Below are 57671 nucleotides of genomic sequence, written 5' to 3'. Positions count from 1 at the left end.
CTGTCGGAGCCGGTGGCGCTGCTGCCCGCCCCGGAACTGCTGGACCCGGATGCCGCCCAGACCGGCGACGGCATCCATTTCACTTTGAAGCAGCAGCCCGGTGCCGACGCCTACCACGTGCAAATCGCCGCCGACGCTAGGTTCCTTGAGGTACTCGACGAAGCGACCGGCCCGACGCCCGATGTGCGGTTCGCATCGTTGCCCGATGGCCCCTATTTCGTGCGGGCCACGGCCATCGACGCCAATGCGCTGGAAGGTGAGCCTGCCGTCCATTCGTTCCAGCGCCGGCTTGAGCGGATGCGCATGGCGATCGAGATGGGCTGGGCGGGGCCTTACCGGCAGTACCTGTTCCACTGGGATGTGCGCGACGCATCCCGCGCGCGCTTCCGATTCCAGCTGGCAAGGACGGGCAAGGAGGACAGGCCGCTGGTGGACCTGCCCGACCTCGCCGCCACGGAGCAGGCCGCGATTGACCTGCCGCGCGGTCGTTATCGCTGGCGTGTCGAGACCAGTCGGATGGTCGGGGGTAGCGTCAGCACCGAGTGGTCGCCTTACGCAGAACTGAGGGTCGAGGAGAGTCGGTGAAGCCCTGGCGGCATCTCAGGCTGCGTACTCAATGGTGGTGGATCGTCGTCGTCACCAGCCTGCTCGTCGTGGTCATGACGATGGATCGCACGATGGAGCGTTTCGACAACGCCATCTACGACCACCTGCTGCAATTCGCTCCTGCGCCCTCTGCGGATGCCAATCTGCTGGTCGAGATCGACGACGACAGCATCGGCCGGATCGGCCGCTGGCCCTGGAACCGCGCCGTCCACGCCGCCCTTGTCGACAGGCTGAACGCTGCCGGGGCGAAGGCGATCGGTTATGACGTCCTCTTCACGGAGCCGACCGACGCGGCCGGAGACAGCGCGCTTGCCCGCGCGATGGGCCGGGGCGCGCCTGTGTTCCTGCCCGTGCTGCCATCCGCTACTGCCGGGGTGCCGGACTCAGGGCCACCCCTGCTGCCGATTCCCATAGTGCGAGGCGCCGCCGCAGGTCTCGGCGCTGCCACCGTGTTGCCGGACCCTGATGGCGTCGTGCGCACCGCGATGCTTCCGGACCGATTTGCACACCAGACGCCGCACCTCGCGGACGTAATGGCGCGGTCCCCCCGCAGCGGCCTGTCTATCGCCGGGCGAAGCAGGCTGATACCGTTCGGCGGCGGAACGGCTCGCTGGCCCGAGGTTTCCGCTTCGGCTATCCTGACGGGACAAGTGCCGGCCGAACTGGTGAAGGACAGGATCGTGCTGGTCGGTGTTACCGCCTCCGGCCTCGGCAGCCGTTATGCAACGCCAGCCGGTGGCGTGATGTCGGGGCTGGAAATCCAGGCCTATCTCCTTCAGGGGCTGCGCAGCGGTGCGATGATGGCGCGCGCGGGTCCGACCGCCTGCCTGGCGCTGGCACTGCTGCCTGCTTGGCTGCTGATGCTTGCGCTGGGCCCATTCCGGTGGCTTCCCGCCCTGACCAGCCTTGCGCTGTGTGCGGCATTGGTCCTGGGCCTGTCGATCGGTGCGCTGATGCTCCTTCGCATATGGTTGCCGCCATCGACAGCGCTGGCGGGGCTGGCAGTGGCCTACCCGATCTGGGGGTGGAGGCAGCTGGCCGCGACAGAGCGCTTCATGCGCGCACAGCTGGAACGGTTGCAGGAAGAGCCGGCACTGATCCCCCAGCCGATTGCCGCCCGGAGGGCCCGGGGCGTCGCAGGCACGATTGAACTGCTGCACGTCGCGATCGCGCGCCACCGGCAGATGCGCCATTTCGTCGCTGATCGGCTCGACCAGTTGCCTGATGCGACGGTTGTGACCGACCTCGAGGGTACCATCCTGCTCGCCAACGTCGCGGCGCGCAGGCTGTTTGCAGCCCCTGTTGGCGCGCTGGAGGACGCCGGCGGCATCAGCGCGATCCTGCGCCGCTGCCGCCCTACCGGCAGCGGCGATGTGGTGCGCTTTCCTCCGATTGAGGAAGCCGCGGCCTGCGAGGTGCAGTTCCACCAGGGCCCATTCCTGCTTGTCGGCATCGCTGGACAGACGTCGGCAGAAGGCGCGCGCGTCGGATGGGTCATCCGTTTCGTGGACGTCAGCGAAGCGAAAGCCGCGCAGAAGCAGCGCGACGACGTGGTGCAACTGCTGACCCATGACATGCGCTCGCCTCAGGCATCGATCCTTGCGGTTCTGGAAACGGCGACCGAAGACAGAATCTCGGAGCGCGAATCCACGATAATCCGGCATTACGCGGAGCGTACCCTGCAGCTTGCCGACGGCTTCGTGCAGCTGGCGCGCGCCGAGAACCTGGAATATGCGCTGGAACAGGTCGATCTGGGCGACATGCTGATGGACGCAATTGACGAACTGTGGCCGCAGTCAAAAACGAAAACCATCGGCATCGTCACGCACACGGACGACCGGTTGGAAGTTACCGTGGAACGCTCACTCATGACCCGGGCGCTGGTCAACGTCATCGGCAACGCCATCAAGTACAGCGCGCAAGGCACGACGATCAACTGTTCGCTGTTCTCCACGGTCCAGGCTGACGGCGCGACTTGGGCGATTTGCGCGATCGAGGATCAAGGGCCGGGCATCGAGCCTGCACTGCGGCAGACCATATTCGAGCGATTTCGTCGGGGCCCGGCAGGGCTGGGATCAAGAACCAGTGGAGCGGGCCTGGGCCTCAGTTTCGTTCATACGGTGATGGTCCGCCATAATGGACACATCGAATGCCGAAGCGAGCCGGGCCTCGGCACCGCGTTCCTGCTCAAGCTGCCAGTGCAAACAGGCGGTGTCTCACCCATGCCGTCGTGATTGTTTCGCTGGCCGCTATCCCTTCATCTTGATCGAACAGGGCCGGATTCGGACGCCTGTCGGAGAGATCCATCCTTCCGCCAAGAGCGCGCTGATAGAGGATAGCCACTACCCGCGCGACGCTGGCCCGACATGCTAGCAAAAGGCGATCGACCGCAGCCAGGCAGGTGGACCCGGTGTGTCGGTGTGGGACATGGATACGGACCGCGGGGCTCCCTGGTCGGCAAGGGCAACCCGGAGGTTCTACACCGTTCGGCCCGTGGTTTGCCGGGCGGCGCGGATGTGGCTTTTGAAGAGGCCGCCTCCCCGGGCGTGATGGACGGTTACAGCCGCTCGAAGTTCAACACTGCAACGGCACACGGACACAGGGCATGGCGACAACTATCACCTTGGTGTCTATGCCGGGACCAATCTATCGCGGATCAATTTGCAGGTCGGTGGGTCGTATACCGGACACCGGCTCGACTTCAATCGGGCCGTTGCGTTCACGGGTTTCGCCGACAGGCTTTCGTGGCGGTACAAGGGCGACAGTGCGAGGTTGTCCGGCGATGCAGGGTACCGGATCGAGGTCCAACATGGTCATTTCGAGTCGTTTGCTCCGGTGAGTTACGTGGAGCCCCACACCGATGCTTTCGAGGCGATTGGACAAGGCGCGTCGCTGGCCGGCCGATCAAGGATTATGGAAGTGATCCTTCCTAGCCTTGGACTGCGGGAGGATGGCGCAACAGGATGCTGATGCAGTCGCCCGCGGCTTTACCGAAGAGGCAGTCGTCAGGGATGAAGAACAAGACCATGCGGGACGCGCGACGCCATCCCGGGGTAGAAGGCGCAGGCGGCCGGCAAGTATGCGTACACCGTCGAGGCGCTGACGATCGCGACGTAGGGTAAGCGGACAACTAACTCCGGCCGCGTGACGGGCGCCTGTCCCGGCAGTCCGATTGATCTGCGCTACATGTTCGTGCTTGCGGACGAAGGCATCGGGGGATGGGGATCATGCCGCGATCCCGTTCCTGGAAATGGGCGGGCGGCGGGGGCTGCCACGGTGGAACGCTTTCGCCAGCTTGGCGCGCGTTCGCTGACGTCGGCGCGCAGCAAGCCAGACCCGCTTGCCGAAGGGATGTTCCTTGCCGCAGATCTCGTGATGCCGAAGGGGTGCGAGGCCCGGGCATCCGCCGCGAGGGAGCGGATGGGCGGGGTGGACGTCATCGTCCACATGCTTGGCGGTTTAAGCGCTCCGGCGGGCGGCTTTACGACTCTGGACGATGGCGACTGGGAGAGCGAGATCGCGCTGAACCTGATGCCGGCGGTCCGCCGCCATCGCATGCTGGTTCCCGGGGTGGTGAAGCAGGGGCATGGCGTGGTCGTTCACATCACCTCGATCCGGCACGTATTGCCATTGCCGGAGGCGACGACCGCCTATGCTGCCGCCAAGGCTGCGCTGTCGACGTACAGCAAGAGCCTGTCCAAGGAGGTGTTCCCCGACGAGGTGCGCGTCGTCAGGGTTTCACCCGGCTGGATCGAGACGGAAGCCTCCATGGGGCTGGCGGAACGGCTGGGCGGTGACGGCGGCGCGGGGGAGGGCAAAAGGATCATCATGAACTCGCTTGGCGGCATCCCGATCGGTCGGCCTAGCACCGCGGCGGAAGTGGCGAACCTGATCGCCTTCCTTGCATCGGACCAGGCGGGCAGCATTACCGGCGCGGAGTTCGTGATCGATGGCGGAACGGTGCCCACCGCCTGACCGCGCCCGTGACTAAGCACCGCCGGCGGAGATGTCGGCGGTGCTCCGTCAGAATGCCGGCAGCACCGCGTCCTTGTATGACCCGGCTATGAAGCGCTTAACGTCTTCGCTGTGCAGCACCGCGACCAGCTTTCTGACGCGCGGGTCGCTCTCGCTCCGCGGCTTGCCGACGATCAGGTTGACGTAAGGCGAGTTGCGATCCTCGATCACCAGCGCGTCGCGAACGGGGTTCAGCCCCGCGTCGAGCGCATAGTTGGTGTTGATGAGTGCCAGATCCACTTCACCCAGCGTGCGGGGCAAGGTAGCCGCTTCGATCTCCCTGAACACCAGATGCAGCGGGTTGCCCACCACGTCGCGGGTCGAGGCGAGCGGGTCTGCCGGGTTCTTCAGCGTGATGAGACGGGCTTTGCCCAGCAGCAGCAGGGCACGTCCGCCGTTGCTGGCATCGTTGGGAATGGCCACGGTCGCGCCATCAGGGATCTGCTTCAGATCCTTCCACTTGCGTGAATAGGCGCCCAGCGGTTCGATGTGGACCGCCGCCACCGGCACCAGATCGGCATGGTTGGCCCGGTTGAAATCGTCCAGAAAAGGGCGCGTCTGGAAATAGTTAACGTCGATCTGCCCTTGCTGGACCTGCTTGTTGGGCTGCACGTAATCGTTGAAGACGCGGATTTCGAGCGTGACCCCCTGCTTGAGCAGCGCCGGTTTGACGTGTTCCAGAATCTCGGCGTGGGGCACTGCCGTGGCGGCGATGCTGAGCGTATTTCCGGACTTTTCGTTACCGGCGCCGCCGCAGGCGGCCAGAAGCAATGCGGGAATGAGAGCGAGCAGCGATCTACGGATCATCGGCGCAATTCCTATCGATGGTCGATCCGGCGCGAAAGCCAGTCGCCGAACCATTGGATGAGTTGAACCAGAATGACCAGCAGCGCCACGGTGACGAACATGACGTCGGACTGGAACCGCTGATAGCCGTAGCGGATCGCCAGATCCCCCAGGCCCCCGGCCCCGACCACTCCGGCCATCGCGGTGAACGAAACGAGCGCGATCGCTGTCACCGTCGCGCCCGAAACCAGGCTGGGCAGCGCTTCGGGCATGAGCACCTTGAAGATCAGTTGCAGCCGGGTGGCGCCCATCGCCTTGGCGGCCTCGATCGTCGCCTGCGGAATGTCGCGCAGCGCCCCCTGGACAAGCCGCGCGTAGAACGGCGCGGACCCCACCACCAGCGGGGGGACCGCGCCCACGACGCCCAGCGAGGTTCCCATCACCAGTATCGTGAAGGGGATCATCAGGATCAGCAGGATCACGAAGGGGATCGACCGCAGGATGTTCACCACCACCCCGAGTGTGCGGTTGAGCAGCTTGCTTTCCGCAGCCTGGCCGGGGCCGGTGAGGAACAGGAGGACGCCCAGCGGCACCCCGGCGATGACCGTAAGCAGCATCGATGCGCCGAGCATCAGCAGCGTATCGAGCAAAGCCTGGCCGATCTCCGGCCAGACGATGTTGCGGAACAGGGCGTCCATCATGCTTCTGCGCCCGCGAGGCCTGACCCGTCCGCGGCGGCCTGTCGCGACAGCACGTCCGGCGTGAGGCCGGTGTCGATCAGGCGGCCGCCGTCCAGCACGGCAACCCGGTCGCATATGGCGCGCACGACCGACATCTCGTGCGTCACGAGAACGATGGTCAGGTTACGCTCGCGGTTGAGTTCGGCGAGCAGTTCGAGGATCGAGCGGGTGGTTTCGGGATCGAGCGCGCTTGTGGCCTCGTCGCATAGGAGCACTTCGGGAGCCGTGGCCAGCGCGCGGGCGATGCCCACCCGTTGCCGCTGACCCCCGGAAAGCCGCGCAGGATAGGCGTCTGCCTTGTCCGCGATCTGCACGCGCTCCAGCAACGTGGCGACGCGGGCGGCGCGTTCCGGGGCGGGGACGCCAGCCAGTTCCAGCGGCAGCTCGACGTTCTGGGCCACGGTGCGGTTGGCAAGCAGGCCGAAGGACTGGAATATCATGCCCACCCGCTGCCGCAGGGAACGCAGGTCCGGCGCCAACAGCGCCCCCACGGCCTTGCCGTCCACCGTGACAGTGCCGCTGCTCGCCTGCTCCAGCCCGTTGATGAGCCTCAGCAAGGTGGACTTGCCTGCCCCGGAACGGCCGATGATGCCGAAGACGGCGCCCTTGGGGATCGAGAACGTCACATCGGCCAGCGCCGCATGTCCGTCGGGGTACTGTTTGGATATGCCGTCGAGATCGATCATGGAAAAGCGAAGCGGTCTGCTCGGATTAGGGTGGCAAGTGCGGGCGGGGTCGCCCCACTGAGCGTTTCGCGCCGCAAGTGCAAGGACGAAGTCCCGCGTTGCAACCTGACGGCGGTGATCGCGCAAGGCGATGTTCGCCCCTGATAGGCTGGCCCCTTGTCGCGGCGAGGCAGAAAAACTTGGCGCTTCGACAGAATCTCTAGCACGTTATAGAGTTAGGGGTGCTTGGCTGGACTGCCTGCGATCCCGTGCATCACACGGCCGGGAATGCCCTTGCGGTATGCATCAACCATCTGAGCCCTTGGGCGAGAAGTATAAAGGCGCGATCTGGACAAGAAGTAGCAATTTTCGCAACGACTTATAAGCGTAACATCATTGCAACATGCTGTAATAAAGCGATGGCTAGATAACCTCGAGATGTTGACAGCCATGGCATCTGTCGAGAGCCTGTATCCTTGAACTAGGGCAATACAGGGGCTCTCCATGATCAACCGTAATCGCCGCCGCGCCGGGGCTTGGCTTGTTGCCACCGCGCTTTCGACATTGCTCCCGACCACGATCCATGCACAGGAAACTGCTGCTGAAGACAGCGCCGACGATGCCATCGTCGTCACCGGCAGCCGCATCCAGCGCTCGGATTACGGGGTGGCCAACCCGCTGGTCACCGTCACCGCCGAAACGCTGGAGCAGTCCGGCAACGTCCAGATCATCGACACTCTGGCGCAGAACCCGGCCCTGCTGAATTCGCTGGGCGGCTATCGGACGTCCGGTTCGCAGAGCGATTTCGGCGCAGTAGGCGTGGCGCTCCTCGATCTGCGCGGCCTGGGTGAGAACCGCACGCTGGTGCTGGTCAACGGCCGGCGCCACGTCGCTAGCCTGTCCGGCTCCGCAGCCGTCGACATCAACACCATCCCGACCGACCTGATCGAGAGCGTCGACGTGCTGACCGGCGGCGCATCGGCCATCTACGGTGCGGACGGCGTGTCGGGCGTGGTCAACTTCCAGCTCAAGCGCGACTTCGAAGGGCTGAAGGCCAGCGGACAGATGGGCATCTCCAGCCGTGGAGACGCCGGCCAGCGGTACGGCTCGCTGACGTATGGCCGCAATTTCAGTGACGGGCGCGGCAATGTCGCCTTGTCCTACGAATTTCGCGAACAGGATCGGGTGTCCAGCACCCGCCGCGCGCGGACCGGCGATCCCCTGCGCACGTATGGCATCGTGCGCGATCCGGCGGACTTCCCGGACGATCCCGCCGTGCCCGATCGTCGTCCGTTCAACAACCTGCGCTATGCCGACAGTTCGCCCGATGGCGCGATCGATCTCGATCTGGATGGCATCCCGGACTACACCGGCTCGGGCAAGGTCTATGACCGGGGCCTGCTGCTGCCGTCGTCAGGCGGCCTGACGCAGGGCGGCGACAGCACCCCGCTGGCCGGCTACCAGGGCGACCTGCAGGCCGCCAACCGCGTTCACAACGTCAACCTGCTGGCGCATTACGACTTCAGCGATGCGGTTTCGTTCTATTTCGAAGGCAAGTACGTCCGCAACAAGACCTTCACGCAGGCGCAGCCGTCGTTCGATTTCTTCACGTACCTGACGCCTGAGAACCCCTACCTGCAGGAACGGTTCGCCGGCATCGCCTCGACGGCGGACGGCGCCTACATCTCGCGCGACAACTACGATCTGGGTGTTCGCGGTGAGACCAACGACCGCGAAACGATGCGGTTCGTCGGCGGCTTCGAAGGGCAGATTTCGGATCACGCGCGGTACGATATCTATTACACTTTCGGGCAGACCAAGTCGAAGATCGGTCTCACGAACTATCGCATCGAAGATCGCTATTATGCGGCGCTCGATGCGGTGGTCGATCCGGCCACGGGCAATGTCGTATGCCGTTCGAACCTGGTGGGCGGCAACATCGACCCCAACAACTTCGATGCGCCCGCGACCACCTTCACGCCCGGTGCCGGCAGCGGCTGCCGCCCGCTGAACCTGGTGGGCAACGGCGTGCGCGATCAGGCGGCGGTGGACTGGATCAACGCGGACATCATGAACCGCGCCAAGATCCAGCAGCATGTCGTGTCCGGCTCGATCTCGGGCGATTTCGGTCAGTTCTTCGAACTGCCGGGCGGTCCGGTCGGGTTCGCGCTGGGCGGCGAATATCGCAAGGAAAAAAGCCAGTTTACCCCGGATGCGCTGCTGCAGCAGGGGGCACTGGCCGACTTCTCGCTGCAGTTGCCGGAACGCGGCAGCTTCGACGTCAAGGAAGCCTTCGCGGAGCTTTCGGTGCCGGTCCTGAAGGAAGTACCGTTCGCCTACAACCTGAGCTTCGGTGCGGCGCTGCGCCTTTCCGATTACTCGACGGTGGGCAAGACCACCACCTGGAAGGTCGATGGTACTTACGCCCCGATCCGCGACGTGACTTTCCGCGGCACGTGGTCCGAAGCCGTGCGCGCGCCGAACATCTCCGAACTGTTCGCCCCGCGCAACGGCGGCTTCTCGTTCATCAGCGATCCGTGCGACCCGGTGTTCATCGGCGAGGGCACCCAATACCGCGTGGCCAACTGCCAGGCGACGCTGCAGGCGGCGGGGCTTTCGCCCGCTCAGATCGCGGCGTTCAACCCCGAAAACGATCCGGCGGCAACGGTCAGCCTTCCCGGTTTCTCGGGCGGCAACCGCAACCTGCAGGAAGAGACCGCGCGGACCTGGACTGCCGGCGTGGTTGTGCGCCCCAGCTTCATCCCCGGGCTGGTCGCTTCGTTCGACTGGTACGACATCAAGCTGAAGAACGCGATCAACACGCCCACCGCCGAAGAAATCGCGGAACTTTGTGTCGATCAGCCGACGCTGGACAACGTTTACTGCTCCAACATCACGCGCACCCCCGGCACCGGCTATATCTCGGATTGGTTCGTGCAGCCCCAGAACGTCGCCAATTTCCGTACCTCGGGCGCCGACATCAAGCTGAATTATGCGTTCGACACGGCGCGGGCCGGATCGTTCGGCGTGACCCTGGTGGGCGGCTACCTCAACAAGCTTGAGTTCATCCCGACGCCGGGCGCGACAGTCGATGTGGACCGCGAGGAATCGTACTATCCCAAGTGGAACGCGACCGCGGACGTGACCTGGAAGCTGGACAAGCTGACGGTGAACTACGGTGTCAGCTGGTTCAGCAAGACGCGCCGCTACACGATCGAGGAACTGGCCGCCAACCCAGACATCTCCGATCCCAGGTATTTCCGCTACAAGGAAAAGTGGCAGCACGACATCTACGTCGCCTATGACGTGGATGAGCGTTTCCGCTTCTTCGTCGGCGCCAACAACCTGTTCGACCAGGAACCCTCGATCGCGTCCACAAACTACCCGATCAGCTTCGTGGGCCGCTACATGTACGCAGGTGCCAAGGTCACCATGTAGCATCGGCCTTCGGGCGGCTCGCAACGGCGGCCGCCCGGACCCTGGTTCATTCGCGACGGAATCGGTTGGTCACCGCGCAAGTTCGTTGTAAGGCGCAGGTCCGGCTGCGGAGCGATCCGTTGGCCGGACATGATCGTGCCGGTGCCCTTCACGGGGCTTAATCGGGAATGCGGTGCGGGGGCCTGGCTCCCAAATCCGCGGCTGTCCCTGCAACTGTGAGCGGATAGCGCGATGCACTCGCCTCCTTCAGGGAGGCAGCCACTGGGCCGCAAGGTCCGGGAAGGCGTGCATCAAGCTGTGACCCGCGAGCCAGGAGACCTGCCGGCGCACTGGTCGCTCTTGCCTTGGTCCAGGGGATGGTCACGGCACGGTTGTTCTTCCGTCTGGGCGACGAAGCGGTGCGGCCGGGGCTGCACGTGCGCGCGTCGCCGGGTGCCTTTTGCGCCCGCCCGTCGGCCCGCGTCGGTCGGCGTCTGCCGATAAGCCCCGTCCCTTGGTTCGGCCCGGCGCGCGGGGTGGGTTGCCTGTGACGGCGCAAGGAGAAGGACAGGTGCGGGGCTGGTGCCCCGATGCCTGGCATCCGATGATGGCCGGGGACGGACTGCTGGTACGGGTAAAGCCGCATCTGGGCCGGATGAGCGCTGTCGAGGTGCAGGCCCTGTGCGAGGCCGCGCTGGCTTACGGTAACGGCCAGATCGACCTGACCCGTCGCGCCAACTTCCAGATCCGCGGCGTTGAGGAGGCCTGTTGGCCGAGGCTGCTGGAGCAGCTTTGCGCTGCCAACATCGTCGACGGTGATGGGGAGCAGGAAAGCCGCCGCAATATCCTCGCCGCGCCGGACTGGCGGGCAGGCGACGACACCGCGCGCATCGCTGGCGAACTGCGCGATCGGCTGCAGGAGTTTTCGCAGCTTCCGGGCAAGGTGGGCTTCGTCATCGACGCGGGCGAAGGTCTGGCGCTGGCGTGCGAACCCGGCGATTTCCGGATCGAGCGCGCCGGTGACGGCAGCCTGCTGCTGCGCGCGGACGGACGGGATCGGGGTGTTACGCTGCGCGTCGGTAGCGAGGTCGATGCTTTGCTGGCCCTGACGCGCTGGTTCGTCGACAGTGGCGGCGCGGCGGCACGGCGGATGGCCCGGCACGATACGCCGCTTCCCGACTGGGCCGCTGGTGACGCCCGTCCCGCCCCTGCGCTGCCGGCCATCCTGCCGGGTGAGCGGCCCGGCGGGATCGTCTTCGGCGTGCCCTTTGCGCGGATCGAGGCGCGCGTGCTGCTGGACCTGATGCGGACGCCGGGCGTCACCGGGCTGCGTCTGACGCCGCGGCGTATGCTTTTCGTCGAGGGCGCGACTTTGCCAGACATTCCCGGTCTTACCACCGATCCCGCCGATCCGCTGCTGCGCGTCGATGCCTGCCCGGGCGCACCCGTCTGCCCGCAAGCCAGCGTGGAGACGCGCGATCTGGCGCGGCTGCTTTGCACGAGCGTGCAGGGCGGCCTGCATGTTTCCGGCTGCGGCAAGGGGTGCGCCCGTTCGCGCCCCGCCGACGTTACCGTAGTGGGCCACAATGGCCGTTACGACCTTGCCTTCGCTGCCCGCGCCGATGCCGAACCGCTGTACCGGGGGTTGGACAGCGCCGAAATCCTCGTCCTCCTTGGAGCTTCCTGATGCCGCATGTCTACGAGAAGGACGGCGCCGCGATCTATCGCCAGTCCTTCGCCATCATCCGCGCCGAGGCCGATTTGATGCGCTTCGACAGCGATGAAGAGCCTGTCGCCGTCCGCATGATCCATGCTGCGGGGATGGTCGGGCTGGAAGCGCATATCCGCTTCTCGAACGGTTTTGCACGCGCGGCACGCCGGGCTCTGGCAGGGGGCGCACCGATCCTGTGCGATGCGCGCATGGTGTCCGAAGGGGTGACCCGCGCGCGGCTGCCGGCGGACAATCGGGTTATCTGCACCTTGAACGATCCGGGCGTGCCGGACCTGGCGCGCGAGATGGGCAATACCCGATCCGCGGCCGCGCTGGAGTTGTGGCGTCCGCATCTGGGCGGGGCGGTGGTGGCCATCGGCAATGCGCCTACCGCGCTGTTCCACCTGCTCGATATGCTGCAGGATCCGGCCTGCCCACGTCCGGCGGCGATCATCGGTTGTCCGGTGGGCTTCGTGGGAGCGGCGGAGTCCAAGGACGCGCTCTGGCAGGCGGCGCCGGTTCCGTGCTGCATCGTCGCCGGGCGTCTTGGCGGCAGCGCCATCACCGTAGCCGCGATCAACGCTCTGGCGAGCCGGGCGGAATGAGCGGCACCGTTCACGGCGTCGGGCTGGGACCGGGCGCGGAAGACCTGATGAGCGTGCGCGCGGACCGGCTGGTGCGCGGTACGCGGCAGATCGCCTACTTCCGCAAGAAGGGGCGATCCGGCCACGCCCGACGCATCGCGCAGGGCCTGCTGCGCGCCGACGCGGTAGAGATCGCGATGGAATATCCGGTGACCACCGAGATCCCGCTGGCCGATCCGCGCTACAATGCCTGCCTGTCCGACTTCTACGCCGACTGCACGCAGCGGCTGCTGGAGGCGACGCGGACCGGTGAAGACGTGGTCGTGCTGTGCGAAGGCGATCCGTTTTTCTACGGATCGTTCATGCACCTTCACAGCCGCCTTTCGGGCCAGGTTCCGGTGGAGGTGGTGCCAGGCATCACCGGCATGGCAGGGGCGTGGAACGCCACCGGGCTGCCGATCACATGGGGAGACGATGTGCTGACGGTGGCGATGGCCACCCTGCCCGAAGACGAACTGGTGCGGCGCATCCGCGATACCGACGCGCTGGTGGTCATGAAGATCGGTCGCAACCTGCCCAAGCTACGCCGCGCCGTCGCCGCTGCCGGGCGTGAGGACGCGGCCTGGCTGGTCGAGCACGCCGCCATGCCGGGGCAGAGCGTGACCCGGCTGGTGGATGCCGAGGCGGTTGCACCCTATTTCTCGATCCTGCTGATCCACGGACAGGGGCGCCGGCCATGACCATCAGCGCGTCCGGATGGGTCGCCGTCGCCGGATTGGGGCCGGGCAGCGAGGCCATGGTCACGCCGGAAGTCAGCGCCGCGCTGGCGGAAGCGACCGACGTGGTCGGCTATATTCCCTACGTTGCGCGCGTGACACCCCGCGCCGGGCTGACGCTGCATCCGTCGGACAACCGGGTGGAGCTGGACCGCGCCGCGCTGGCGCTGGACCTTGCGGCGCAGGGGCGGCGCGTGGTCGTCGTGTCGTCCGGCGATCCGGGTGTCTTCGCGATGGCCTCGGCCCTGTTCGAGGCGCTGGAGGCGGGGCCATCGACATGGCGCGAACTGGATGTCCGGGTGCTGCCGGGAATCACGGCGATGCTTGCCGCCGCCGCGCGGGCCGGGGCACCGCTGGGCCATGACTTCTGCGCCATCAATCTTTCGGACAACCTCAAACCATGGAGCGTGATCGAACGCCGCCTGCGGCTGGCGGCAGAGGCGGATTTCGCCATGGCGTTCTACAATCCGCGATCGCGCGCAAGGCCCCAAGGCTTTGCAAGAGCGCTTGAGGTGCTGCGCGAAGCCTGCGGCGATGATCGCCTTGTCCTGTTCGCCCGCGCGGTGTCCACGCCTGAAGAGACTCTGCGGATCGTCCCTCTGGGGCAGGCGGACGCGGGAATGGCGGACATGCGGACCATGGTGATCGTCGGGTCGAGCCGGACACGGGTGATCGAACGGGCCGGTAGCCCGATCCTCTACACGCCCCGCTCTGTACCGGAAGATGCGGCGTGAGCGATCCAGTCGAGCACATCTTCGGGTCGTTGGAACTCGGTGCGGGCGGGCAGCCGGGGCCGCTGGATCATCAGCACCGGCAGCCCAAGGCGCCGCGCTGCGGCCAGCTTTGCCTGCGCACCCGTGCCGCCGGCGTTCTTGCACACCAGCAGATCGATCGCATGATCGTGCAGCAGCCGCGTATCGTCATCAAGGCTGAACGGACCGCGATCGACCACCAGGGTATGGCGGAGCAGCGCGGGCGGCTGCGCCGGGGCATCCACGAAGCGCAGCAGGTAATGGTGCTGCGGACGGGCGGCGAACACCTCGACATGCATCCGGCCCAGCGCCAGCATGATCCGGCGCGGCGTTTCGGGAAGCAAGGCGACGGCTCCCGCGATGTCGGCTGCGGCGGTCCAGTCGTCGCCAGGGCCCGGCTCCCACGCGGGGCGGGTGAGGGCGGCAAGATGCACTCCGGCGATGCGGGCGGCGGCCACTGCGTTTTCGCTCATCGTCGCGGCAAAGGGGTGGGTGGCGTCCACCAGATGCGTCACGCGGTGTTCGCGCAGATAGGCGGCCAGCCCGGACACGCCGCCAAAGCCGCCGACACGTACAGGTATGGGCTGCGGTCGCGGGCTTTCGGTGCGTCCGGCATAACTCAGCACGGCAGCTGTCCCGTGGGCTGCCAGCAGGCGGGCCAACGTACTCGCTTCGGTCGTGCCGCCCAGCAGCAGGATGTTCGGCATGGCTGACAGGAACGCGTCTCCCTGGCTGACGATCGTGGGCATCGGCGAGGATGCGGCTGACGGACTGTGCGCGGCGAGCCGCACGGCATTGGAACAGGCGGATCTGGTGATGGGCGCCGCCCGCCACCTTGCCCTGCTGCCGGGGCTTAGTGCGCCAAGTTGGCAATGGCCAGTGCCGTTTTCCGATGGCGTGCCGATGGTGCTGGCGCAGCGCGGACGCAATGTTGTGGCGCTGGTATCCGGCGATCCGTTCTGGTTCGGCGCGGGGAGCAGCCTGACCCGCGATCTTGCGCCCGGCGAATGGATCGCCCACCCGGCGCCATCCACTTTCGGGTTGGCGGCGGCTCGGCTGGGCTGGGCCTTGCAGGACTGCGCCTGCCTTGGCCTTCACGCCGCGCCGGTTCAGCGGCTGCGCCCGCACCTTGCCCCAGGCAGGCATGTTCTGGCGCTGATGCGCAATGGCGGTGCGGTGGCCGGGCTGGCGGCCTATCTGGTGGAGCGCGGTTTCGGCGCGTCCACTCTCCACGTACTGGAAGCGCTGGGCGGGCCGCGTGAGCGGGTGCGCAGCGTCGAGGCGCTGGCGCTGGACTTCACAGACATCCGGCATCCCGTGGCGGTGGGCATCGCCGTTGCCGGATCGGGATACGCCTTACCGGTGAAGAGCGGGTTGTCCGACGACCTGTTCGATCACGATGGGCAGATCACCAAGAGCCCACTGCGGGCACTGACGCTGAGTGCGCTGGCCCCACGGGCAGGCGAACATCTGTGGGATCTGGGCGCAGGCTCGGGCTCGGTATCGATCGAATGGTTGCTTGCCCACCCCGCCAACACCGCCTGCGCCGTGGAAGCCGATGACGCGCGCGCCGATCGGGCGCGGGCGAACGCGCTGGCGCTTGGCGTGGACCGGCTGCACGTCGTCAACGGCCGCGCGCCGGCGGTCCTGCCCGATGGCCCGGCGCCCGATGCGGTGTTCGTCGGCGGCGGGCTGTCGGCGGCGTTGCTCGACGCCTTGTGGCAGCGGCTTGCCCCCGGCACCCGGCTGGTGGCCAACGCGGTCACGCTGGAGTCGGAGGCGCTGCTCGCGCTCTGGCACGCCAAGCGGGGCGGCACCCTCCTGCGCATCGAACTGGCCGACGCCGCGCCGCTGGGCACGCGACGCGGCTGGCGCGCCCGCTATCCCGTGGTGCAGTGGAGCGTTGTGCTGTGATCGTGGCGGGCTTCGGTTTTCGCGAGGACGTCAGCGTGTTCTCGCTGATCTCGGCGTATCAGCAGGCGCGGGACGGGGCGCCTCCGGTCACCCATGTCGCCACCGTTGCCGACAAGGCGCATCGTCTTGCCGAACTGGCCCATCTGCTGGAACTGCCGCTCATCGCAGTGCCGCAGGAACGACTCGCTCAGGCGCAGACCCTTACCGTGTCGGCAGCGTCACGCGCCGCGCGAGGCGTGGGCAGCGTGGCCGAGGCCAGCGCGCTTGCCGCCTTCGACGGCATTGAGGCCACGCTGTTCGGTCCCCGCCACATTTCACGCGATCGCATGGCGACTTGCGCCATCGCCCATGGAGTTTCAGCATGACCGTTCATTTCATCGGCGCCGGCCCCGGCGCGCCCGATCTTCTGACCCTGCGCGGGCGGGATCTGATCGCGGCAAGCCCGGTCTGCCTTTACGCGGGTTCGCTGGTGCCTGCGCAAGTGCTCGATCACTGCCCGCCCGGCGCGCGCATCGTCAACACCGCGCCCATGGATCTTGACGCCATCATCGCAGAGATCGCGAAGGCCCATGCCGCCGGGCAGGACGTGGCGCGGCTGCATTCGGGCGACCTGTCCGTCTGGTCGGCGATGGGGGAGCAACTGCGCCGCCTGCGCGCCCTGGACATTCCGTTCACCGTGACGCCGGGCGTGCCGGCCTTTGCCGCCGCCGCCGCCGCGCTGGAGGCGGAACTGACGCTGCCGGCATTGGCGCAGTCGGTCGTGCTGACGCGCACTCCAGGGCGGGCCAGCACGATGCCCCCGGCGGAAAGCCTTGCCAGTTTCGCCGCGACGGGGGCTACGCTGGCAATCCATCTGTCGATCCACAATCTCGAACGGGTAGTGGCCGATCTTGCCCCGATTTATGGCGCCGATTGCCCGGTTGCGGTGGTGTGGCGGGCAAGCTGGCCGGATCAGCGCATCGTCCGGGCCACTCTGGAGACGATCGAGGCCGCTGTCGCCGGAACCATGGAGCGTACCGCGCTGATCCTCGTCGGGCGCGTCCTTGCCGCAGAGGACTTTGCAGAAAGCAGCCTGTACGCGCAAGGGTACGACCGGCGCTTTCGCCCGCAGCATGCCGGATCGCGCTACGCCGGATCGACCGAATGATCCGGCTGGACCTGATCGGCATCGGCACTGGCAGTCCCGATCACCTGACGGTCCAGGCGATGCGCGCCATGAACGAGGCGGACCTGATCCTGCTGCCGCGCAAGGGGAGTGCGAAGTCCGGCCTGCTCGACGTGCGCCGGGCCATCTGCGATGCCGTGCTGACGCAGCCGGTGCGCGTGGTCGAGTTCGACCTACCCACTCGCGACGCGGGGCGCGATTATGTCGATGCCGTGCAGTCCTGGCACGATGCGATCGCCGCCGCCTGGGCCGCGCAGATCGCGCTGCACCTACCCGAGGGTGGCCGGCTGGCCTTGCTGGTGTGGGGCGATCCCTCGCTTTACGACAGCACCTTGCGCATTGCCCGTCGCCTGATCCGCAAGGGGATGGAGATCGACATTCGCGTGGTGCCGGGCATCTCCAGCCTCCATGCCCTGACCGCTGCCCACGCCATTCCTCTAAATCGCCTGACGCAGGCCGTTACGATCACCACCGGGCGCCTGCTGCGCGCCCATGGTTGGCCTGCCGGCGCCGGTTCGGTGGTGGTCATGCTGGATGAAGGGGGGGCTTTCCAGACGCTGGACGGTTCCGACATCGAGATATGGTGGGGCGCCTATCTGGGCATGCCGGCCCAGTCGCTGATAGCGGGCAGACTGGCGGCAGTCAGCGCGCAGATCATGGAAACGCGCGCCCGGCTTCGGCAGGAACATGGCTGGATCATGGACATATATCTCATGCAGGAACGGCGCGACCGGTCGGCCGCCTCAACCTGAGCAGGCCGGCCAAAGGAATTCTTTAGGGCATCCTGATCATAAGGTGTGGCCCCGGATGCGGGATTTGGGCAAAGAACGCGCGTCCGACCGACGGTCACGAGACCGAGGCGATCCACAGATCAGGAATTCCCGATGAAGAAGATCCCTGCCTTGCGCGCGCTGCTCGGCGCCGCCTGCTTCGCCTCGCTGTCCTTGACCGCCCCGGCGCTTGCGAAAGGGCCTGCCCCTGCCCCCCGGACCGCGGGTCAGGCGAACGAAACCCGTCCGCGCAACATCATCTTCGTCCTTGTGGACGATCTGCGCTACGACGGACTGGGCTTCCTCCAGCCCGGCCTGCTGAAGACGCCGAACATCGACCGCATGGCCAGAGAAGGCACCTATTTCCCGAACGCGGTCGTCACCTCGTCGCTGTGCAGCCCCAGCCGCGCCACGATCCTGACCGGGCAAACCGCGCGCAACCACGGCATCGTCGACAACAACGATAGTTCCGAAGCCGGGCTGACGTACTTCCCAAGCTACCTGAAGCAGTCCGGCTACCAGACGGCGTTCTTCGGCAAGTGGCACATGGGCGCCAGCACGGACGCGCCGCGCCCCGGCTTCGACAAGTGGGTCAGCTTCATCGGGCAGGGCAATTACTGGCCCTCGAAGGTGAACACCGGGCAGTCGTCGCCCAACCTCAACGTCGATGGCCGGACGGTGCCGCAAAAGGGCTACCTGACCGACGAACTAACTGACTACGCTATGAACTGGCTGACGAAGGAGCGCGATCCGAAGAAGCCGTTCTTCCTCTATCTCAGCCACAAGGGCGTCCACTCCGACCCGCTGCCGCCGCCGCGCTACGCGCATCAGTACGACAACGCGAAGTTCACGCTTCCCGCCAGCGCGGCCAACACGCCCCGGAACAATGCCGGCAAGCCGCTGTGGGTGCAGAACCAGCGCAACACCTGGCACGGCATAGATTTCTTCTACAACGCCGACGTGCCGATGACCGAGTATCTCAAGTACTACTACGGCACGCTATCGGCCATCGACGACAGTCTTGGCCGGGTGATGGATTACCTGCGCAAGAACCATCTGGAGAACGACACGCTGGTCGTGTTCACTTCGGACAACGGCTACATGATCGGCGAACACGGGCTGATCGACAAGCGCAACGCCTACGAGGCCTCGATCCGAGTGCCGCTGGTAGTGTGGGAACCGGGAACGGTGCCTGCCGGCAAGGTGAACGAAGGTCGCTTCCGCAATCTGGATTTCGCGCCGACATTCCTCGACGTTGCCGGTGCGCAGCGCCCGCCGCAGTTCGAAGGCACCAGCGCGTGGAAGCTGTGGGAAGGCGTGCAGCCGGTGTCAGACTGGAAGCCGGGCGATTTCACGTATGAATACTATTGGGAATACAACTTCCCGATGACCCCCACCACGTTCGCGATCGAGCGGGACCGGCTGAAGTACATCCAGTACTATGGCGTCTACGACACCGAGGAACTGTACGATCTCAAGGCCGACCCCGATGAGATGCACAACCTGATCGACGATCCCCAATGGGCATCGCGCAAGCAGGAACTGCGTCTGGCGCTCTACGATCAGCTGGCCAACACCGATGGCAGGCACGTCATCCCTTATGGCAGGCGAACCGCGCAGGGCTCGCTGCGGCGCGGGATCAACGGCTCTCACGCAGCGGACTTCCCGGCGCAATGGTACGTCAAACCGAACCCGGTCGACCGCTTCGACCCGAACATGCCTGATACCCCGGCCAAGCTGAAGGCGCAGGCGGAAGGCCGGCCGCTTATATATACCCCGCCGCTGGCGGATGAACTGAAGCGGCAGATCGACCTGGGTGGCCAGACTTCGGCGAAGTGACCGTGGGTTCTTCGCTTTCGTCCCGTCGGCGCTGGCTGATCTTCGCGCTGGCGCTGACGGCGGGCGTGCTCAATCTGGTAGACCGCCAGATCATATCGGTGCTCAAGCCGACGATCGCTGCCGATCTTGGCTGGAGCGACGATGATTACGGGACGCTGGCCGCCTGGTTCCAGGGAGGCGCTGCGGTGGGGTTCCTCATCGCCGGGTGGATCGTCGACCGGCTGGGCGCGAAGTGGGCCAATGCGGCGGGCGTGGCGGCATGGTCGATCATGGCGATGACGCACGGCTGGGCGCACAGCTTCGCCCAGTTCGTGCTGTGCCGCACCGGCCTTGGCGCGACAGAGGCGATGGGCACGCCCTCCACGGTGAAGACCATCGCGGTGCTGTTTCCGCCCGCGTCCCGCTCGCTGGGCTTTGGCCTTTCCAATGCCATGAACAGCCTGGGCGCCATCCTCGCGCCGCTGGCTATCCCGTTCGTGGCGCTCGTCTGGGGCTGGAGAGGGGCGTTCATCGCGGCAGGTGTGGTCGGCATCGGCTGGGTTCTAGCCTGGCTGCTGGCATCGCGCGGGGTGGATTTTGGCGATCGCGTATCGGTCGGGTCAGGGGGCGCGCGGCGCGACGGCAGACCTTTTCTGCTGGAGCGTAACACCTGGACCATCGCAGTGGGCAAAGTGCTGTCCGACGCGACCTGGTGGCTCATGCTGTTCTGGATGCCGGACTATTTTCATCGGCAGTTCGGATTGTCGGGCACCGACCTCGGGCCGCCGCTGGCGCTGGCCTATTGCGGTTCGATGGCCGGCTCTCTGCTGTCAGGATATGCCGCCAACACGATGCTGGCGCGCGGCATCAGTGCGAACCGCACGCGCAAGACGCTGATGCTGGCCTCGGCGCTATGCGTGGTGCCGGTGCCGCTTGCCCTGCATGTGGACGCTTACTGGCCCGCAGTCGCGCTGCTGGCGCTGGCGCTGGCCGGGCATCAGGGGTTCTCGACCAACCTGTTCGGGCTGATCGCCGACGTGACGCCGCGCAACAGAGTGGGGCGAGTGACCGGTTTCGGCGCATTCTGCGGCAACATGGGCGGCGCGGCGATCAGCAAGGTGTCCGGCCTCGTTCTCGCGGCGGGGCTTGGCTACGGGCCGCTGTTCGGCTTTGCGGCCTGCTCCTACCTGCTGGCGCTGGGCTGGATCCAGCTAACGATGCGCCGGATCGTCAGCGTCGATGAACCGCAGACGGCCGCTTAGGGGAAGTTTCATAGGGGGCGAAAGGAAAACTATCTTTCTCAACCGCAGCGGTTGACTATGTCGGCTCCCATTGAGGGAGTTTCCAATGACAGATCATGCATTCCACGTCGTTCGTTGCGCGTTGCTGGCTTCGGCGGCCATTTTCCCGGTCGCAGTCCAGGCCGAGGAAGCCGCGGAGCCGGTTTCCGGCGAGATCGTCGTCACCGCGCGCTATCGCGATGAATCGATCCAGCAGGTGCCGATCGCGATCACCGCGGTCAGCGGCCAGTCGCTGAACGATCGCGGCATTCACAACCTGCAGGATCTGAGCGCGACCGTGCCTTCGGTCGATTTCCGCACCAGCGCGTCCAACAAGGACCGCTCGGTCTTCGTGCGCGGGGTCGGTACGATCAGCACCTCGCCGGGCGTGGAATCCTCCGTTTCCACCGTGGTCGATGGCGTCGTGCTGGCCCGTCCGGGCCAGGCCACGCTGGACGTGGGCGAAGTTTCGCGGATCGAAGTGCTGCGCGGCCCGCAGGGCACGCTGTTCGGCAAGAATTCTTCGGCAGGGGTCATCAGCGTGGTCACGGCCGCGCCTTCGGACGAGTTCCATGCCTATACCGAAGGCACCGCCACCACGGACGAGGAATATCGCCTCAAGGCCGGCGTTACGGGCGCACTTGCCGCAAACGTGACTGCGCGCATCGATGGTCTTTATGCGAACTACGACGGCAATCTGCGCAACCTGAACACCGGCAGCAAGGTCAACGGCTACGAGCGCTATGGCGCGCGCGGCAAGATCGAGGCCCGGCCCACGGAAACGCTCAAGCTCACGCTCGCGGGCGACTACCTGCACTCCTACGACGATGCCACCAGCGTCTATACCAGCACGTCGCAGACGGCCTATCCGACCGGCACCGTGACCACATCGGCCCCGCTGGGCGCGTTCCTGAGCGGTGTTGGCATTACGCCCAGCGCGTCCAACCGCGAACTCAGCACCAGCTTCGAAACCAATGTGACAGACGAGAACTACGGCGGATCGCTGACCGGCGAACTGGAACTGGGCGATCATACCATCACTTCCATCACCGCTTATCGCAAGTGGAAGAACCACCAGTTCCAGGACAACGACGGGCTTTCGGCACTCACCGCCGCGTTCCCGCAGATTCACGACGAGGGCAAGCTGGCTTCCAGCCAGTTCTCGCAGGAACTCCGCCTGACGTCGCCAAAGGGCAATTTCATCGATTATGTCGTGGGCGCCTATTACATGCGCGCCAAGACGGACGAGACGTACCAGCGCACCGTCACCCGCCTGATCGCTGGCAGTGCAGTGCCGGTGACGGGTGTTGCCGACTACGGCATCCTCAGCAAGAACTACGCGGTGTTCGGCGAGGCCAATTTCAACTTCACGTCATGGCTGCGCGCCTTTGCAGGCTATCGTTCGATCTGGGATGACCTGAGCTACTACCACGAGCGCACTTCGACCAACGATCCGACCAATTCCGGAGCACCCTCGCTCGATATCACCTCGATCCGCGCCTACCATCAGGCGCAGGGCTCCACCTCGCAGCGCGGCGATGCCTATCGCGGCGGCATTCAGGCGGATCTGACGCCCACCACCCACGCCTATTTCACCTATGCGCGCGGCTACAAGGGGCCGGCCTACAACGTCTACTTCAACATGCGCTCGCTCAACGCGACGACGCTGCTGGACGAGATCGTGCTGAAGCCGGAAACCTCCGACTCGTTCGAGGCGGGTATCAAGGGTACGGCGCTCGACCGCCAGATCACCTATGCGCTGGCGGTCTACCAGACCAAGTTCCACAACTATCAGGCCAATTACAACGACATCGTCGGCGGCGCACAGGTCACCCGCCTCATCAACGCGGGCACGGTAGAGAGCAAGGGCGTGGAACTGGAATTCGGGCTGCACCCGATCCCCGGCCTGTCGCTGGACACTTCTGTCGCCTACACCGATGCCAAGGTGGTACACTTCAACTGCCCGGTCGGCGCGCCGACAAGCTGCGACATCGACGGTCAGCCGCTGCCGTTCGCACCCAAGTGGAAGCTCTACAGCAACCTGACCTACCGCTTCGCGCTGACCGATGCACTGAACCTGGAAATCCAGAGCGACGTTTCGCTCAAGAGCGAGACCCAATTCTCGCTCACGCAGCAGCCCAGCACGGTGCAGCCCAGCTACGTCATCTGGAATGCCAGCGTGGCGTTGCTTGGCGCGGACGAAAGCTGGCAGGTGCGTGGTTTCGTGAAGAATATCACGAACCAGCAATACGCCTCGTTGCTGGGCAACGGCGCGCTGGCGGGCACCAGCCGCTTCGTCCCGCGTGACGACAAGCGCTATGCGGGCATCATGCTGCGCAAGGACTTCTGACCAAGGCGTCTGCGGGAAGTCCCATGGCTTCCCGCAGGACCCCTGTTGCCCGTCACTGCCACGTACGCATACGCGCACGGTCCCGCATCGCCTCTATGAAGGCGCGTACCGCAGGCATTGCGGCGCGCCCGGGGTCGTAGAGCAGGCTGACGGGAAGCGGGGGCGGGGCATGGTCGGTCAGGACGGGCACAAGGCGACCGGCCTTGATGGCGTCGGCAACCTGATAGCTCAGGACATTCGCAAACCCCTGACCTGCTTCCGCCGCCGCTATGGCCGCGTCGATGGTGTTGAGCGTCAGGCGCGGTGTCACCTGCACCACCTCGTCCGCCTTTGCGCCGAACGGCCAGGCATTGCCGATGCGGATGCCGTTGCCGGCGATGCAGCGATGCGCCTTCAAGTCGACCGGCGTTCTCGGAAGGCCGTGCTCCGCAACGTAGGCCGGGCTGGCGACTATCGTTTGCCGGACGGAACCGATCGCCACCGTGCGTAGGGAACTGTCCGTCAACGTGCCGATCCGCACCGCTACGTCGATCCCTTCCTCCACGATGCGCACGTTGCGGTCGAACAGCATCATACGCGCGTTTAGCGCTTCATGCCGTGCCAGCAGCTCGTTGATCACGGGCAGCACATGCAGGCGCCCGAAGAAGGTGGGCGCAGTCACGTACAACTGCCCGCGCGGCATGGAGCGCCCGCCGGTGACGATCTGCTCGGCCTCGCGCAGATCAGTCAGGATACGCCGCGCCCGGTCGAGGAAGGCGACACCTTCATCGGTCAGCGACACCGCCCGCGTCGAGCGGTGGAACAGGGATACGCCCAGATGCCGCTCAAGCGCCGCAACGGCCCGAGTGATGGACGGCGGCGACGATCCCAGCGTCCGTGCCGCAGCGGCAAAGCCACGGTGATCGGCAACGGCGACAAAGGCGGTCAAAGTCTCGAAGCGGTCCATTGTTGCTCATCGTGAAATGGTGAAGTCCATAATGCGATAATTACCACAGCCGGCGCAACAGGCTACCTTCCGTGGCATGGCACAGACATATCTCCATACGATGTTCGGCCCCCGCGCCCGGGCCCTTCAAGAGGCTGACGGTTCGCGGGCTTCGTATGCGCGGATGGAGGCGCAGGCGGGCCCGCTGGACGTCCTTACGGACCGTGAGGCCCAGTTCATCGCGGCGAGAGACAGCTTCTACATGGCCAGCGTGACCGAGAACGGTTGGCCCTATGTCCAGCATCGCGGGGGTCCGACCGGTTTCCTGCGACGGATCGAGGGCAACCGCATCGGCTTTGCCGACTATCGCGGCAACCGGCAGTACCTTTCGACCGCGAACCTTGCGGCGGATGACCGGGTGTCGTTGTTCCTGATGGACTATCCCAACCAGCGCCGGCTCAAGCTGATCGGCCATGCGCGCAGCAGTGAGGATCCCGCGATCATGGCCGCGCTGATGCATTCCGGTTACGCTGCCGAGCCGGAGCGCGCCTTCGTGATCGATGTCCTGGGTTTCGACTGGAACTGCCCGCAGCACATAACCCCGCGCTTCACCGAAGCGCAGATCAGCCGCTCCACCCAGCCACTGATCGACGAACTTGCCCGCCTGCGCTCCCGCGTCGCGGAACTGGAAGGAATGCAACAATGACCGAAAAGCTGACCCGCGGCGTGCACCATGTGGGCCTGACCGTCCCCGATCTGGATCAGGCGCGCGGGTTCTTCTGCGGCCTGTTGGGGTTCGAGGAAGTCGGCGGGGTGCCTGACTACCCTTCCATCTTCGTGTCGGACGGGACGGTTCTGCTGACCTTGTGGCGCGCCGCCGATCCGCTGACCGCCCGAGCCTTCGACCGGCGTGCCAACATTGGCCTGCATCACCTGTCGCTGGCCGTGGCCGACGATGCCGCGCTGGACCGGATCTGGAGCAAGGTGCAGGACCATCCCGAAGTGATTGTCGATGCGCCCCCCGGTCCGATCCGCTCGGGTTCAGCGACGCGCCACTTCCTCATATTCATTCCCGGCGGCATTCGCCTGGAATTCGCCACCCCCTTTGCCTGAACGAGCAGGAGCCTGACGATGACAAGACCGCCTCTACCGCCGTTCTCGCGGGAAACCGCCTTGCAGAAGGTTCGCGCTGCGGAGGATGGCTGGAACAGCCGCGATCCCGAACGGGTAGCACTGGCCTATACGCCGGACAGCCAGTGGCGCAATCGTTCCGACTTCCTGCAGGGCCGCGGGGCCATCGTCGAGTTCCTGACCCGGAAGTGGGAACGGGAGCATGACTACCGCCTGATCAAGGATCTGTGGGCACACGACGGCAACCGGGTCGCGGTGCGCTTTGCCTATGAATGGCGCGATGCGGATGGCGGCTGGCATCGGTCCTACGGCAACGAGAACTGGGAGTTCGCCGCAGACGGCCTGATGGCGCGGCGCATCGCCAGCATCAACGACCTGCCCATCAGGGACAGCGAGCGCCTGTTCCACTGGCCGCAAGGGATCAGGCCCGACGATCATCCCGGCCTGGAAGCGCTGGGGCTGTAGAAGTTGCGGGCGCGGGGATACCGCGCCCGCAATGTCATCAGAAGCGATAGCCGACCGTCGCCATCACGTTGCGCGGCGCGCCCATGAAGCAGTCGCCGCGCGCCAGGCACGATGCGAAGAACTTCTCGTTCAGCAGGTTCGTCGCGTTGACCGCGAAGCGCCAGTTGTCCCAGTTGATCTCCGCCAGCGCGTCCACCGTCGTGCGCGAAGGCGTGACGATGGTGTAGAGCGTGCCGGCGGGGATCGCGGGGTTGAGGCCGTAGGGATCCATCTGGCCGGTCGACTTGCTCTTGCCGTTGTAGACGACGCCGCCGCCAAGCCGAAGCTGCGCCGCCTTGCCGATGCCGAAGGTCTTGGTCGACCAGATCGACGCGGTGTGGCGCGGCATGTAGTCCAGGCTGCTGTTCACTTCCGACTTCAGGTTGTTGTAGCCGTAGTTGAGCAGCAGTTCGAAGTTGCCCGGCAGGGTGTGGCTGGCTTCGAACTCGATGCCCTTGGTGGTCAGTTCGCCCGACTGGCCGGTGGCGTTGTTGGGCAGGTAGAGGACGCGGTTGCGCTCCTTGATGTGGAAGGCAGTCACGGTGACCAGCGTCGCGGGTTCCGGCTGCCACTTCACGCCCGCTTCGAACTGCTTGCCGGTCTGCGGCTTGTACGGCGCGCCGGTGGGGTTGTCGGGATTGCCGGTCTGGATCGAGCCGGCCACCGGCAGGAAGCTTTCGGTGTAGCTGAAGAACGGCGAGAAGCCGGCGCCCACTTCGCCGATGATGCCGGCGCGGAAGGTGGTGGCGTTGTCCTTGCTGCCGGCGGACGAGGTCACGCGGTCGCGGCGGGCGCCCAGGACGACGGAAACGCGATCGAAGAAGCGGATCTGGTCCTGCACGTAGATGCCCAGCTGCTTCTGGCTGTCGGTGTTCCACGCGCCCGAAGGTTCGTAGGCGGCCAGCGATGCATAGTCGATATCGTAGAGGTCGACGATCTCGGTGGCGCCGTAGGTTTCCTGCTTGCGAACCTTGTTCCAGCTGTAGTCCAGGCCGACCAGCAGCTTGTGCTCGATGTTCGCCCCAGTATTGAAGGTGAACTGCACGTTGTTGTCGGTCGAGAAGACGTTCATCCGCGCGTTCGATGCACTGGAGGAAAGGCCGATGGTGCGCCCGTCCGTGCCGTAGACGGAGAACGGATTCAGCGGATAGGTGTAGCTATCGGCGTAATGCGTGAAATACTGAAGGTCGCTGTCGATGTAGCGGGCCTTCAGGCTGACGCGGATATTGTCCGAGAAGGAATGCGTGATGGCACCGCCGCCCTGCAGCGAGCGTCCGTTGTAGCGGTCCCACCCCGCCTTGCCCACGAAGGTATAAGGATCGAGCTTGCCTTCCGGGTATCCCGGGTTGGGGCTGAACGTCCCCACGATGGGCAGGAACTGCGAGGTCGAGCCGGTGTCGTCCTCCTGATACAGGCCGTTGAGCACGATGTTCGTGTCGGGCGTTGGCTGCCAGCGGATCGACGGGGCGAACATCACGCGGTCGTCGGGGACGTGATCGACGTAAGTGTCGGCATCGCGCACGCGACCCACGGCGCGGATCGCCAGGTTGTCTGCCAGCGCCAGATTGAGGTCCGCCATCGCTTCCTTGCGATCATAGCTGCCGTAGACGAGATTGACTTCGCCGCCGGTGCGGAATTCCGGGGTCTTGGACACGAGGTTGACGAGGCCGCCGATCGAACCCTGGCCGAACAGCACGGACGCCGGGCCGCGCACGATTTCCACGCGGTCGAAGTTGTATGGGTCGGACGTAATGCTGGCGTAGTAGCTGAAGATATCGCGCATGCCGTCGCGGAACTGCAGCGCATCGATGCCGCGGATGTTGAACCCATCAACGCGAGTATCGCGACCGTAAGGGTTCGCAAGCACGCCGGCGGCATACTTGACGGTGTCGCTGATGCTGATCGCGCCCTGCGAGATGTAGCGGTCGGAGGTGATGACCGTCAGCGGCTGGGGCACCTGGACCAGCGGCGTTTCGGTCTTGGTGCCGCTGCCCGCAGTGACGACGATGCTGTCGTCGTTCAGTCCAGCTTCGCCCGCCGCCGATGGAGCTTCCTCTGCCGCCCGCGCGGCGGTGGCCGAAAAGGCGAGGAAGGCAACGCCGCACAGGGCAAGTGAGCGAGCGGACATGATGGAACCCCTTTTGCAAATCATTCTTAGAACGGGGTGCCGTTAACGCTATTGGGAATGCGTCGCAATATGATGCGAAAATAGATGAAACCTGTGGTGCATCGGCAACAGCAGCCGGACGAGCGGCGGGGACACCGCCCGTCCGGCAAGCCGTCAGAACATGGTGCGCAGGCCGAAGACCACATTGCGCCCGCGCAGGGGCGAGGCATCCTTGATGAAGGATGCGTGGTTGAAGGCGAGGGCGTTCGTCAGGTTGGTGCCGCGCAGGTAGAGTTCGGCGGACGAGCCGCCGAAGTCCAGCTTGTACGATACCGTGGCGTTGACCATGTCGTACCCCGGCGTGCGGGTCTCGTAGGATGCGGTGCGGTCCTGCTCGAACACGCGGAAGTATTCGGCGTTCACGGTGAAGCCCGCCACTGCCACATCGCCGCGCGCGCCAAGGCGGCCTGCCGGTATGCGTGGCAGGTTGCCGCCTGCGTCCTTGAACTTGGCCCGGACGTAGTCGCCGAGCACTGAGACGCCGAGCGCCGGGGAGAACTGGTGGTGGATCTCGCCGTCGACACCGGTGAACGTCGCGTCGTGCGCGGTATAGCCGATCAGGCGGAAGTCCTCGAACCGGTCCAGCGTCTGGGCATAGATGTACCCGTCGAAGTCCTGGTGGTAGGCCCCCAGCGTGAAGTGCGTGTTGCCCAGCGACTTGCGCAGGGTGACGTCGATGGAGTGCGAGGTTTCCTTGCCCAGCGTGGCGTCACCCAGTTCGTAGGTGTTCGTCGCCAGATGGACGCCGCGCGCGAACAGCTCCTGCGCGGTGGGTGCGCGCTGCGACCGGGCGAGCGAGAGCGCCACCGAATAGCCGGTGCCGCTGTCCCAGATCGCCGCGCCGGAGATGGAGAAGGGATTGTGCTCGGCACGGCGGTTCAGCGTGGTCTCGATTGTCTGCCATTCCTGCCGCACGGCGCCTTCGAGGCGGACGGGGCCGAGCTGGAAGGTTTCCAGCAGGAACACGCCGGTGTTCGTCGTCTCGCTTTCCGGCAGGTAGGCTTCGGTGCCAACGGCGCTGAAGTCGCTGTGAGCGTATTGCACCCCGAATGTGCCGCGCAAACCTCCCAGTGGCTTATGTGTCAGCTCCAGGCGCACATCGTGCGCCTTGTTGCGGAACGTCGTGGCGACTTCGTCGTGCTCCAGTTCCTCGTGGCGATACTTGGTCAGGCCGGCACGAAAGCGGACCCGCTCGAAACCGGGCAGCGGGTCTTCGTAATCGGAGCGGATGTCGATCCGTTCGCTGCGCAGCCGCACGTAGGGCACCTCGTCATGCCCTTCTTCGCCATGATCGTGGTCATGGTCATGATCGTGCTCTTCCCCATGCCCATGCCCATGCTCTTCCCCATGACCGTGATCGTCATGGCCGCCGCAGTGCAGGCTGGTGCCGTGGGGGTGGCAGTCCTCGTAGTCGTGGCTGTGGCCGGGCAGGCCGTATTCGCTGTTCTGCCGGGTATAGGCGATGCCGAGATATCCCCGCTCGCCCACATACGCCCCGCCGACGGACCACGTCGAGGTGTCGTTGTAAGATCCGTCCACATGGCGATCGCCGAAACGGGAAGGCACACGATAGTCGTCGCTGGACCGGGCGATGCCCTCCACATGCACGGCGAAGTTGCCGATCGCGCCGGTCAGGCCGCCGACCAGCGCTTGCTCGTTGTCCGCCGTGCCGAGCCGGCCTTCCGCAACCGCCTCGATCCCGCCCTCGGGCAGCACGGTGGGGATCTTGCTGTCGAGCACGTTGACCGCGCCGCCGATCGCGCCACCGCCGTAAAGCAGCGTCGCGGGACCGCGCAGCACTTCGATCCCGCGCATCAGCAGCGGCTCGGCGACGACGGCGTGGTCGGGCGAAACCTGCGAGGCGTCCTGAATCTGCGAGCCGTCCGACAGAACCTGCACGCGCGGCGCGGTCTGGCCGCGAATGACGGGACGGCTGGCACCGCCGCCGAAGTTGTCGAAGTTGACGCCCGGCTGTCCGGCCAGAGTTTCTCCCAGCGTCGCCTGGCGGCGGTGGACGAGTTCCTCGCCGCCCAGCGTCAGCACGGGCGTGACCGTCTCGTCGGCGCGCTGCTGCAGCGCGGTTGCCGTGACCACGATGTCGTCGGCGCGATGCGCGTTCGTGGATTGCGCGAAGGCGTGCGGCGCCGCGATGCAGGCGCCTGCCACCGAGGCGAGAAGTAGTCCGTATTTCATGCCGCTATGGTCCCCTCAAGGCTGAAGGGCAGTCGTTAGTTCATGATGATACGTTATAACATCAGTTTTTTGTTTCAAAAGATTTCGCGGGTCGGGAATGCGCTGGTTCGACAGCAAACGGCGCCCGGCCATTGTCATGGTTCGGTAACAAACACCCGCGATAGCCCGCCGCCATGACCCTGTCGCTTTCCGAACGTTCCGCCCCCTTCCCCCTTACCCGCCGTGCTGCAATCGCTGGCGGGGCTGCGGCAGCCGCGTTTCTTTCGGTGGGCGCGCGCGGCGCCGTGCGCCTGCCGCAGGGCTTGTTCAGCCTGGGTGTCGCTTCGGGCGATCCGCTGCCGGACGGTGTGATCCTGTGGACCCGCCTTGCGCCCGAACCGATGGCCGGGGACGGAGGGATGCCCCCTGTGTCGGTGCCGGTGCGCTGGGAAGTAGCCGAAGACCGCCTGTTCGCGCGCGTAGTCCGGTCAGGCACTGCCCAAGCAGAACCGCGTTGGGGCCACTCGGTCCACATCGATGCGCGGGGACTGCTTGCGGGCCGCAGCTATTTCTACCGCTTCATCGCAGGAGGGGAATCGAGCCCGGTCGGCCGCACGAAGACCGCGCCCGCGCCGGGCGCCATGGTCGATCGGCTGCGCCTGTGCTTTTCTTCCTGCCAGAAGTACGAGGTCGGCTACTATGCCGCCTGGCGGCACGTGGTGGAAGAAGACCCCGACCTGATCCTGTTCCTGGGCGACTACATCTATGAAGGGGCGCCCGGCACGGTGGGGAAGAAGGACGTCGTGCGCGTCCACCGCAATCCCGAACCCATCGACATCGCCGGCTACCGCATCCGCTATGCCACGTACAAGCAGGATCCGCTGCTGCAGGCCGCGCACCACGCCGCGCCCTGGGCGCTGACCTGGGACGATCATGAAGTGGCGAACGACTATGCCGGCGCGCTTGCCGAGGACAATGCCGATCCGGCGGTGTTCCTGCGCCGCCGGGCCGCGGCCTACCAGGCCTATTACGAACATCAGCCGATCCGCGCCCATGCTCCCAAAGGCCCGGACATGCGGATCTATCGCAAGCTGGACTGGGGTGCGCTGGCGCAGCTGCAGATCGTCGACGACCGGCAGTATCGTGGTCCCCACGCCTGCCAGCCGCCGGGCCTGATCGAGGCGCACAAGCGCTATCTCGGCACCATCCCGGACTGCGCAGACCTGCGTGAGCTGGGTCGCACCATGCTGGGCGCCACGCAGGAGCGTTGGCTGGACGATGCACTGGGGACCAGCAAGGCGCAGTGGAATCTCCTGGCCCAGCAGACCCTGATGACGCAGGCCCGCGTGATGGACCCCGGCGATACCTCGGATGCGGTGCACTATTCGGCGGACAACTGGTCCGGCTACCCGGCGGCACGCGATCAGATCTTCCGCCGGTGGGCCGAAGCGGGCACGTCCAATCCGCTGGCGCTGGGCGGCGACATTCACGCCTTTGCCGCTGCCGACATCCGGCATCCCGACCGTCCGGACGGTCCGCCGATCGCCTCCGAATTCGTCGGAGGATCGATCTCTTCGTTGCGGCCCGATCCGGATTTCAAGCGGCTCGCCCCGGAAAACGGCCTCGCCTTTGCGGAAGCCTATGTGCGCGGTTACGGCCGCCTCGACATCGACGCGAAGGGCGGACAAGTGACGTTCCGTGGCCTCGACGATGCGCTGCGGGAGGATTCCGGTATCCGCGACATCGCGCGGTTCGCGCTAGAGTCAGGTCGCCCAGGCCTTCACACGCAGGCGGTCTGAGGCGGGGCGGTCGAGGCTTTCGCCCTCTCGGTTCCGTCGTGGCGGACACCTGTCCTGTCGTTTCGCGCTTGCACAAAGCGGCAGAACCGGCTCACGCTAGGCGCGATTACAGTCGGTTCGAGATGCGTCTGATACATATGCCTGCTTTTTTTCGCCTGATGCTTGCCGTGTTCCTGTTCGCAGCAGGCACCGCCGCCCACGCCCAGCTTGCGCCCACAGCGGAGCAGTCCAGCCAGATCAAACAGGCCGAAGCGGAACTGCGCGAAGTGGACCATGCGCTGGATACGCGCCTGGACGCCGACGATCGCGCAGCCCTGCGGACCAGGGCCCTTGCCGCGCAAGCCACGGCCAGCGCTGCGGGGGACCAGCTTGAAGAGCAGATCACCCTGATCGATGCGCGGGTGGCGGGGCTGGGCCCGGTCACCGAAGGCGTGGCCGAAGCGCCGGAAATCCGGCAGCAGCGCGCGCGCCTTGCACGCACGCGGGCTGCTCTCGACGCGGCTGTGAAGCGCAGCCGGCTCGCCGGCGTCGAGGCGCAGCAGCTGATCGACGAACTGGATCGCAGCCAGGCGGAACAGCTCAACGAAACCCTCTCGGCGCGGGTGAATTCGCCGCTGTCGCCCGCTTTCTGGAGCGGCCTTCTGGCGTCCATGCCGCGCGATATGCGCCGGGTGGAACTGTTCGTGTCGCAAGGCGTCCGGCAGATTGGCGCGCAGTGGCACGGCGGCCTGCCGTGGCAGCCGCTGCTGGGCGCGATCGTCGCCTTTGCACTGCTGTTCCCCGTCCGGGTCGCCGGACGGCAGCTCGGTCAGCGCTACTTGATCGGAACCGCGCCGGGGCACCGGGTGCGCCGCTCTCTTTATGCGCTCTGGCGGCTGTTCGTAGGCACGGCAGCGCCCTTGCTGGCGGCGTTCGTGCTGGTTCAGGGGCTGCGCTGGGGAGGCGTGCTGCCGCAGCGCTGGGACGATCTGCTCGACGGTTTCGTGGCGGCCTGCGGGTTCTCCGCTTTCACCGCATCGCTGGCAGGCGCCGTGCTGATGCGCAAGCAGCCTTCGTGGCGGATCGCACCCATCGCCGACGAGACCGCGCGCCGCGTTTATCCCATGATCATGGTCCTGGTGGGGATCGCGTTCGGCTGCATCGTGCTCGAGGCCTTCAACCGCGCCGTCGGCGCCAGCCAGACCGCGCTTACCGCATGGCAGATGGTGGAGGCGCTGGCGCACCTGTTGTGGATCGGCGCGTTCCTGCTCCTCCTTGGCCGGTTGCGTGCCAACTCGGCGGCTCGGGAGCCGTCCGAGGATGACGGCGCGGATCGGCCCGTTCCGGGCGCCGGGGTAGCCGTGCTCACCCTCGTGACATGGGCGCTAGTCCTTGTCGCCCTGTTCGCGCTGGCGGGGGGATATGTCGGGCTTAGCCTGTTCATCGCGCGGCTGATCGTCTGGATCGGGGTGCTGGCTGCGGCGCTCTACCTGCTGCTGGGCACGGTGGACGATGCGGCGACCACGCTGTTCAGCCGTGACAGCCGGCTGGGCGTCACCCTGACCCGCAGCGTGGGCCTGCGCGGCAGCGTGGTAGACCAGTTCGGCGTCCTGATCTCGGGCGCTTTGCGGATCGTGTTGGTGCTGGTGGCGCTGGGCATGCTGATGACGCCGTTCGGCGGCGGCGGCGGGCTGGGCAGCTTCTTCGGGCGGCTCGGCGCGTTCGCGCAGGGGATCGAGGTGGGGGGCGTCACCATCTCTCCGGGTGCGATCATCCGCGCCGTGCTGGTGATGACGATAGGGCTGGCGCTGGTCCGCGCCTTCATGAGCTGGCTGGAAAGGCGGTATCTGCCCGCCACCGACCTTGACGGGTCGGCGCGCAATTCGGCCGGGCTGGTGGCCCGCTACGTGGGCATCGCGCTGACCATCATCTGGGCTCTGGCGTCGCTGGGCATCGGGGTGGAGCGCATCGCGCTGCTGCTCTCTGCCCTGTCGGTAGGCATCGGTTTCGGCCTTCAGGCGATCACCCAGAACTTCGTTTCCGGGCTGATCCTGCTGGCCGAACGACCCATCAAGATCGGCGACTGGGTTCGCGTGGGCACGGACGAGGGCGACGTGAAGCGCATCAGCGTGCGCTCCACCGAGATCACCCTGCCCGATCATTCGACGCTGATCGTGCCCAATTCCGAACTCATCACCAAGACGGTGCTGAACAAGACGCTAGCCAGCCCGCTGGGGCGCATCCAGATCCAGTTTTCGGTGCCGCTGGGAACGAAAGTGGACGATGTGCTGGACATCGTCCTCAGCACGTTCGCCGCAGAACCGGCAGTGCTGGAGGATCCCGGGCCTGCGGCCTTCGTCGATTCGATCGTCGATGGGCGCATCCTGTTCAACTGCTTCGCCCATGTCGCGTCCCCGCGTGACGTCTATCGCGCCCGCAGCAACGTGTTCCTGGTCCTGCTGCGGCGCTTCGGCGAAACCGGGATCGACATCGGCACCGTGCCGCAACGCCTGGAGCTTATGGCCCGCGACCGTGACGCGATCGAAAGCGAAGGCTGACGCGGGCGTTACGGCGCGGCGGCGATGGCGTGGATCGGCAGCAGCGCCGCGCCCATCGTCACCGGCGATCCGCCAAGCCCGGAAACCCGGATAGGGGGCCTGCGCTCGTCCATCACGGTGACGAGCGGCGCCCCGCGCAGCCGGTCCGCCAGTGCGTCCAGCATGGAGCGGGGCACCGCGCCCGCCAGCACGATCGCGCCAGGGTCCAGCCATGCGAAAGCGGTGTTGACCACCACTTCCAGCTGCGCCGCAGCGCGGTCCAGCCACTGTTCTATCGCCGGGCGTTGAGCGGCGGATGCCGGGTCGATCTCGTGCACCGACGACACGTCGCAGCCGTGCGCGCGCAAGGACGAGAGCAGGTCCAGCGGGCTGGGCCGGGGGCGGTCGCCGGGAAACAGGCAGCCGATCTCTCCCGCCACGCCGAACTGGCCGCGCACCAGCCTGCCGTCCACGATCACGCCCGCGCCGATGCCATATCCCAGCAACAGCACCACCACGGTCGAGAATTCGCGCAGCAGGCCGCCCATGTAGAACTCGGCGATGGCGGCAACATTGGCGTCGTTCTCGATCCACAAGGGCCAGCCCAGTTCGGTGCTGAACATCTCGCGCAAGGGGGCGTTGCGCCAGCCGGGCATTTCGTCGACCACGTTCCAGCGCTCGCTTTCCAGCGACAGCGCGGGGCCGGGCACCGCGATGCCGATGCCCAGCATTCGCCGCCCGAGCAGGTCGTGCCGGTCCACCAGTTCATACGTCAGCGCCCGGACACGGCGGGCGAACTGCTGCGGGTCGATCGGCTCGACGACTTCTCGATGGGTGGCGATGGCGGTGCCTGCAAAATCGACGAGCGCGATGTCGAGCAGACCCTTGTGCGCGGTCGCGCCCACCGCATAGCCGCCGGACGGTGCCAGTCGCAGCGGCACTGCCGGGCGCCCGCGCCCTTGCGCCTCTCCCTCGGCCACTTCCTCGACCGCGCCAAGGGTGAGCAGTTCGCGTGAAATGCGGGTGAGCGCTGCGTTGCTCATCTCCAGCCGTTCAGCCAGCGCGGACCGCGACAGCGCGTCCGCCTTGCGCAGCGCCTGGATGATGCGGCGCTGATCCTTGTCGAAGAGGGGAGTGGCCATGCGCCGAGCGCGTAGCTTATTTATTTATTTTCACAACAATAATTAAAAACGTCACATTGGACGTCCAGAGGCCCGCCCGTCGCCAGTGCCGCGACACGAAATTCATGAGGGGCCCTTATGCTCAAGACCGTTCTCGCCACCGGCGCCGCCTTCGTCGCGATTGCCACCGCCTTCACGCCCGCTTACGCCGAAGAAGCCGCGCCGCCGGCGTCTGACAGCGCCGGAGACGACATCATCGTCACCGGCTCTACCCGTGCGGAACGCCGCTTCGACGTATCGTATGCGGTCAACACGATCTCCCAGGAAGACTTCGAGAAGATCGCTCCGGTGAACTTCGCGGACCTCATTGGCCAGCTGCCCGGCTTCCAGACCGAGATCACCGGCGGCGAAGTGCAGAACATCTATCGCATCCGTGGCCTGCCCAACGACGGCGGTTTCGTCAGCTTCCAGCAGGACGGCCTGCCGCTGTTCCATGAAAACGACGGCGTCTTCTTCCGGGGCGACGCGATCCTCAAGCAGGATCTCATGACCGACCACGTCGAAGTCGTGCGTGGCGGTCCGGCACCGGTCTATGCCAGCTACTCGGGCGCGATCATCAACGCGATCACCGTGACGGGCGACGAAACCCCGCGCGGAAAGGCGCAGGTCACGCTGGGCGATACCGGCCTCTACCGTCTGGACGCCTTCCAGGCGGGCAAGCTGGCCAAGGACACGTATTACGCAGTCGGCGGTTTCCTGCGCTATCACGATGGCTACCGCGACAACGGCTTTCCCAACGACAAGGGCGGCCAGATCCGCGCCAACATCAAGCATGTGACGGACAATGGCTTCCTGAAGCTGACGTTCAATTACGTGAACGATCACAATGCGTTCTATCTGCCGATCCCGACCGCCGACCCGCGCAACCCCGCCGTCAGCCTCGACCAGTACATCGACTACTTCAACGGCACGATGAACTCGCCCGCGTTCCGCAACGTGAACCTGAAGTATCGCGACGGCAACGGCGTGATCCAGAGCCGCAACGGCGACCTTTCGGATGGCCGCCACATGCAGATGGTGAACTTCGGCGCGCATTACGAAGGCGACTTCGACGGCTGGCTGGTGACGGCAGCAGCCGGTTACACGCAGGGCAAGAACGATTTCTCGGCCTTCTATTCGACGACCAATCCGGTCGACGGCAACGCCTTCGCCAACGGGTACCTCAACCGTGCGGGCGGGGCGCCCTTCGGCGCGACGCGCTTCGGCTATGTGCTGGCGGGCACCAGCACCGTCTACGATCCCTACGCCGCGTCGGGTCTGGTCATGCAGGGCCAGTACCGCGACATCCATTCCAAGTTCTACTCGGGGCAGGCCAACCTTTCGGTCGCGCGCAAGTTCGATACCGGGATCGGCAGCCATGACATCAAGCTGGGCATCTACGGCAGCCTCTATGGCGAGGACAGCCGCACGCTTTACCAGAACTACCTGATCGAAGTAGCGGGCCAGCCGCGCACGCTGGACCTGGTGGGCTACAACGCGGCGGGCACCGTCGTGGGCCGGGTGACCGACAACGGCGTGCTGAACTATGCCGCCACGCTGAACCAGGGTGACAGCGACGCCAAGATGTTCGCGCTCTATGCCAACGACACCTGGGAAATCGTCCCCGGCCTGCGCATCGACGGCGGCATCCGCCACGAACGCTACAGCTACAAGGGCTGGGCCGCGCTGACCGCGCAGGCGAGCCTGGGCGATGCCTCCACGCTGGCAGACGACACCACCCGCGCCTTCACCGGCGTGATCCTGAACCAGAAGCTGAAGCCCAATGTCACCAACTGGACGGTCGGCGCGAACTACGACTTCTCGAACCACGTCGGCGTCTATGGCCGCGCCTCGCACCTCGAGACGCCGCCCAACGTCCAGACCGTGATGAGCATCAACCCCACGATCATCACCACCGTGGCCGACCAGTTCGAGGCGGGCCTGAAGCTGTCGATGGGCCGCTCGTACCTCTACGTCACGGGCTTCTACACCAACTTCGACCCGCTCAACGCCTCGTTCCTCGCGTTCGACCCCAGCACGGGTCGCAACGACGTGAACGTGCCCTTCATCGGCGAAGCGCAGGTCAAGGGCGTCGAATTCGACGGTGCCTGGAGCGTCACCCCCTGGTTCACGCTGAACGGCGCGCTGACGATCAGCGATCCCAAGTACAAGAACTTCCAGAGCAGCACCGGCGCCGATCCGGAGCAGGCCGAGGGCAACCAGATCGTCCGCCAGCCCAAGGTCTACGGCAACATCCGCCCCAGCTTCGACTTCACCACGGGCGATACCAACGTGTCGATCTATGGCCGCTATACCTACATGGGCAAGCGCTTCGTCGATCTTTACAACAACACCGCGCTGCCCGCTTACGGCACCGTGGGTGCGGGCGTGACGGTGAAGCACGGGACATGGCAGCTGCAGGTCGTGGGAGACAACCTGTTCAACGCGCACGGCCTGACTGAAGGCAATACCCGCACCGACTCGCTGGCCGGTCAGGGCAGCGCCGAGGCGATCTACGGGCGCCCGATCTTCGGTCGCAACTTCCGCCTCGTCATCGGCAAGTCGTGGTAATGCGGCGTAGCCCGGCGCGTCTGGCGGCCATGGTTGCCGTGGCATTCTCGTTGGCGACGGCACCTGGCCATGCACGGACAGGCCGTTCGCCGGAAGCTGGGCCGGAACTGGTGGCGGACAGCACTGCGGCACGGCTGTCGCAGCGGCTGTTCCCGTTGCTCGATGCGCTGGGCAGCGATCCTGCGGGGCTGAACGCCCTGCAGGCCCGGCCCGAAGTGGGCGCCATGCTGCGTGCCCGCCACGCGCGGCGTGCAACATGCAAGTCTGACTTGTCCTGCATTGCGCAGGCGATGGTCTGGACGGACGAAGATGCGCGGATCCTGTCCGCTGCGGCGGCTGCCGGCCAGGGCATGGCCAATGCGGCGGACGATGGCCCGGCGGCACAGGTGCTGCGCGAGGTTGGCGGCATCAACGCCATCGTGCGGACTTATGGCCTTGGCCAGGTGCCGCCTTATCCGCAGATCGACGGCGCAGGCATGGTCGATCCGCAGGAAATCCGCTCCCGCCTGCAGGCCGCCGCCTGGCTGTCGCAGACGCTCCGGTCAGGATCGTTGCAGGCGCTCGACCCCAGCGTGGAGTTCGCGCTGGCGCTGCTCGACGGTAGCGACCGCACCGATGCCATCGGGTACGAACCGCTTACCGGCGGGCTCAATGCCGATGCCATGAAGCGCGCCCGGCAGATCGACTGGAAGCGCCACCGCTACAGCGCGCTGATCGTGACGGGGGTAGGGCCGGAAGTGCCGGGCATGCCGCTCAGCCCTTACGGCAAGTACCACCTGCGGCTGGCGGCGCAGCGTTTTGCGGCAGGCGATGCGCCGCTGCTGATCGTGACCGGCGGCCGCGCACATCCCCGCGAAACCCGCTTCGCCGAAGCCGAGGAGATGCGCCGCGCCCTGATTGAACGCTACGGCGTTCCGGCAGAGGCGATCGTGATCGAACCGCACGCCCGCCATACCACCACCAACCTGCGAAATGCCACGCGGCTGCTGATCGCCATGGGCGCGCCGCTGGACAAGGACGCCCTGATCGTCTGCAATCCGGACCAGAGCGCCATGATCGAAAACCCGGAGTTCGTGAAGCGCAACGAGCGCGAACTGGGGTATCAGCCGGGCGCCGTTGGCGCGCGCCTGTCTCCCACGGAACTTGCATTCCGCCCCTCTGCCAGATCCGCCCGCGTCGATCCGCGCGACCCGCTTGACCCCTGAACGGAAAGATTATGCTGATGCGCCCCATGCTGCTCGCGGCCGCCGCACTCGTCCTTGCTCCCGCCCTTGCCTGCGTGCCTGAAGCCGCGCTGGCCTGGGGCGGCACCGCGCATACCGTCATCGACCGCGCCGCGATCGAGGCCATTCCTGCCGACGGCCCGGTGTTCCTGCGCAAGTATGAGGATTATATCGGCGCCTCCTCACTGCTGCCCGACAGCTGGCGCGGTAATTCGGAAAACTTTTCGAAGATCGAGGAAGACCCCAACCACGGCTGGTTCCGGGAGCAGTTAACGTTCCTGAAGCCGATTCCCCGGTCCCGCTACGAATTCGTCATCGCGCTCTACAAGCAGTACGAGAAGATCAAAGACAGCGACCCCGAGACCGCCGCGCGCACCAACGTGCGCTGGACCGGAACGCTGCCTTATGCCGCGATCGAGGCCTACGACCGGATCGTCGTGTGCATGCGCGCCATCCGCGCCGCCAATGCAGCGGGCGCCGATGCTTCGGTGCACGAACGGAACTGCGCCTTCGATGTCATCCGGCTGGGTCACTACATCGGCGACGGCGCCAACCCCATGCACGATTCGGTCAGCAGCGACGGCTGGCGTGGGCCCAACCCCAACGGCTACACTACCGACCGCAGCGTCCATGGCCGCTTCGAGAGCGCCTTTGTCGATGGCATGAAGCTGACCGTGGCGGATATTGCGCCGCGCATCGGCAAGCCCGGTCGCACGTCCGGCGACATGTTCGACGCGGTGCTCGCCTACCTCGACACCTCGGGCGACAAGGTGGGCGAAGTCTTCGCGCTGGAAAAGCGTGCCGGGTTCGCGGACTTCACCGACAGGGACGTGCGCGAGATGGTCTACGAACGCGCGGCGGCTGGCGCAACGATGCTGCGCGACATGCTGTGCCGCGCCTGGGCGGAAAGCGCCACGCCGCCGGCGAAGGTCGAGCCCTCGCCGATCGACTTCGCCAATCCGCGCTTCAACCCCGAAACCGGCTCCGCCCCGGACTGACGCCCGGACAGAAGCTCAGGCCGGCGAGGGCGGTCCAGCGCAGCGCGCACTCGGGCGTGCCGCGCGTGGCCCATGCCGAGCCGTTGCAGCAACACGATGGCGAACAGCGATCCGGAGAAAGGAATACCCAGCCCCAACGCCAGCATCCCCGCCTCGACGGTGGGGGTCTGGTCCTGCCCCGACACATAGCCCAGGCCCCCCAAGGCCCAGCCGATGAGCGCGGTGGCCGCCGCTCCGCTGGCCTTGACGGCCACGAGGTAGAACGCGAAAAGTCCCGTCTCCAGCCGCCGCCCATGGCGCAGCGCCACGAAATCGACGGCATTGGCCAGCAGGCCCCAGGGCAGCATGAACACGGACGCGAGCCCAAAGCCGATCACCGCTGCGCAGGCGGGCAGCGCCCAAGGCACGGACAGGCACAGGACGAACAGCAAAAGGCCGCTCGCGCTGACACCATGTCCCAGGGCGAGCAGCCGCGCCTGATCGATGCGCGCCGTCAACGCGGTCCAGCACAGCACGCCCGCGAACTGCCCCAGCGCCATCGTCAGCAGCAGCGTGGCGACCAGATCGGGACGGCCGAGCACATAAGTGCCGATGTAGAGGATCATCCGCCCGAATCCCGGCATCGCAAAACCGGTTACGATCGCCAGCAACCCCATTCCCACCACCAGCGGATCGCGCAGCGGCACACGGATGCTGTCTTCCATGGCGTCTCCGGGCTTGGGAGCGGCTTTGCCGGAAGTCAGGATGCAGGCGATCATAGTCAGTGCGAACAGCAGGCCCGCCACCGCGCCGGTCACCGCCAGCGCATCGAACGCACGGCTGCGGGCGGCATTCTGCACCAGTGGGGTCAGGATCATCGCCACGCACAGCGAACTGGCGGTGCTGAACAGCAGGCGATAGCCTGAAACCCGCCCGCGTGACCGGCTATCGGTGGTCATCTGCGCCATCAGCGCGTTGTGCGGCACGTCGATCACCGCATAGGCGCTGCGGAACACCAGCATCGCACCAGCCAGCACCCAGCCGGCGTGCAGGCCGGAGGCGGGCATGGCATAGAGCATCGCAAAGGCCATGGCGCAGGGCACGGTTCCTGCCGAGACCATCCAGCGATAGCCCCTGCCGCTGCGCCGCAACCGTATGACCAGCGAAGCCGCGACCAGATCGAATACCAGATCCCCTGCCAGCGCCACCAGCATCAGCGATCCCGCAGCCGTGGCGGAAATGCCGATCAGGTCGGTCATCAGGAACAGGATGGTCATGTCCGCCCCGGCGAAGACCAGCGCCTTGCCGAAATTCCCGGACGAATAGCCGAAAAGGCGCGCCTCTCTTGCAAGGAGCTGGCCGAGGGGAAGGGACGTCATGCGGTCCCGCGCCTTAGGGGGCGTTTATTGCAACTTTGCGACAGCGGGCGCAGGCGCGGGTTCACGCCCCGCCCGTGCCGCGAGGAGGACGGCGACCAGCCCCACCGCCGCCGTCGCGGCGCCTGCCAGCGCCACTGCCGGATAGCCCAGCCCGCCTGCGATCACGCCGCCGCCCAGCGCCGCGCCGAGGGCATTGCCGAGGTTGAACGCGCCGATGTTCACTGCGGATGCCAGATTGGGCGCATCGTGGGCTGCGCCGATCACCCGCACCTGCAGCGGCGGCACCAGTGCAAAGCTGGCGACGCCCCAGGCAAAGATCAGCACCGCACTTGCCCCGGCATGGTCCATCAGTATCGCGAACGCGACCAGTACGGCGCTGAGCGACGCCAGCGTCACGATCAGGGTGCGATCCACCGAGCGGTCGGCGAACTTGCCGCCCAGCCAGTTGCCGACCGTCAGCCCAAGGCCGTAGACGACCAGCATCGCCGTCACGAAGCTCAGCGAGGCGTGAGTTTCCTTACGCAGGATTGGCACGATGTAGGTGAATACCGTGAACATCGCGCTAGACCCCACGACGGTCAGGGCCAGTGCGCCCAGCACCGTGCCCCGGCCCAGCACGTGCAGTTCCGCCAACGGGTTGCCGCCGCTGGGAGCGGGCAGCGCGGGCAGGGTGATGCGGAGAGCCGCCATCGTCACCACGCCCAGCGCGGCAATGCCCCAGAACGACGCGCGCCAGCCCAGATGATCGCCTGCCCACGTCGCCAGAGGAACGCCCACGACATTGGCGATGGTCAGCCCCGCGAACATCGCCGCGACCGCGCTGGCCCGCTTTTCCTCAGGCACGAGGCCCGCTGCGACGATCGATCCCACGCCGAAGAACGCGCCATGGTTGAGCGACGTCAGCACGCGCGCCGCGAGCAGCAGGCCGTAGCTGTCCGAGACGGCCGCCAGCAGGTTGCCCGCCGTGAAGATCGCCGCCAGCCCGATCAGCAACCGACGCCGCGCGATGCGTCCGGTGGCGAGCGTCATCAGCGGTGCACCCAGCATCACGCCGATAGCATAGGCGCTGATGAGCAGGCCTGCCGTCGGGATCGACACGCCAAGATCGGTGGCGATCACGGGCAGCAGGCCCATCGGGGCGAATTCGGTCACGCCGATGCCGAAGGCGCCGACGGCAAGGGCCAGAAGGGCGGGATTGAGCTTCATCGCGGTGTCCTCAGACGAGCGGGGGCGCAAGACGGGCGAAGCCCTCCTGCTGCCGATAGGGGGCGTGGGGGTAGGGGGGCAGCACGGCGCTGGCAGCGTCCAGCGTCGCGACCTGCTCGGGCGTAAGTGCCCAGCCGACAGCGCCAAGGTTCTGCCGCAGCTGTCCCTCGTTGCGGGCGCCGATGATCACCGACGCCACCGTAGGCCGCCGCAACAACCAGTTGATCGCGACCTGCGGGACCGTCCTGCCGGTCTCCTGCGCGATTTCCTCCAGCGCATCGATCACCCGATAGAGCAGTTCGGCCTCCACCGGAGGCGCGAACTGTTCCGTTTCGTGAAGGCGGCTACCGGCGGGAACAGGGCGGTCGCGGCCGATCTTGCCGGTCAGGCGTCCCCAGCCCAGCGGGCTCCATACCAGCGCACCGATGCCCTCATCGGCGCCCAGCGGCATCAGGTCGGCCTCATAGGCACGCCCGATCAGCGAATAGTAGACCTGGTGCGCGACAAGGCGCGGCAACCCCTGCCGCTCGGCAATCGCCTGCGCCTTCATCAGCTGCCAGCCGGGATAATTGGAAACGCCCGCATAGCGCACCTTGCCTGCAGCGATCAGCATGTCGAGCGTGCCCATTAGCTCTTCCGTCGGGGTGGATGCATCGAAGGCGTGCAGCTGGAGCAGGTCGATATGATCGGTGCCCAGGCGCCGCAGCGACGCTTCCACCGCTCGTATCAGGCGGCTGCGCGATGCGCCCCAGTCCTGCGGGCCGTCGCCCATTGGCAGGCCGGTCTTGGTGGAGATTAGCACCTTATCGCGGCGGCCACGGATCGCTTCGCCCAAGATTTCCTCCGACGCGCCGCCGGAATAGACGTCGGCGGTGTCGAACAGGGTGACGCCTGCTTCAAGGCAGATGTCGATCAGCCGCCGCGCTTCCGCCGCGTCGCTGCGGCCCCAGGCGCCGAACAGCGGTCCCTCCCCGCCAAAGGTGCCCGTGCCGAAGCTGAGCGCGGGCACCCGCAGGCCCGAAGTTCCCAGTTGCCGATATTCCATATGCGCAGTCCTGTTGTTGCAGCGCATAGATGGACCCGGACGTCGTGCCGGTGTAGAGCGCCCGTACGCGAAGGATTTGTGCATTGAACGCAAAGCTGGGAAATGGAACCGACCGTGCCCGCGCGCTCGCGCTGTTCGTTGCGGTGGTGGAGCAGGGCAGCTTTTCCGCCGCCGCGCGCGAACTGGACATGAGCCCCTCGGCAGTTGGCCGGGCCATCGACCGGATCGAGGCGCGGCTGGGTATCCGGCTGCTGCTGCGATCCACGCGCGCGTTGACGCTCACCGCCGAAGGGCAGGCCTATCTGCAGGCGGCGCGCCGGATTCTTGCCGACCTTGACGAGGCCGAGCAGCAGATCGCCGACCAAGGCGTGCCCCGAGGGCGGCTGCGGATCAGCGCGGCGCTGGCGCACGGGCGGCTGTGCGTGGTGCCGTTGCTCGGAGAATTCGCGGCCCTCTATCCACACATCCTGATCGATGTGGTCCTGAGCGACGGGCTAGTCGATATCGCCGCCGGGGAGGCCGACGTCGCGATTCGCTTCGGGCGGCTTGCCGACAGCAACCTCACGGCACGCCGTCTGGGCGAGACGAGCCGGGTCATCGTCGCCTCGCCGGACTATCTGGCGGCCAACGGCACGCCGCAGGTGCCCGAAGACCTCCACCGCTTCAACTGCCTGAACTTCAACTTCCGCCGCGCCGAGCCGGTCTGGCCGTTCCGCCGCGACGGGCAGGACTTCGCCTTGTCCGTGCGCGGCAACATCGAGGCGAACAACGGCGAGACGCTGGGCCAACTGGCTGCCGCAGGGGTGGGCATCGCCCGCGTCGGCACGTTCAGCGTCCTTGACGAGCTGGAAAAGGGACGGTTGGTGCCGATCCTCGAAGCCTACAATCCGGGCGATGTGGAGACGATCCACGCGGTTTTCGTCGGCGGTGCCAGCATGCCCGCGCGCGTACGCGTGTTCGTGGACTTCCTGGCGGAGCGGCTGCGCTAAGGGGTCAGGCCGGAACCTTCATCCGCTTGTTGATGGTGATATCGAAGCTGACGCCCGGAAAGCGCACACAGGTTCCGTCCGCGTCCAGCACCGCGCGGCCTTGTGCGGAAACCCACTGCACCTGCCCGTCCGCCCCCAGGATGCGGTACTCGGTGCAGTAGCTGTCGCCAAACCGCACGGTCGCCTCGATCTGGGATTTTACCAGCGGCAGGTCGTCCGGATGGATGCAGGCGAGGAAATCGTCGAGCGCGGTTCCCTGCGCCGCACGGTCGGGATCGACGTTGTAGATCAGGGCGAAGCGTTCGTCCGTGGTCAGCCGGTTGTTCCGCACGTCCCAGTCCCACGATCCGATGGCGTCGCCCTTGGCCAGCGCGGCATGCAGCTGTTCGGCGGCGGTGCTGCGTGCCTGCTCGGCGCGGACCTGCTCCGTCGTCTCGCGGGTGATGCACAGCAGCCCGACGACGGCACCATGATCGTCCCTGACCGGGGAATAGGTGAAGGTCCACCAGCTTTCGTCGGGCAGTCCGGCCCGGCGTATATCGAGCCGGGTATCGACCATCTCGATGCTCTCCCCCGACAGAGTTCGGGTCACGAGGGGTTCGATATCGGCCCAGATATCGTGCCACAACTCCCTGAAGGGCCGCCCCATCGCTCCTGCGGCCCGCTGCCCGAGGATGGGGCGATAGGCGTCGTTGTAGAACGAAAGAAGGTCCGGACCCCATGCCAGGAACATGGGGGAAGGGCACGCCAGCAGAGCCGACAGCAGCGCGATCAACGCCGGAGGCCAGTCTTCGATCTCGCCCACGCCGGTTCCGGTCCAGTCCGTGTCAGCGATTTCGCGTCCCGCTGTGGTTGCGTGCAGTTGCTCCCTGAACGAAGCGCCCCTCATCCCTTTTCGACCTCACCGGCAATCCACCCGACCCGATCGTCGGGGGATTGCCGGTAACGCCTTTTACCGTGCGTGCTCAATAATCTGGATCAGCCTGATCCAGATACCTCAGTCCAGGAATGCCCGCATGATGCGCGACCTGCTGGGGTGCTTGAGCTTGCGCAGCGCCTTCGCTTCGATCTGGCGGATACGTTCGCGCGTCACCGAGAACTGCTGGCCGACTTCCTCCAGCGTGTGGTCGGTGTTCATGCCGATGCCGAAGCGCATGCGCAGCACGCGTTCCTCACGCGGGGTGAGGGAGGAGAGCGTGCGGGTGATCATCTCCTTGAGGTTCGACTGGATCGCCGCGTCCACCGGGATGACCGCGTTGGCATCCTGGATGAAATCGCCCAGATGCGAATCCTCCTCGTCGCCGATCGGCGTGTCCAGCGAGATCGGCTCCTTGGCGATCTTGAGCACGCGCTGGACCTTTTCCAGCGGCATCGACAGCCGTTCGGCCATCTCTTCCGGTGTCGGTTCACGGCCTTCGTCGTGCAGGAACTGACGGCTGGTGCGCACCAGCTTGTTGATCGTCTCGATCATGTGGACCGGGATGCGGATCGTGCGGGCCTGATCCGCGATCGAACGCGTGATCGCCTGCCTGATCCACCACGTGGCATACGTCGAGAACTTGTAGCCGCGGCGGTACTCGAACTTGTCTACCGCCTTCATCAGGCCGATGTTGCCTTCCTGCACCAGGTCGAGGAACTGCAGGCCGCGGTTGGTGTACTTCTTCGCCAGCGAGATGACGAGTCGCAGGTTCGCCTCGACCATTTCCTTCTTGGCGATTCGCGCCTCGCGCTCACCCTTCTGGACCATGTTGACGATGCGCCCGAACTCGGGGAGTGACATGCCGGTGGCGCCGGCGATGTCGGACACTTCGGAACGGATACGCTCGACCGGATCGGCCTCGTTCGCCGCAAAGGCCGCCCACTTCTTGTCCTTGCCGGCCATCGCCGACAGCCAGGTATCGTCCAGTTCCCGGCCGATGTAGGCTTCGAGGAAGTCGGCGCGCTTGACCTTGTGGCGCTCGGCCAGACGCAGCATCTGCCCGCCCAGCGTCGTCAGACGGCGGTTGAAGGCATAGAGGCTTTCGACCAGCTGCTCGATTCGGGCCGCGTGGAACTGCACCGATTCCATCTGCGCGGTCAGGTCTTCGCGCAGCTGCTGGTAGCTGTCTTCCTTGGCCGCAGGGAAATCGATGCCGAGGGCCAGCGCGTCCAGACGCTCCTGCTGGAGCGTCTCGAACGAGCGGAACAGTTCGGTGATGAGCGCGAACTTTTCCAGTGCCTCGGGCGTCAGCGCCGCTTCCATCTCGGCCAGCGAGAGGGTGTTGTCCTCGTCGTCGTCCTCGGTCTGGCGCTTGGCAATCGGGTTGCCGTCCTCGTCGAACTCCTCTGCCGTCTCCTCGTCCGAGCTGTCCTTGTCGGTGAACGAAGGGCCGGCTGCGGCCTCGGTGATCTCGCCGTCGGCGCCGCCCTCTTCGTTGAGGGTGTCCAGCTGGGGCTCCTTCGAGAGCATCGCGTCGAGATCGAGGATTTCGCGCAGCTGCATCTGGCCGTCGTTCAGCGCCTGCGACCAGCCGATGATGGCGTGGAAGGTCAGCGGGCTTTCGCACAGGCCCTGGATCATCATGTAGCGCCCGGCTTCGATGCGCTTGGAAATCGCCGCTTCGCCAGCCCGGCTCAGCAGTTCCGCTGCGCCCATTTCCTGCAGGTACATGCGCACCGGATCGTCCGAGCGGCCAGCGGTGTCAGCTTTCTTGCTGTCCGCCGCGCGCCGGGTGGCGCGTTCGCCGGAGCCGTCGAACTCGTTGTCCTCGTCGCGGTCGGTATCCGCCGCATCGCGATCGATGCCTGGCTCGCCGTCCTCGGAGTCGCCGTCGTCCTCGTCGTCCTCGACGATGTTGACGCCCATGGCCGAGATCGCGGCCATGATGTCCTCGATCTGGTCGGCGGACATCTTGTCCTGCGGCAAAGCGGCGTTAAGTTCGCTTACGGTGATGACGCCGCGGCGCTTGGCGCGGGCGATGAACTGCTCGATCGAACCCTTGTCGAGGTCGATGAGCGATGCATCGCTGTCTGTTTCGTGGTCGTTGTCGCTCATAGTCCTGCCATTATCCGATAGTCTGCCCTTTGGCCGGTGCAGCGGCCATGAGCAAGACGAGTTTGTCTGGGGCCTTGCCCCAACCTGCGGCTTGACGCCAGCCTTCTCTCAAGCTGTAGTCATCTGCCCAATTCCCTGATATTGTATCTGTAAGGCATGATTGCATCAGGCGCTCGCTCGATTTTCTAGACCTTGCCTTGAAGCTCTGCGTGCTGCGTTCGCGCGCATGGGCCAATTATTTCCGAGCGCAGCGAAGGAATTTTTAAGTTATGTCATTCGACCGAGGAAACCGGGGCGGCAGCCGCGACAGGTTTGGCGGCGGCAACGATCGCTTTGGTGGCGGCAATGACCGTTTTGGTGGTGGCGACCGGTTCGGCGGCGGCGATCGTTTCGGTGGCGGTGACCGCTTCGGCGGCGGCGGCCAGCGCGGCGGCTTCGGCGGCCAGCGCAGCGGCGGTTTCGGCGGTGGGCGCGGCAACAGCGCTCCGGCGACCGTGATTGGCCAGGGCAGCGGCACCGTCAAGTTCTTCAACCCGGACAAGGGCTTCGGCTTCATCGTCCGTGATGATGGCGGCGACGACGCGTTCGTGCACATCAGCGCCGTCGAGGCCGCCGGCCTCTCGACGCTGGGCGAAGGCCAGCAGCTGGAGTTCCAGCTGGTGGATCGTGGCGGCAAGGTCTCCGCGACCGAGCTGACCATCGTCGGCGACATCGTTGCCGCACCTGCACGTCGCGATTCGTTCCAGTCGAACTCGCAGCCGCGCAGCACCGGCGAAAAGACCACGGGCACCGTGAAGTTCTTCAACGCCACCAAGGGCTTCGGCTTCATCACCCGTGATGACGGCCAGCCCGATGCGTTCGTGCACATCACCGCTGTCGAGCGTTCGGGCCTTGCCGGGCTGCAGGACGGCGACCAGCTCGAATTCGAGATCGAGATCGATCGTCGCGGAAAGCCGGCTGCCGTCAACCTGACGATGCGCTGATTTTTCCGCCGGTTCCGGGTCGCATGTCGGCCCGGAACCGGCGATTCGCATGGCGTCAGGATCGCGCCGTGCGCCAGAGCGGAATCGCCTGCGCAAGGTCGTTGCGAATCGCGGTGGCGGCAACGCCTGCCTCGCCCATCGCATGGCTTATCTGGTCAAGACCCTTGGCCACGTCCCCCGCCGCATAAAGACCGCTGACGGAAGTTCGCTGGTGATCGTCGACCACCAGGCAACCATCTTTCGTCGCGTTTGCGCCCAGCATCAGCGCCAGTTCCGAGCGGATGACGGATCCCAGCGCCGGATAAGCGGTGTCGAACGCCAGTTCTCCCTCGGGGGTGGTCACAAGGATGCGATCGTCGTCCGGCCTGATGGGTGTGCAGGGGCCATCGACTACCGATACACCCGCCTCTTGCAGTTTGGCCCGTTCCTCGACGGACAGCGCGTGCCCCCCATCGGGCGAAACCAGCGTCACGTCCGGGGTATACATGCGCAGGAACAGCGCTTCGCGCACGGCATGATCCCCGCTGCCGATCACCGCCACGCGTCGGTCGGTCACTTCGTAGCCATCGCAGATCGGGCAATATCGCAGCAGACCGCGCGCTAGCGCTGCGTCATGCAGGTCCGGATCGATCGGCGGACAGCGGTTCACCACGCCGGTGGCAAGCAGCACGCTGCGCGCAGCGATTTCGACGCCGTTGCCGGTGGCGACAAACAGCTCTCCTTCTTTCTGCAGCCGGTCGATCGTGCCATGCCGCACCTCCACGCCGAATTCGGTGGCCTGTTCGCGCATCCGGGCCAGCAGTTCACTGCCGGAAATGCCACCCGGAAATCCGGCATGATTGCGGGTATGCGGGATCATCGCGGCCCGGCTGTTGCCCGCATCGACGATGAGGGTGCGAAGATGAAAGCGCGCCAGATAGATGGCGGCGGTGAGCCCCGCCGGCCCCGCGCCGATCACCAGACAATCCATCGGTCCATCCATGCGCGCTCAAAGGCATCGCAGGGACGAGGGTTCCCGATCGTGGCCCAAGTCCGGCGCGGGCGGGGCGGTTCCTTAACCTGCCATCAGATCTCGCACGACCCTTTCGCCAACTATGGCACTTTACCAGCGAATCGCGTTTTCGGGTAAAGTGCCATAGCTGCAAAATCTCAATTTGGGGTCAGTGCAGGGATTCACATGGCACCCGGGCCGCGCTAGATTCGTGGTATGTTCCATCAGCTTGACCTCTTCGAACCCCGTCGGCGCGATGTCCGGCGGCTCGACATGCCCGCCGTGGTCGAGAAGATCATGACGGTTTCGCCCCGCCCCCGCTACACGTTGATCGTGCTCAACCTGCTGGCGAAGGCGGCAGACACGAAGGGCGTCGCCGGCCCCTACATCCTGGATGACGGGGGATCGGTGCCGGTGCGCGACTGGCTTGGCAAGGCGATGATCCCCATGGCCCAGCGCCATCATCGCCGGCAGGCGATCCGCAACAAACTGATGGCCGACCTCAAGGCGCGCGGAACACTGCCGGAGGATCCTCGGGCCGTTGACGATCTGCTGGAAACGCTGATGAAGGACCGTCTGCGCCAGTCAGCCCGGTGCAGCGTAAGCCGCGCCGTGTCCGATCTGGTCCGCGCGGGCCTGCTGCAGCGGCATTACCAGGGCTACTGTGTCGATCATGTCAATCGCGGCGCCCAGCGGGAAGCCGTCTATACACTGTTGCCCGAAGTCAGGGCTGCCCTCTCATGACGGTGGGGCCGCACCAGGGAAGCAGGTCATTGCCTGCATGGCAGATTTCTCCTTGCGGGGATTAAAAAATAAAATTGATTGATTAAATCGTCGGGGTGCTTAGGACACTGTGCCTCTGCCCGGCCGGATCATCCAAGGGACGCACAAGCGGCCATCGGCGCGGGATCTGGCACAGGAGCGGGGAGAACGATGAAGCGTATCGCAGGGGTCGAACTGGGCGGCACCAAATGCATCGTGGTTCTCGCCGACGGGGCAGGAACCATCCTGTCGCAGGAAACTATCCCGACGCTTGACCCCGCTGCCACGCTCGGCGCCATTGAGGCTCGCCTGGATGCATGGGCGCAGGCCGGTGGTTTCGACGCGCTGGGGATTGCGTCGTTCGGGCCGCTCGATCTTGATCCCTCATCCGCAACTTACGGCAACATCACCAGCACCGCGAAGCCCGGCTGGCGCGACACGCCCGTCGCCAACCGCCTGGCTGCGCGTTATGGCGTGGCGACAGCCTTCGACACCGACGTGAACGGCGCTGCCTTTGCCGAGCGCCGCTGGGGCGCGGGGCGGGGGCTGGACGACCTGGCTTACGTCACGGTGGGGACAGGCGTCGGCGTCGGCCTGATCATCAATGGTCGTGCGACGAGGGGCATTGGCCATTGCGAGGCAGGCCATATGCGCGTTGCGCGCCTCGACGGCGGTGGCAGCGCTTCGGACGTGGATCGCTGGCCCGGCATTTGCCCTTATCATGGGGACTGCGTGGAAGGTCTGGCGTCCGGTCCGGCAGTGGCCGCCCGCACAGGGCGCGAAGGCCACCTGCTCGAAGACGACGATCCGGTCTGGAACGAGGTGGTCGAAGCACTGGCGCAGATGACGCAGGCCATCGTGTCGCTCGCCGGTCCGCGGCGCATTTTGTTCGGCGGGGGCGTGCTGACGTCGCGCCCGATCCTGATTGCCCGCATCGAGCAGCGGGTGAGGGAACTGGTAGGCAGCTACCTGACGCTTCCCACGCACGAGTTCATCCGCGCGCCGGGACTCGGCGCCTTGGCCGGTGCGCTGGGGCCGATTGCGCTGGCGTTGGCGGATACTCACGGGATTGTCAGCGAACTGAAATCTTAACAATTTGATATTACAGAATTTTGTCGCTTGATCCATTTAATAAAAAAAATTGCGGAATGTATCTTGTGGGTCTTTGCGCTTTGGCCTTATCCTGCAGGAAAGACAGTGCGTTCGGCGTCGCATCGAACCGGTCCAAGATGAGGGGACATGAACATGAAGCATAAGATTTCAGGGAACATGCTGCGCGCCACTCTGGCCGCATCGACGATGCTGATCGCGCCTGCCCTGGCGACCCAGGCGTCCGCGCAGGAAGCTGCCGCTCCGGCGACGCCGGCGCCTCAGCCTGAAGCCGCGCCGCAGGGCGACATCGTCGTCACCGGATCGCGCATCACCAGCAGCGGCTTCACCGCGCCGACCCCGACGCAGGTTCTCACCACCGAAGACCTGACCAAGAACGCGCAGCCCAACGTCTTTACAACCGTGGCGCAGCTGCCCTCGCTTCAGGGCAGCACCGGCGCATCGGTCGGCGCGAACGGCACCTCCACCGGCGTTCAGGGCCTCAGCACGCTCAGCCTGCGCGGCCTGCAGCCGATTCGCACCCTGACCCTGCTGGATGGCCAGCGCGTGGTCGGCGCCAACGTCACCGGCGTGGCCGACGTGAGCCTGTTCCCTCAGCTGCTGATCAAGCGCGTGGACGTGGTCACCGGCGGTGCATCCGCCTCCTACGGGTCGGACGCGGTGGGCGGCGTCGTCAACTTCGTCACCGATACCCGGTTCGAAGGCGTGCGTACCAACGTGCTGGGCGGCATCAGCACCTATGGCGACAACGTAAACTACACGTTCCAGGCAGCCGCGGGCAAGGCGTTCCTGGATGATCGCCTGCATGTCATCGTCAGCGGCGAATACAGCCATGAGGACGGCATTCCCAGCGCCGGGTTCGGCGTCGGCAACGACCCGCGCGGCGATGGTCCGAACGGGCGCGACTGGCTGGTGGCGACCGGCCTCATCAATCGCGGCGTCATGAACGACGGTCGCCCGCAATACCTCTACCGCCAGCATGTGCAGTCCAGCCTCAACGGGCTTTACGGTCTCATCACCTCGGGCCCGCTGGCCGGCACCGCCTTTGACAAGAGCGGCAATCCCTACCCGTTCCAGTACGGCACCGAATGCTACAACGGATCGTGCGTCGGCGGTGATCTGTCTGGCAGCGTGGCCAACGGCAACAGCCTGATGTCGGAAATCTCGCGCCTCAACGGCTATGGCCGCATCGGCTTCGACATCGATCCCGACAACGAGATCTACACCACCGTCAACATCGCGCGTGTGCGCACCAGTAACACGCCGAACCCGGGCTTTGCGCAGTTCGGCAACCTGACGATGCAGTGCTCGAACCCCTACGTCCCGGCCTCGATCCAGGAGGCCTGTGCGGCAAACGGGATCACCAGCTTCGGTTATGGCGTCAACAATGCCATGTTCGACAACATCGACGTCGACACCCAGCGTCAGCAGTACCGTTTCGTGGCAGGCGCCAAGGGCAAGTTCGAGGCGCTCGGCACCGACTGGCGCTATGACGCCTACTACGAGCACGGCACCGAGATCACCGACATCAACGTGTCGAACATCGCGTTGATGCCGCGCTATCGTGCCGCAATCAACGCCGTGCGCGGCGCCGATGGCGTGATCCGCTGCGCCGATCCGGTGGCGGCGGCGAACGGCTGCGTTCCGGTCAACATCTTCGGCGGTGACACCCCCAGCGATGCGGCGCGCGAATATATCCAGCCAAGCTACGGCCCGTTCCAGCACACCCGCCAGACGCAGGACGTCGCCAGCGTGGCCTTCAACGGAGAGCCGTTCTCGGTTCCCGCAGGCCCCGTATCGGTGGCATTCGGCGGCGAATACCGGCACGAATTCTACCGCGTCACGGCCGACCCCTACGGCAACGGCGTCAACGGCGCGACCGGCTCGGCCTACTCGGACCTCTACCCGGCGGACCCGGTGCTCGACCGCAACGGCGGCAACTGGTACGCGGGCAATTATCGCAACGGCACCGGCGCATACGACGTCTACGAAGGCTTCCTGGAGCTGAACGTGCCGATCTTCAATTCGGACGCTATCGGCAAGGCGAACCTCAACGCCGCCGGTCGTGGCACGCATTACAGCACGTCGGGCACCGTCTGGACGTGGAAGGTCGGCGGCACCTGGAACACCCCGCTTGACGGGATCACCCTTCGCGGCGTCACATCGCGCGATATCCGTGCGCCGAACCTCAGCGAACTGTTCGCGGCACCTGTTACCAGCAACCGCACCGGCACCATCGACCCGTTCAACAACCGTGTCGTCACCGTGCTGCAGACGACCACCGGCAACCCGAACCTGACGCCGGAAATTGCCCGCAACACCGAACTGGGCATCGTCCTGTCCCAGCCCAAGTGGCTGCCCGGCTTCAGCCTGTCGTTCGACTACTTCCACATCAAGATCGACGACGCCATCGCTGCGCTGGACGCACAGACCCAGATCAACCTGTGCTACGGCGGCGTGCAGTTCACCTGCGGGTCGTTCGACCTTTCGGACCCGAACGCATCCTACGTGACGGTGCAGCCGTTCAACTTCGCGTCGATCAAGACCGACGGCTTCGATGTCGAGGCGAGCTACCAGACCGATCTTGAAGGGATCGGCCTGCCGGGCAAGCTGACGCTGCGCGCGCTGGCGACGCACACGATGAACTTCATCACCGATCGCGGCCTGCCGGGCACGATCCCGATCCAGGGGGCCGGCGTCAACATCGAGGCGGGTGCGATCCCGCACTGGAAGGTCATGGCGTCGCAGGACTACAGCACCGACAAGTTCTCCGTGCGCTTCCAGGAACGCTGGTTCAGCGCGGGCGTGCTTTCCAACGAATACGTGGTCTGCACCAGCAACTGCCCGGTCTCGACCGTCAACAACCCGACCATCGACTACAACCGCGTGCCGGGTGCGTTCTACGTGGACTTCAGCACGTCGTACCAGCTGACGGATGCGGTTCAGGCCTATTTCAAGGTCGACAACCTGTTCAACAAGGATGCCGCGAACGTTCCGGGCAACGTCACCACGCCGACGCTCTACGACGTGATCGGTCGCGCCTTCCGCATCGGCGTTCGCGCGGACTTCTAAGGACTGCCGGATGCGGGCCGCGCCGTTGGCGTGGCCCGCATCCCTTTTATCACGGGGAAGGGGGGGCACGATGCTGTCGTTACTGTTGATTGCGGCGCAGGCTCCGGTTCAGGCCGACACGCCCTCTCCCGCACAGGACGTCATCGAGCGCACAATCGCCTCGATGACGCTCGAGGAAAAGGCCGCACAGCTTGGCAGCAGTGCGCCCGCTTTGCTTAAGGCCGACCTGCCCGCCTATGATTACTGGAGCGAGGGACTGCACGGCTTCGCGCGCGATGGAATCGCCACCGTCTTCCCGCAGGCTGTCGGGCTGGCGGCAAGCTGGGATCCGGCGTTGCTGGAACAGGTCGGCACGGTCGTCTCCACAGAGGCGCGCGCGCATTACAATGCCCTGCCGCGCAAGGCCGACCGCAGGCGTTTCGGCGGGCTGCACATCTGGTCGCCCAACATCAACATCTTCCGCGATCCGCGCTGGGGCCGTGGACAGGAAACCTATGGCGAAGACCCGCACCTGACCGCCCGGCTGGGTATCGCCTTTGTGCGCGGCATCCAGGGGCCGGACCCGGCGCACCCGCGCGCCATTGCCACGCCCAAGCACTTCGCCGCGCATTCCGGGCCGGAAGTGGGCCGTAACAGCTTCGATGCCGATATCCCTGCCCGCGATATGGCGAGCACCTATACCCCCGCCTTTCGCGCCACGCTGACCGAAGGGCAGGCGCTGTCGACGATGTGCGCGTACAATTCGCTGCACGGCATCCCGGCCTGCGCGTCGCAGGCGCTGCTGACGGACAAGCTGCGCAATGCCTGGGGCTTTCGCGGGCTGGTCGTGTCGGACTGCGACGCGGTGGGCTACATCACGACATTCCATTACTATACACCCGACCTGCCCACGGCGGCGGCGGCGGCGCTGAAAGCCGGGACCGACGTGGACTGCGGCCCCAGCTACGACGCGCTTCCCGAAGCGGTCCGCAAGGGGCTGGTGCCGGAAAGCCTGCTGGACACCTCGCTGCGCCGCACGTTCGCCTCGCGCGCGGCGCTGGGCATCGCGTTCAGGCAGACCAGCCCGTGGGACCGGATCAAGCCCGCGCAGAACGACAGCCGCGCCAACCGCGCGCTGGCGCTGGAAGCGGCGGAAAAGTCGCTGGTGCTGTTGACCAACCGCAACCGCCTGCCGCTGAAAGCAGGCACGCGCATCGCAGTGATCGGCCCGAACGCGGATTCGCTGGACGTGCTGGAGGGCAACTATCACGGCACCGCTGCCGCCCCCGTCACGCCGCTGGAAGGGCTGCGCGCCCGCTTCGGCGCGGCCAGCGTGCGCTATGCGCAGGGCAGCGGCCTTGCCGAAGGCGTACCGTTGCCGGTACCGGAAACGGCGCTGTCCGCAGACGGTGTGCAGGGCTTGCGGGGCGCCTATTTCGCGACGGCCGACATGACCGGCGCGCCGGTCGTCACGCGGCAGGATCGGAGGATCGACTTCGACTGGGACCGTGCACCGCCCGCCGGACTGAAGCAGGACGCCTATGCCGTGCGCTGGACCGGTCAGCTGACCGCTCCGGCGGCGGGCGCCTATCGCCTGCGCCTCGATGTGCCGCGCTGCTTCGACTGCGAGGGCCACGATCCGGTCAAGCTGTGGATCGATGGCAAGCTGGTGATCGACGACGACGGCAGCGACGCCAACGTGGAAACCGCCATCGACTTCGCGGGGGCAGGGCCGCACGACATCCGCATCGACTATGTCCACAGGAGCGCCGACGGCGGCATCGGCCTGCGCTGGGTCGCCCCTGCCGAGGCGCAACGGGCAGAAGCGCTGGCCGTCGCCCACGATGCCGACGTGCTGGTGGTCTTCACCGGTCTTTCCCCGACGCTGGAGGGAGAGGCGCTGAAGCTGGAGGTTCCGGGCTTCAACGGCGGCGACCGCACCGCGATTGAGCTGCCCGCACCGCAGCGCGATCTGCTGGCGGCGCTGGCGACGGCCGGCAAGCCCGTCGTCGTGGTGCAGCTGACCGGATCGGCCATCGCCGATACCTGGAGCAAGGCCAACGCCGATGCAGTGGTCAACGCCTGGTATCCGGGGCAGGCGGGCGGCACCGCCATCGCGCGCGTACTGGCGGGCGACGTCAACCCGGCGGGCCGCCTCCCGGTGACGTACTACGCCGCCACCCGCGATCTGCCGCCCTACATCGATTACAACATGAAGGAGCGTACCTATCGCTTCTTCACCGGCAAGCCGCTCTATCCCTTCGGCCACGGTCTTAGCTACACGACGTTCGCCTATGCCGGGGCAGCCACCGCCAGCGTGGCAGCAGGGCAGCCCCTGCGGGTCACGGTTAAGGTGGCGAACACCGGTCCGCGCGATGGCGACGAAGTGGTGCAGGCGTACCTGGTGCCGGTGGCCGAGCAGCCGACGGCGCGCACGCTGGCGCAGTTGCAGCGCCAGCTGGTCGCTTTCCGCCGGGTCGGCATCAAGGCGGGCAAGACCAGCGAGGTCGTGCTCGACATCGATCCGCGCAGCCTCAGCATCGTCGATCCCCTGGGGGAACGCGCCGTGGTGCCGGGGGCCTACCGGCTGTTCGTCGGCGGCGGCCAGCCCGGTGACGCGCCCGGTGT

42 protein-coding genes, 2 pseudogenes and 1 riboswitch (2 of these 45 cut by a window edge) are annotated in these 57671 nt (G+C 66.0%); of the genes and pseudogenes, 30 read left to right on the top strand and 14 right to left on the bottom strand.

Features of this window, described 5'->3' with window-relative positions; genetic code table 11:
• The 4 genes and pseudogenes from GGR40_RS13390 to GGR40_RS13375 all read left to right on the top strand — a co-directional run.
• Positions 1-585 carry the final stretch of a FecR family protein gene (locus tag GGR40_RS13390; protein ID WP_429276738.1) on the top strand. Its footprint begins 756 nt before the window's first position, so only the last 585 of its 1341 coding nucleotides appear in the window; its start codon lies beyond the left edge, outside the window; the stop codon is at positions 583-585.
• Complete coding sequence (locus GGR40_RS13385) at positions 582-2840, top strand: CHASE2 domain-containing protein (RefSeq protein ID WP_429276737.1); 2259 nt, start codon at positions 582-584, stop codon at positions 2838-2840. The genes GGR40_RS13390 and GGR40_RS13385 overlap by 4 nt, the downstream gene beginning before the upstream one ends.
• A 343-nt stretch (positions 2841-3183) precedes the next feature.
• A pseudogene (locus GGR40_RS13380) lies at positions 3184-3576 on the top strand (autotransporter outer membrane beta-barrel domain-containing protein); the annotation flags it as partial.
• Positions 3577-3750: 174 nt separating this feature from the next.
• Complete coding sequence (locus tag GGR40_RS13375) at positions 3751-4581, top strand: SDR family oxidoreductase (protein WP_429276736.1); 831 nt, start codon at positions 3751-3753, stop codon at positions 4579-4581.
• A 48-nt stretch (positions 4582-4629) separates the two neighbouring features.
• Here GGR40_RS13375 and GGR40_RS13370 read toward each other — a convergent pair whose 3' ends face one another.
• From GGR40_RS13370 to GGR40_RS13360, 3 genes are read right to left on the bottom strand one after another with little or no spacing between them, the layout of a single operon-like run.
• Positions 4630-5427, bottom strand: coding sequence for a MetQ/NlpA family ABC transporter substrate-binding protein (locus tag GGR40_RS13370; RefSeq protein WP_429276735.1), 798 nt, complete (start codon positions 5425-5427; stop codon positions 4630-4632).
• Between the two features lie 11 nt (positions 5428-5438).
• Positions 5439-6107: a methionine ABC transporter permease gene (locus GGR40_RS13365; protein ID WP_429276734.1), complete on the bottom strand. Its 669-nt coding sequence runs from the start codon at positions 6105-6107 to the stop codon at positions 5439-5441.
• Complete coding sequence (locus GGR40_RS13360) at positions 6104-6832, bottom strand: methionine ABC transporter ATP-binding protein (protein WP_429276733.1); 729 nt, start codon at positions 6830-6832, stop codon at positions 6104-6106. Before GGR40_RS13360 ends, GGR40_RS13365 begins: the two co-directional genes overlap by 4 nt.
• A gap of 483 nt (positions 6833-7315) precedes the next feature.
• On the opposite strand from GGR40_RS13360, the gene GGR40_RS13355 reads away from it, so the two are divergent.
• The 5 genes from GGR40_RS13355 to cobJ all read left to right on the top strand — a co-directional run bounded on the left by GGR40_RS13355 (position 7316) and on the right by cobJ (position 14033).
• Positions 7316-10249 carry a TonB-dependent receptor plug domain-containing protein gene (locus GGR40_RS13355; protein ID WP_429276732.1) on the top strand — a complete coding sequence of 978 codons (2934 nt, stop codon included), beginning with the start codon at positions 7316-7318 and terminating at the stop codon, positions 10247-10249.
• A gap of 122 nt (positions 10250-10371) precedes the next feature.
• Positions 10372-10589, top strand: a riboswitch (cobalamin riboswitch).
• A 210-nt stretch (positions 10590-10799) separates the two neighbouring features.
• Complete coding sequence (locus GGR40_RS13350; RefSeq protein WP_429276731.1) at positions 10800-11915, top strand: cobalamin biosynthesis protein CobG; 1116 nt, start codon at positions 10800-10802, stop codon at positions 11913-11915.
• On the top strand, positions 11915-12544 hold the full coding sequence (locus tag GGR40_RS13345) for a precorrin-8X methylmutase (RefSeq protein ID WP_429276730.1): 630 nt from the start codon (positions 11915-11917) through the stop codon (positions 12542-12544). Before GGR40_RS13350 ends, GGR40_RS13345 begins: the two co-directional genes overlap by 1 nt.
• Positions 12541-13263 carry a precorrin-2 C(20)-methyltransferase gene (gene cobI / locus GGR40_RS13340; protein WP_429276729.1) on the top strand — a complete coding sequence of 241 codons (723 nt, stop codon included), beginning with the start codon at positions 12541-12543 and terminating at the stop codon, positions 13261-13263. The genes GGR40_RS13345 and cobI overlap by 4 nt, the downstream gene beginning before the upstream one ends.
• Positions 13260-14033 (top strand): precorrin-3B C(17)-methyltransferase, encoded by a 774-nt coding sequence (cobJ, locus tag GGR40_RS13335; RefSeq protein ID WP_429276728.1) that lies wholly within the window; start codon positions 13260-13262, stop codon positions 14031-14033. The genes cobI and cobJ overlap by 4 nt, the downstream gene beginning before the upstream one ends.
• Here the strand turns inward: cobJ and GGR40_RS13330 are convergent.
• Positions 13997-14758, bottom strand: a complete 762-nt coding sequence (locus GGR40_RS13330; RefSeq protein WP_429276810.1) for a cobalt-precorrin-6A reductase — start codon at positions 14756-14758, stop codon at positions 13997-13999. The two genes, cobJ and GGR40_RS13330, sit on opposite strands and share 37 nt — an antisense overlap.
• Here GGR40_RS13330 and cbiE point away from each other — a divergent pair.
• The 7 genes from cbiE (at position 14757) to GGR40_RS13295 (ending at position 23348) form a co-directional block, all read left to right on the top strand.
• The gene (gene cbiE, locus GGR40_RS13325; RefSeq protein ID WP_429276727.1) at positions 14757-15965 is read left to right on the top strand and encodes a precorrin-6y C5,15-methyltransferase (decarboxylating) subunit CbiE; all 1209 of its coding nucleotides are present in this window, start codon (positions 14757-14759) and stop codon (positions 15963-15965) included. The genes GGR40_RS13330 and cbiE overlap by 2 nt on opposite strands.
• Positions 15962-16330: a cobalamin biosynthesis protein gene (locus GGR40_RS13320; protein ID WP_429276726.1), complete on the top strand. Its 369-nt coding sequence runs from the start codon at positions 15962-15964 to the stop codon at positions 16328-16330. Before cbiE ends, GGR40_RS13320 begins: the two co-directional genes overlap by 4 nt.
• On the top strand, positions 16327-17112 hold the full coding sequence (gene cobM, locus GGR40_RS13315; RefSeq protein ID WP_429276725.1) for a precorrin-4 C(11)-methyltransferase: 786 nt from the start codon (positions 16327-16329) through the stop codon (positions 17110-17112). The genes GGR40_RS13320 and cobM overlap by 4 nt, the downstream gene beginning before the upstream one ends.
• Positions 17109-17882 (top strand): precorrin-6A synthase (deacetylating), encoded by a 774-nt coding sequence (gene cobF / locus GGR40_RS13310; RefSeq protein WP_429276724.1) that lies wholly within the window; start codon positions 17109-17111, stop codon positions 17880-17882. Before cobM ends, cobF begins: the two co-directional genes overlap by 4 nt.
• Positions 17883-18014: 132 nt before the next feature.
• On the top strand, positions 18015-19739 hold the full coding sequence (locus GGR40_RS13305) for a sulfatase family protein (protein WP_429276723.1): 1725 nt from the start codon (positions 18015-18017) through the stop codon (positions 19737-19739).
• Positions 19740-19741: 2 nt separating this feature from the next.
• On the top strand, positions 19742-20980 hold the full coding sequence (locus tag GGR40_RS13300; RefSeq protein ID WP_429276722.1) for an MFS transporter: 1239 nt from the start codon (positions 19742-19744) through the stop codon (positions 20978-20980).
• An 85-nt stretch (positions 20981-21065) separates the two neighbouring features.
• A complete protein-coding gene (locus tag GGR40_RS13295) occupies positions 21066-23348 on the top strand; it encodes a TonB-dependent receptor (RefSeq protein ID WP_429276721.1) in 2283 nt (760 codons plus the stop codon).
• A 52-nt stretch (positions 23349-23400) separates the two neighbouring features.
• On the opposite strand, the gene GGR40_RS13290 is transcribed toward GGR40_RS13295, so the two are convergent.
• Complete coding sequence (locus GGR40_RS13290) at positions 23401-24294, bottom strand: LysR family transcriptional regulator (RefSeq protein ID WP_429276720.1); 894 nt, start codon at positions 24292-24294, stop codon at positions 23401-23403.
• A 76-nt stretch (positions 24295-24370) separates the two neighbouring features.
• Between GGR40_RS13290 and GGR40_RS13285 the strand changes: the two genes are divergently transcribed.
• Genes GGR40_RS13285 through GGR40_RS13275 form a run of 3 tightly spaced genes read left to right on the top strand, consistent with a single transcriptional unit; the run spans position 24371 to position 25869 of the window.
• Complete coding sequence (locus GGR40_RS13285; RefSeq protein WP_429276719.1) at positions 24371-24979, top strand: pyridoxamine 5'-phosphate oxidase family protein; 609 nt, start codon at positions 24371-24373, stop codon at positions 24977-24979.
• Positions 24976-25386, top strand: coding sequence for a VOC family protein (locus GGR40_RS13280; protein ID WP_429276718.1), 411 nt, complete (start codon positions 24976-24978; stop codon positions 25384-25386). The genes GGR40_RS13285 and GGR40_RS13280 overlap by 4 nt, the downstream gene beginning before the upstream one ends.
• Positions 25387-25404: 18 nt before the next feature.
• Positions 25405-25869 (top strand): nuclear transport factor 2 family protein, encoded by a 465-nt coding sequence (locus GGR40_RS13275; RefSeq protein WP_429276717.1) that lies wholly within the window; start codon positions 25405-25407, stop codon positions 25867-25869.
• Between the two features lie 37 nt (positions 25870-25906).
• Here GGR40_RS13275 and GGR40_RS13270 read toward each other — a convergent pair whose 3' ends face one another.
• Both GGR40_RS13270 and GGR40_RS13265 read right to left on the bottom strand, forming a co-directional pair.
• A complete protein-coding gene (locus GGR40_RS13270) occupies positions 25907-28036 on the bottom strand; it encodes a TonB-dependent siderophore receptor (RefSeq protein ID WP_429276716.1) in 2130 nt (709 codons plus the stop codon).
• 153 nt (positions 28037-28189) lie between these two features.
• A complete protein-coding gene (locus GGR40_RS13265) occupies positions 28190-30268 on the bottom strand; it encodes a TonB-dependent receptor domain-containing protein (protein WP_429276715.1) in 2079 nt (692 codons plus the stop codon).
• A 173-nt stretch (positions 30269-30441) separates the two neighbouring features.
• Here GGR40_RS13265 and GGR40_RS13260 point away from each other — a divergent pair, with 173 nt between their 5' ends.
• A complete protein-coding gene (locus GGR40_RS13260) occupies positions 30442-32046 on the top strand; it encodes an alkaline phosphatase D family protein (protein ID WP_429276714.1) in 1605 nt (534 codons plus the stop codon).
• 137 nt (positions 32047-32183) lie between these two features.
• Positions 32184-34583, top strand: coding sequence for a DUF3772 domain-containing protein (locus GGR40_RS13255; protein ID WP_429276713.1), 2400 nt, complete (start codon positions 32184-32186; stop codon positions 34581-34583).
• Between the two features lie 8 nt (positions 34584-34591).
• Here GGR40_RS13255 and GGR40_RS13250 read toward each other — a convergent pair whose 3' ends face one another.
• Positions 34592-35704, bottom strand: a complete 1113-nt coding sequence (locus GGR40_RS13250) for an ROK family protein (RefSeq protein ID WP_429276712.1) — start codon at positions 35702-35704, stop codon at positions 34592-34594.
• A 117-nt stretch (positions 35705-35821) separates the two neighbouring features.
• On the opposite strand from GGR40_RS13250, the gene GGR40_RS13245 reads away from it, so the two are divergent.
• Genes GGR40_RS13245 through GGR40_RS13235 form a run of 3 tightly spaced genes read left to right on the top strand, consistent with a single transcriptional unit; the run spans position 35822 to position 40514 of the window.
• Positions 35822-38293, top strand: coding sequence for a TonB-dependent receptor (locus GGR40_RS13245; RefSeq protein WP_429276711.1), 2472 nt, complete (start codon positions 35822-35824; stop codon positions 38291-38293).
• Positions 38293-39498, top strand: a complete 1206-nt coding sequence (locus tag GGR40_RS13240) for a YdcF family protein (RefSeq protein WP_429276710.1) — start codon at positions 38293-38295, stop codon at positions 39496-39498. The genes GGR40_RS13245 and GGR40_RS13240 overlap by 1 nt, the downstream gene beginning before the upstream one ends.
• Before the next feature lie 11 nt (positions 39499-39509).
• Positions 39510-40514, top strand: a complete 1005-nt coding sequence (locus GGR40_RS13235) for a phospholipase C/P1 nuclease family protein (protein ID WP_429276709.1) — start codon at positions 39510-39512, stop codon at positions 40512-40514.
• A 95-nt stretch (positions 40515-40609) separates the two neighbouring features.
• On the opposite strand, the pseudogene GGR40_RS13230 reads toward GGR40_RS13235, so the two are convergent.
• The 3 genes and pseudogenes from GGR40_RS13230 to GGR40_RS13220 all read right to left on the bottom strand — a co-directional run.
• Positions 40610-41872, bottom strand: a pseudogene (locus tag GGR40_RS13230) (MFS transporter); the annotation flags it as partial.
• A 24-nt stretch (positions 41873-41896) separates the two neighbouring features.
• Positions 41897-43078, bottom strand: coding sequence for an MFS transporter (locus GGR40_RS13225; RefSeq protein WP_429276708.1), 1182 nt, complete (start codon positions 43076-43078; stop codon positions 41897-41899).
• A 10-nt stretch (positions 43079-43088) separates the two neighbouring features.
• Complete coding sequence (locus GGR40_RS13220) at positions 43089-44123, bottom strand: aldo/keto reductase (RefSeq protein ID WP_429276707.1); 1035 nt, start codon at positions 44121-44123, stop codon at positions 43089-43091.
• 83 nt (positions 44124-44206) lie between these two features.
• On the opposite strand from GGR40_RS13220, the gene GGR40_RS13215 reads away from it, so the two are divergent.
• The gene (locus GGR40_RS13215) at positions 44207-45112 is read left to right on the top strand and encodes a LysR substrate-binding domain-containing protein (protein WP_429276706.1); all 906 of its coding nucleotides are present in this window, start codon (positions 44207-44209) and stop codon (positions 45110-45112) included.
• 4 nt (positions 45113-45116) lie between these two features.
• Here GGR40_RS13215 and GGR40_RS13210 read toward each other — a convergent pair whose 3' ends face one another.
• Both GGR40_RS13210 and rpoD read right to left on the bottom strand, forming a co-directional pair.
• A complete protein-coding gene (locus tag GGR40_RS13210; protein ID WP_429276705.1) occupies positions 45117-46001 on the bottom strand; it encodes a PAS domain-containing protein in 885 nt (294 codons plus the stop codon).
• 108 nt (positions 46002-46109) lie between these two features.
• The gene (gene rpoD, locus GGR40_RS13205; RefSeq protein ID WP_429276704.1) at positions 46110-48146 is read right to left on the bottom strand and encodes an RNA polymerase sigma factor RpoD; all 2037 of its coding nucleotides are present in this window, start codon (positions 48144-48146) and stop codon (positions 46110-46112) included.
• 269 nt (positions 48147-48415) lie between these two features.
• On the opposite strand from rpoD, the gene GGR40_RS13200 reads away from it, so the two are divergent.
• Entirely contained in the window at positions 48416-49129 is a 714-nt protein-coding gene (locus tag GGR40_RS13200) for a cold-shock protein (protein WP_429276703.1), read from the top strand.
• 55 nt (positions 49130-49184) lie between these two features.
• Here the strand turns inward: GGR40_RS13200 and GGR40_RS13195 are convergent, their stop codons facing one another.
• The gene (locus tag GGR40_RS13195; protein WP_429276702.1) at positions 49185-50111 is read right to left on the bottom strand and encodes an NAD(P)/FAD-dependent oxidoreductase; all 927 of its coding nucleotides are present in this window, start codon (positions 50109-50111) and stop codon (positions 49185-49187) included.
• A gap of 225 nt (positions 50112-50336) precedes the next feature.
• Between GGR40_RS13195 and GGR40_RS13190 the strand changes: the two genes are divergently transcribed.
• From GGR40_RS13190 to GGR40_RS13175, 4 genes are all read left to right on the top strand, one after another.
• Positions 50337-50864: a hypothetical protein gene (locus tag GGR40_RS13190; RefSeq protein ID WP_429276701.1), complete on the top strand. Its 528-nt coding sequence runs from the start codon at positions 50337-50339 to the stop codon at positions 50862-50864.
• A gap of 189 nt (positions 50865-51053) precedes the next feature.
• Positions 51054-51974, top strand: coding sequence for an ROK family protein (locus GGR40_RS13185; RefSeq protein WP_429276700.1), 921 nt, complete (start codon positions 51054-51056; stop codon positions 51972-51974).
• A gap of 147 nt (positions 51975-52121) precedes the next feature.
• On the top strand, positions 52122-55064 hold the full coding sequence (locus tag GGR40_RS13180) for a TonB-dependent receptor plug domain-containing protein (RefSeq protein WP_429276699.1): 2943 nt from the start codon (positions 52122-52124) through the stop codon (positions 55062-55064).
• A 70-nt stretch (positions 55065-55134) separates the two neighbouring features.
• Positions 55135-57671: the 5' portion of a glycoside hydrolase family 3 protein gene (locus GGR40_RS13175; RefSeq protein WP_429276698.1), read on the top strand. It continues 49 nt past the right edge of the window; 2537 of the gene's 2586 nt are visible here — the first part of the coding sequence; it begins with the start codon at positions 55135-55137; its stop codon lies beyond the right edge, outside the window.

Origin of the sequence: Novosphingobium gossypii (assembly GCF_050433305.1) — a bacterium.
Classification (GTDB): domain Bacteria; phylum Pseudomonadota; class Alphaproteobacteria; order Sphingomonadales; family Sphingomonadaceae; genus Novosphingobium; species Novosphingobium gossypii.
Note: the sequence above shows the minus strand (reverse complement) of the source record. Positions and strands in the feature narration are given on the sequence as shown.

Excerpts from the sequence above, each read along its gene's own strand:
- GGR40_RS13185 (WP_429276700.1), top strand. The coding sequence starts at position 51,054 with ATGAAGCGTATCGCAGGGGTCGAACTGGGCGGCACCAAATGCATCGTG.
- GGR40_RS13290 (WP_429276720.1), bottom strand. The coding sequence starts at position 24,294 with ATGGACCGCTTCGAGACTTTGACCGCCTTTGTCGCCGTTGCCGATCAC.
- GGR40_RS13240 (WP_429276710.1), top strand. The coding sequence starts at position 38,293 with ATGCGGCGTAGCCCGGCGCGTCTGGCGGCCATGGTTGCCGTGGCATTC.
- GGR40_RS13195 (WP_429276702.1), bottom strand. The coding sequence starts at position 50,111 with ATGGATGGACCGATGGATTGTCTGGTGATCGGCGCGGGGCCGGCGGGG.
- GGR40_RS13360 (WP_429276733.1), bottom strand. The coding sequence starts at position 6,832 with ATGATCGATCTCGACGGCATATCCAAACAGTACCCCGACGGACATGCG.
- GGR40_RS13250 (WP_429276712.1), bottom strand. The coding sequence starts at position 35,704 with ATGGCCACTCCCCTCTTCGACAAGGATCAGCGCCGCATCATCCAGGCG.
- GGR40_RS13235 (WP_429276709.1), top strand. The coding sequence starts at position 39,510 with ATGCTGATGCGCCCCATGCTGCTCGCGGCCGCCGCACTCGTCCTTGCT.
- GGR40_RS13355 (WP_429276732.1), top strand. The coding sequence starts at position 7,316 with ATGATCAACCGTAATCGCCGCCGCGCCGGGGCTTGGCTTGTTGCCACC.
- cbiE (WP_429276727.1), top strand. The coding sequence starts at position 14,757 with ATGGCTGACAGGAACGCGTCTCCCTGGCTGACGATCGTGGGCATCGGC.
- cobJ (WP_429276728.1), top strand. The coding sequence starts at position 13,260 with ATGACCATCAGCGCGTCCGGATGGGTCGCCGTCGCCGGATTGGGGCCG.
- GGR40_RS13190 (WP_429276701.1), top strand. The coding sequence starts at position 50,337 with ATGTTCCATCAGCTTGACCTCTTCGAACCCCGTCGGCGCGATGTCCGG.
- GGR40_RS13275 (WP_429276717.1), top strand. The coding sequence starts at position 25,405 with ATGACAAGACCGCCTCTACCGCCGTTCTCGCGGGAAACCGCCTTGCAG.
- GGR40_RS13280 (WP_429276718.1), top strand. The coding sequence starts at position 24,976 with ATGACCGAAAAGCTGACCCGCGGCGTGCACCATGTGGGCCTGACCGTC.
- GGR40_RS13255 (WP_429276713.1), top strand. The coding sequence starts at position 32,184 with ATGCCTGCTTTTTTTCGCCTGATGCTTGCCGTGTTCCTGTTCGCAGCA.
- GGR40_RS13345 (WP_429276730.1), top strand. The coding sequence starts at position 11,915 with ATGCCGCATGTCTACGAGAAGGACGGCGCCGCGATCTATCGCCAGTCC.
- rpoD (WP_429276704.1), bottom strand. The coding sequence starts at position 48,146 with ATGAGCGACAACGACCACGAAACAGACAGCGATGCATCGCTCATCGAC.
- GGR40_RS13225 (WP_429276708.1), bottom strand. The coding sequence starts at position 43,078 with ATGAAGCTCAATCCCGCCCTTCTGGCCCTTGCCGTCGGCGCCTTCGGC.
- GGR40_RS13245 (WP_429276711.1), top strand. The coding sequence starts at position 35,822 with ATGCTCAAGACCGTTCTCGCCACCGGCGCCGCCTTCGTCGCGATTGCC.
- GGR40_RS13285 (WP_429276719.1), top strand. The coding sequence starts at position 24,371 with ATGGCACAGACATATCTCCATACGATGTTCGGCCCCCGCGCCCGGGCC.
- cobM (WP_429276725.1), top strand. The coding sequence starts at position 16,327 with ATGACCGTTCATTTCATCGGCGCCGGCCCCGGCGCGCCCGATCTTCTG.
- GGR40_RS13295 (WP_429276721.1), top strand. The coding sequence starts at position 21,066 with ATGACAGATCATGCATTCCACGTCGTTCGTTGCGCGTTGCTGGCTTCG.
- GGR40_RS13330 (WP_429276810.1), bottom strand. The coding sequence starts at position 14,758 with ATGCCGAACATCCTGCTGCTGGGCGGCACGACCGAAGCGAGTACGTTG.
- GGR40_RS13305 (WP_429276723.1), top strand. The coding sequence starts at position 18,015 with ATGAAGAAGATCCCTGCCTTGCGCGCGCTGCTCGGCGCCGCCTGCTTC.
- cobI (WP_429276729.1), top strand. The coding sequence starts at position 12,541 with ATGAGCGGCACCGTTCACGGCGTCGGGCTGGGACCGGGCGCGGAAGAC.
- GGR40_RS13365 (WP_429276734.1), bottom strand. The coding sequence starts at position 6,107 with ATGATGGACGCCCTGTTCCGCAACATCGTCTGGCCGGAGATCGGCCAG.
- GGR40_RS13270 (WP_429276716.1), bottom strand. The coding sequence starts at position 28,036 with ATGTCCGCTCGCTCACTTGCCCTGTGCGGCGTTGCCTTCCTCGCCTTT.
- GGR40_RS13220 (WP_429276707.1), bottom strand. The coding sequence starts at position 44,123 with ATGGAATATCGGCAACTGGGAACTTCGGGCCTGCGGGTGCCCGCGCTC.
- GGR40_RS13260 (WP_429276714.1), top strand. The coding sequence starts at position 30,442 with ATGACCCTGTCGCTTTCCGAACGTTCCGCCCCCTTCCCCCTTACCCGC.
- GGR40_RS13370 (WP_429276735.1), bottom strand. The coding sequence starts at position 5,427 with ATGATCCGTAGATCGCTGCTCGCTCTCATTCCCGCATTGCTTCTGGCC.
- GGR40_RS13180 (WP_429276699.1), top strand. The coding sequence starts at position 52,122 with ATGAACATGAAGCATAAGATTTCAGGGAACATGCTGCGCGCCACTCTG.
- cobF (WP_429276724.1), top strand. The coding sequence starts at position 17,109 with ATGATCCGGCTGGACCTGATCGGCATCGGCACTGGCAGTCCCGATCAC.
- GGR40_RS13210 (WP_429276705.1), bottom strand. The coding sequence starts at position 46,001 with ATGAGGGGCGCTTCGTTCAGGGAGCAACTGCACGCAACCACAGCGGGA.
- GGR40_RS13265 (WP_429276715.1), bottom strand. The coding sequence starts at position 30,268 with ATGAAATACGGACTACTTCTCGCCTCGGTGGCAGGCGCCTGCATCGCG.
- GGR40_RS13200 (WP_429276703.1), top strand. The coding sequence starts at position 48,416 with ATGTCATTCGACCGAGGAAACCGGGGCGGCAGCCGCGACAGGTTTGGC.